The 55894-nt window shown below is 68.3% G+C and carries 54 protein-coding genes and 1 pseudogene (1 of these 55 cut by a window edge); 23 read left to right on the top strand and 32 right to left on the bottom strand.

Annotation, left to right across the window (positions count from 1 at the left end; all coding sequences use genetic code 11):
* Positions 1-577, bottom strand: partial view of a vitamin B12-dependent ribonucleotide reductase gene (locus tag ACSVC7_RS25645; RefSeq protein WP_448207534.1) — the 5' end (the start) only. 3143 nt of this gene lie to the left of the window's left edge; the window shows 577 of its 3720 coding nt (coding positions 1-577); its start codon is at positions 575-577; its stop codon lies off the left edge, out of view.
* A gap of 531 nt (positions 578-1108) precedes the next feature.
* Here ACSVC7_RS25645 and ACSVC7_RS25640 point away from each other — a divergent pair.
* Both ACSVC7_RS25640 and ACSVC7_RS25635 read left to right on the top strand, forming a co-directional pair.
* On the top strand, positions 1109-1621 hold the full coding sequence (locus ACSVC7_RS25640; protein ID WP_448207535.1) for a PRC-barrel domain-containing protein: 513 nt from the start codon (positions 1109-1111) through the stop codon (positions 1619-1621).
* Between the two features lie 190 nt (positions 1622-1811).
* Positions 1812-2504: a hypothetical protein gene (locus ACSVC7_RS25635; RefSeq protein ID WP_448207536.1), complete on the top strand. Its 693-nt coding sequence runs from the start codon at positions 1812-1814 to the stop codon at positions 2502-2504.
* Positions 2505-2576: 72 nt separating this feature from the next.
* On the opposite strand, the gene ACSVC7_RS25630 is transcribed toward ACSVC7_RS25635, so the two are convergent.
* The 4 genes from ACSVC7_RS25630 to ACSVC7_RS25615 all read right to left on the bottom strand — a co-directional run bounded on the left by ACSVC7_RS25630 (position 2577) and on the right by ACSVC7_RS25615 (position 6096).
* On the bottom strand, positions 2577-3029 hold the full coding sequence (locus tag ACSVC7_RS25630) for a bacteriohemerythrin (RefSeq protein ID WP_448207537.1): 453 nt from the start codon (positions 3027-3029) through the stop codon (positions 2577-2579).
* Between the two features lie 143 nt (positions 3030-3172).
* Positions 3173-3931 carry a DUF2927 domain-containing protein gene (locus ACSVC7_RS25625; protein ID WP_448207538.1) on the bottom strand — a complete coding sequence of 253 codons (759 nt, stop codon included), beginning with the start codon at positions 3929-3931 and terminating at the stop codon, positions 3173-3175.
* Positions 3932-4034: 103 nt separating this feature from the next.
* On the bottom strand, positions 4035-5048 hold the full coding sequence (locus ACSVC7_RS25620) for a DUF6352 family protein (RefSeq protein ID WP_448207539.1): 1014 nt from the start codon (positions 5046-5048) through the stop codon (positions 4035-4037).
* Between the two features lie 106 nt (positions 5049-5154).
* Positions 5155-6096: an alpha/beta fold hydrolase gene (locus ACSVC7_RS25615; protein ID WP_448207540.1), complete on the bottom strand. Its 942-nt coding sequence runs from the start codon at positions 6094-6096 to the stop codon at positions 5155-5157.
* Between the two features lie 138 nt (positions 6097-6234).
* On the opposite strand from ACSVC7_RS25615, the gene ACSVC7_RS25610 reads away from it, so the two are divergent.
* Positions 6235-6810: a septal ring lytic transglycosylase RlpA family protein gene (locus tag ACSVC7_RS25610; protein ID WP_448207541.1), complete on the top strand. Its 576-nt coding sequence runs from the start codon at positions 6235-6237 to the stop codon at positions 6808-6810.
* A gap of 16 nt (positions 6811-6826) precedes the next feature.
* On the opposite strand, the gene ACSVC7_RS25605 is transcribed toward ACSVC7_RS25610, so the two are convergent.
* Positions 6827-7645, bottom strand: a complete 819-nt coding sequence (locus ACSVC7_RS25605) for an SDR family NAD(P)-dependent oxidoreductase (RefSeq protein WP_448207542.1) — start codon at positions 7643-7645, stop codon at positions 6827-6829.
* A gap of 533 nt (positions 7646-8178) precedes the next feature.
* On the opposite strand from ACSVC7_RS25605, the gene ACSVC7_RS25600 reads away from it, so the two are divergent.
* From ACSVC7_RS25600 to ACSVC7_RS25555, 10 genes are all read left to right on the top strand, one after another.
* Positions 8179-8628, top strand: a complete 450-nt coding sequence (locus ACSVC7_RS25600; RefSeq protein ID WP_448207543.1) for a MaoC family dehydratase — start codon at positions 8179-8181, stop codon at positions 8626-8628.
* A gap of 159 nt (positions 8629-8787) precedes the next feature.
* The gene (locus ACSVC7_RS25595) at positions 8788-9738 is read left to right on the top strand and encodes a bifunctional riboflavin kinase/FAD synthetase (protein WP_448207544.1); all 951 of its coding nucleotides are present in this window, start codon (positions 8788-8790) and stop codon (positions 9736-9738) included.
* A 1-nt stretch (position 9739) separates the two neighbouring features.
* A complete protein-coding gene (locus ACSVC7_RS25590) occupies positions 9740-9931 on the top strand; it encodes a hypothetical protein (RefSeq protein WP_448207545.1) in 192 nt (63 codons plus the stop codon).
* A 9-nt stretch (positions 9932-9940) separates the two neighbouring features.
* The gene (locus ACSVC7_RS25585) at positions 9941-10543 is read left to right on the top strand and encodes a GDSL-type esterase/lipase family protein (RefSeq protein WP_448207546.1); all 603 of its coding nucleotides are present in this window, start codon (positions 9941-9943) and stop codon (positions 10541-10543) included.
* A gap of 84 nt (positions 10544-10627) precedes the next feature.
* On the top strand, positions 10628-11323 hold the full coding sequence (locus tag ACSVC7_RS25580) for an orotate phosphoribosyltransferase (RefSeq protein WP_448207547.1): 696 nt from the start codon (positions 10628-10630) through the stop codon (positions 11321-11323).
* Positions 11324-11698: 375 nt separating this feature from the next.
* A complete protein-coding gene (ileS, locus tag ACSVC7_RS25575) occupies positions 11699-14554 on the top strand; it encodes an isoleucine--tRNA ligase (RefSeq protein ID WP_448207548.1) in 2856 nt (951 codons plus the stop codon).
* 124 nt (positions 14555-14678) lie between these two features.
* Positions 14679-15182, top strand: a complete 504-nt coding sequence (lspA, locus tag ACSVC7_RS25570; protein ID WP_448207549.1) for a signal peptidase II — start codon at positions 14679-14681, stop codon at positions 15180-15182.
* A 59-nt stretch (positions 15183-15241) separates the two neighbouring features.
* Positions 15242-15829, top strand: a complete 588-nt coding sequence (locus ACSVC7_RS25565; protein WP_448207550.1) for a DUF3035 domain-containing protein — start codon at positions 15242-15244, stop codon at positions 15827-15829.
* Positions 15830-15910: 81 nt separating this feature from the next.
* The gene (locus ACSVC7_RS25560) at positions 15911-17290 is read left to right on the top strand and encodes a M16 family metallopeptidase (protein ID WP_448207551.1); all 1380 of its coding nucleotides are present in this window, start codon (positions 15911-15913) and stop codon (positions 17288-17290) included.
* A gap of 124 nt (positions 17291-17414) precedes the next feature.
* Entirely contained in the window at positions 17415-18758 is a 1344-nt protein-coding gene (locus tag ACSVC7_RS25555; RefSeq protein WP_448207552.1) for a M16 family metallopeptidase, read from the top strand.
* A gap of 12 nt (positions 18759-18770) precedes the next feature.
* Here the strand turns inward: ACSVC7_RS25555 and ACSVC7_RS25550 are convergent, their stop codons facing one another.
* Complete coding sequence (locus ACSVC7_RS25550) at positions 18771-18941, bottom strand: hypothetical protein (RefSeq protein ID WP_448207553.1); 171 nt, start codon at positions 18939-18941, stop codon at positions 18771-18773.
* Between the two features lie 172 nt (positions 18942-19113).
* Here ACSVC7_RS25550 and pgi point away from each other — a divergent pair, with 172 nt between their 5' ends.
* From pgi to mutL, 4 genes are all read left to right on the top strand, one after another.
* Positions 19114-20757 (top strand): glucose-6-phosphate isomerase, encoded by a 1644-nt coding sequence (gene pgi / locus ACSVC7_RS25545; protein ID WP_448207554.1) that lies wholly within the window; start codon positions 19114-19116, stop codon positions 20755-20757.
* A 661-nt stretch (positions 20758-21418) separates the two neighbouring features.
* Complete coding sequence (locus tag ACSVC7_RS25540) at positions 21419-22252, top strand: hypothetical protein (RefSeq protein WP_448207555.1); 834 nt, start codon at positions 21419-21421, stop codon at positions 22250-22252.
* Between the two features lie 90 nt (positions 22253-22342).
* Positions 22343-22615, top strand: coding sequence for a hypothetical protein (locus ACSVC7_RS25535; protein WP_448207556.1), 273 nt, complete (start codon positions 22343-22345; stop codon positions 22613-22615).
* Between the two features lie 112 nt (positions 22616-22727).
* A complete protein-coding gene (gene mutL, locus ACSVC7_RS25530) occupies positions 22728-24626 on the top strand; it encodes a DNA mismatch repair endonuclease MutL (protein WP_448207557.1) in 1899 nt (632 codons plus the stop codon).
* 10 nt (positions 24627-24636) lie between these two features.
* Here the strand turns inward: mutL and copM are convergent, their stop codons facing one another.
* The 3 genes from copM to ACSVC7_RS25515 all read right to left on the bottom strand — a co-directional run bounded on the left by copM (position 24637) and on the right by ACSVC7_RS25515 (position 27403).
* Positions 24637-25095 (bottom strand): CopM family metallochaperone, encoded by a 459-nt coding sequence (gene copM / locus ACSVC7_RS25525; RefSeq protein ID WP_448207558.1) that lies wholly within the window; start codon positions 25093-25095, stop codon positions 24637-24639.
* A gap of 123 nt (positions 25096-25218) precedes the next feature.
* Positions 25219-25620: a cytochrome c maturation protein CcmE gene (locus ACSVC7_RS25520; RefSeq protein WP_448207559.1), complete on the bottom strand. Its 402-nt coding sequence runs from the start codon at positions 25618-25620 to the stop codon at positions 25219-25221.
* 121 nt (positions 25621-25741) lie between these two features.
* Positions 25742-27403: an alpha-amylase family protein gene (locus tag ACSVC7_RS25515; protein ID WP_448207560.1), complete on the bottom strand. Its 1662-nt coding sequence runs from the start codon at positions 27401-27403 to the stop codon at positions 25742-25744.
* A 251-nt stretch (positions 27404-27654) separates the two neighbouring features.
* Here ACSVC7_RS25515 and ACSVC7_RS25510 point away from each other — a divergent pair, with 251 nt between their 5' ends.
* Positions 27655-28839 (top strand): calcium-binding protein, encoded by a 1185-nt coding sequence (locus tag ACSVC7_RS25510; protein WP_448207561.1) that lies wholly within the window; start codon positions 27655-27657, stop codon positions 28837-28839.
* Here the strand turns inward: ACSVC7_RS25510 and rsmD are convergent.
* The 3 genes from rsmD to ACSVC7_RS25495 all read right to left on the bottom strand — a co-directional run bounded on the left by rsmD (position 28830) and on the right by ACSVC7_RS25495 (position 30921).
* Positions 28830-29405 carry a 16S rRNA (guanine(966)-N(2))-methyltransferase RsmD gene (rsmD, locus tag ACSVC7_RS25505; RefSeq protein ID WP_448207562.1) on the bottom strand — a complete coding sequence of 192 codons (576 nt, stop codon included), beginning with the start codon at positions 29403-29405 and terminating at the stop codon, positions 28830-28832. The genes ACSVC7_RS25510 and rsmD overlap by 10 nt on opposite strands.
* Positions 29386-30636, bottom strand: coding sequence for a pseudouridine synthase (locus ACSVC7_RS25500; RefSeq protein WP_448207563.1), 1251 nt, complete (start codon positions 30634-30636; stop codon positions 29386-29388). The genes rsmD and ACSVC7_RS25500 overlap by 20 nt, the downstream gene beginning before the upstream one ends.
* A gap of 75 nt (positions 30637-30711) precedes the next feature.
* Positions 30712-30921, bottom strand: coding sequence for a dodecin (locus ACSVC7_RS25495; RefSeq protein WP_448207564.1), 210 nt, complete (start codon positions 30919-30921; stop codon positions 30712-30714).
* A 137-nt stretch (positions 30922-31058) separates the two neighbouring features.
* On the opposite strand from ACSVC7_RS25495, the gene ACSVC7_RS25490 reads away from it, so the two are divergent.
* Positions 31059-31499: a nucleoside deaminase gene (locus ACSVC7_RS25490; protein WP_448207587.1), complete on the top strand. Its 441-nt coding sequence runs from the start codon at positions 31059-31061 to the stop codon at positions 31497-31499.
* Positions 31500-31594: 95 nt separating this feature from the next.
* Positions 31595-33571, top strand: coding sequence for a PhoX family protein (locus ACSVC7_RS25485; protein WP_448207565.1), 1977 nt, complete (start codon positions 31595-31597; stop codon positions 33569-33571).
* Positions 33572-33701: 130 nt separating this feature from the next.
* Here the strand turns inward: ACSVC7_RS25485 and ACSVC7_RS25480 are convergent, their stop codons facing one another.
* The 3 genes from ACSVC7_RS25480 to purD form a co-directional block, all read right to left on the bottom strand.
* Positions 33702-34409: a hypothetical protein gene (locus ACSVC7_RS25480; protein ID WP_448207566.1), complete on the bottom strand. Its 708-nt coding sequence runs from the start codon at positions 34407-34409 to the stop codon at positions 33702-33704.
* A gap of 115 nt (positions 34410-34524) precedes the next feature.
* On the bottom strand, positions 34525-34821 hold the full coding sequence (locus ACSVC7_RS25475; protein WP_448207567.1) for a nucleotidyltransferase family protein: 297 nt from the start codon (positions 34819-34821) through the stop codon (positions 34525-34527).
* A 31-nt stretch (positions 34822-34852) separates the two neighbouring features.
* Complete coding sequence (purD, locus tag ACSVC7_RS25470) at positions 34853-36154, bottom strand: phosphoribosylamine--glycine ligase (RefSeq protein ID WP_448207568.1); 1302 nt, start codon at positions 36152-36154, stop codon at positions 34853-34855.
* 57 nt (positions 36155-36211) lie between these two features.
* On the opposite strand from purD, the gene xseA reads away from it, so the two are divergent.
* Positions 36212-37894, top strand: a complete 1683-nt coding sequence (gene xseA, locus ACSVC7_RS25465) for an exodeoxyribonuclease VII large subunit (protein WP_448207569.1) — start codon at positions 36212-36214, stop codon at positions 37892-37894.
* 12 nt (positions 37895-37906) lie between these two features.
* Here the strand turns inward: xseA and ACSVC7_RS25460 are convergent, their stop codons facing one another.
* Entirely contained in the window at positions 37907-38608 is a 702-nt protein-coding gene (locus ACSVC7_RS25460; RefSeq protein ID WP_448207570.1) for an aspartate/glutamate racemase family protein, read from the bottom strand.
* Positions 38609-38763: 155 nt separating this feature from the next.
* On the opposite strand from ACSVC7_RS25460, the gene ACSVC7_RS25455 reads away from it, so the two are divergent.
* Positions 38764-39831: a YncE family protein gene (locus tag ACSVC7_RS25455; RefSeq protein WP_448207571.1), complete on the top strand. Its 1068-nt coding sequence runs from the start codon at positions 38764-38766 to the stop codon at positions 39829-39831.
* A 13-nt stretch (positions 39832-39844) separates the two neighbouring features.
* On the opposite strand, the gene ACSVC7_RS25450 is transcribed toward ACSVC7_RS25455, so the two are convergent.
* From ACSVC7_RS25450 to ACSVC7_RS25390, 13 genes are all read right to left on the bottom strand, one after another.
* Positions 39845-40354, bottom strand: coding sequence for a plastocyanin/azurin family copper-binding protein (locus ACSVC7_RS25450; RefSeq protein ID WP_448207572.1), 510 nt, complete (start codon positions 40352-40354; stop codon positions 39845-39847).
* Between the two features lies 1 nt (position 40355).
* Positions 40356-40769: a DUF5602 domain-containing protein gene (locus tag ACSVC7_RS25445; protein ID WP_448207573.1), complete on the bottom strand. Its 414-nt coding sequence runs from the start codon at positions 40767-40769 to the stop codon at positions 40356-40358.
* Positions 40770-40815: 46 nt separating this feature from the next.
* A complete protein-coding gene (locus tag ACSVC7_RS25440; RefSeq protein ID WP_448207574.1) occupies positions 40816-41556 on the bottom strand; it encodes an RNA polymerase sigma factor in 741 nt (246 codons plus the stop codon).
* A 139-nt stretch (positions 41557-41695) separates the two neighbouring features.
* Positions 41696-42556: an urea carboxylase-associated family protein gene (locus ACSVC7_RS25435; RefSeq protein ID WP_448207575.1), complete on the bottom strand. Its 861-nt coding sequence runs from the start codon at positions 42554-42556 to the stop codon at positions 41696-41698.
* 73 nt (positions 42557-42629) lie between these two features.
* On the bottom strand, positions 42630-43331 hold the full coding sequence (locus ACSVC7_RS25430) for an SDR family oxidoreductase (protein ID WP_448207576.1): 702 nt from the start codon (positions 43329-43331) through the stop codon (positions 42630-42632).
* A gap of 222 nt (positions 43332-43553) precedes the next feature.
* Complete coding sequence (locus tag ACSVC7_RS25425; protein WP_448207577.1) at positions 43554-44252, bottom strand: response regulator transcription factor; 699 nt, start codon at positions 44250-44252, stop codon at positions 43554-43556.
* Entirely contained in the window at positions 44249-47011 is a 2763-nt protein-coding gene (locus ACSVC7_RS25420; protein ID WP_448207578.1) for a DUF4118 domain-containing protein, read from the bottom strand. The genes ACSVC7_RS25425 and ACSVC7_RS25420 overlap by 4 nt, the downstream gene beginning before the upstream one ends.
* A gap of 9 nt (positions 47012-47020) precedes the next feature.
* On the bottom strand, positions 47021-47596 hold the full coding sequence (gene kdpC, locus ACSVC7_RS25415; protein WP_448207579.1) for a potassium-transporting ATPase subunit KdpC: 576 nt from the start codon (positions 47594-47596) through the stop codon (positions 47021-47023).
* 139 nt (positions 47597-47735) lie between these two features.
* Positions 47736-49877 carry a potassium-transporting ATPase subunit KdpB gene (kdpB, locus tag ACSVC7_RS25410; protein WP_448207580.1) on the bottom strand — a complete coding sequence of 714 codons (2142 nt, stop codon included), beginning with the start codon at positions 49875-49877 and terminating at the stop codon, positions 47736-47738.
* Positions 49878-49891: 14 nt separating this feature from the next.
* Positions 49892-51601 carry a potassium-transporting ATPase subunit KdpA gene (gene kdpA / locus ACSVC7_RS25405; RefSeq protein ID WP_448207581.1) on the bottom strand — a complete coding sequence of 570 codons (1710 nt, stop codon included), beginning with the start codon at positions 51599-51601 and terminating at the stop codon, positions 49892-49894.
* Between the two features lie 10 nt (positions 51602-51611).
* Positions 51612-51716: a K(+)-transporting ATPase subunit F gene (gene kdpF, locus ACSVC7_RS25400; RefSeq protein ID WP_448207582.1), complete on the bottom strand. Its 105-nt coding sequence runs from the start codon at positions 51714-51716 to the stop codon at positions 51612-51614.
* 11 nt (positions 51717-51727) lie between these two features.
* Complete coding sequence (locus ACSVC7_RS25395) at positions 51728-51883, bottom strand: hypothetical protein (protein WP_448207583.1); 156 nt, start codon at positions 51881-51883, stop codon at positions 51728-51730.
* Between the two features lie 157 nt (positions 51884-52040).
* Positions 52041-52238 carry a hypothetical protein gene (locus tag ACSVC7_RS25390; RefSeq protein WP_448207584.1) on the bottom strand — a complete coding sequence of 66 codons (198 nt, stop codon included), beginning with the start codon at positions 52236-52238 and terminating at the stop codon, positions 52041-52043.
* Positions 52239-52625: 387 nt separating this feature from the next.
* On the opposite strand from ACSVC7_RS25390, the gene ACSVC7_RS25385 reads away from it, so the two are divergent.
* On the top strand, positions 52626-54518 hold the full coding sequence (locus ACSVC7_RS25385) for a potassium transporter Kup (protein WP_448207585.1): 1893 nt from the start codon (positions 52626-52628) through the stop codon (positions 54516-54518).
* 352 nt (positions 54519-54870) lie between these two features.
* On the opposite strand, the gene ACSVC7_RS25380 is transcribed toward ACSVC7_RS25385, so the two are convergent.
* Both ACSVC7_RS25380 and ACSVC7_RS25375 read right to left on the bottom strand, forming a co-directional pair.
* The gene (locus tag ACSVC7_RS25380; protein ID WP_448207586.1) at positions 54871-55611 is read right to left on the bottom strand and encodes a SapC family protein; all 741 of its coding nucleotides are present in this window, start codon (positions 55609-55611) and stop codon (positions 54871-54873) included.
* Between the two features lie 2 nt (positions 55612-55613).
* Positions 55614-55894, bottom strand: a pseudogene (locus tag ACSVC7_RS25375) (TolC family protein); the annotation flags it as partial.

Genomic DNA, 55894 nt, shown 5'->3' with positions numbered 1-55894 from the left:
GCTCATAAGCCGACGCCGAGGAGGTCAGCAGGCCCGTCTTGAAATCGACGTAGAAGTGGCCCTGGCTCGGGCCGTCGATGCCGTAGGCCCAGTGCAGGCCGGTGTTGAACCACTGCGGGCTGTTCGGGGCCGCCATCTGGGCGGCCAGCATGAAGCGCATCTCGTCGAAGAAGGCGCGGGCGTCCGACTCGCTGTCGAAATAGCCGCCCTTCCAGCCCCAGTAGGTCCAGGTGCCGGCCAGACGGTCGAACACCTGCTTGGCCGACTTCTCGCCGGTGTAGCGCTTTTCCTTCGGCAGGGCGGCGAGCGCCGACTCGTCGGCCTCCTTGCGCCACAGCCAGGACGGAACGGTGTTCTCCTCGACCGCCTTCAGGGCGACCGGGACGCCGGCCTTGCGGAAATACTTCTGGGCCAGGATGTCGCTGGCGACCTGGCTGTAGTTCTCGGGAACCTCGATGTCCGTCTGCTGGAAGACCACAGAGCCGTCGGGATTGCGGATCTCGCTCGTGGTCCGGCGGAAGCCGAGACCGGCGTAGGCATCCTGTCCCTCTTTCGTGAAACGACGCTGGATCAGCATGGTGGCTCGTGCTCCCTCTATCTGGCGAACGGGCTATGCGCTCCGTGCCGCCCAGCTTACGCTGGCTGCCGAACGCTACAGCCTGTATGTTGGTGCGCATCCTAGCCCCATCATTTGGGGTAGGCAACCCCCCTCACAACATATTGTGTCCTTGACGGCTGGTCGCCTCCTAGATATGGCGCGCCGAGTACAACGCGACATCCCACCCCATGTTCCCGCAGACCGCGCCGGAATGCGTCGGCGCACCCTGCCGGCCCGTCGATTAGAGCGCCTTCCGGGCGCTTTTCCGCCGCCTTCTTCTTGGGATTCCGGCGGTTTTGCGGGGTAGCCGGGGGCAACGCCGGGAGGAGTCTTTCGGGGGTCGAATCGGGGGTACGGCCATTCACACCAGGACCCCGGCCGGACGCGCCGGGGGCGACTCGGCCCGCCGGGGGACGGTCTTGTCACAGCATGTCACAGGGGGCCGTGCGCGACCTTTCGGGCCGTGCACGGTTGCAGGGGATTGGTACCCCCCTTGAGAGGTGATCTCCCATGCGCAAGATGGTGATTACGACCCTGTCCGCCCTGGCGCTGATGACCGGCGTGGCGGCGGCCCAGAGCAGCTCCGGCGGGATGAACTCGTCCTCCCCCTCCTCCGCCATGAACCAGGGCCAGACGCAACACCAGACCGGCAGCAGCCCGACCGCCCGCCCGATGAACCTGCCGGGCACGGCCAGCGTCGATCAACTGATGAACCGGACCGTCATCGGTTCCGACGGGGAACGCATCGGCAAGGTGACGGACGTGATCCTCGGCCCCGACGGGCAGGCGCAGCTTCTCGTGGTGCAGAGCGGCGGCTTCCTCGGCATCGGCGGCAAGGACATCGCGGCCGACATCGCGCTGGCCGAAATCCAGCCCGGCGAAGACACCATCAAGCTGCGCGACGTGACCCAGGCCAGCGTCCGCGACATGCCGGAATTCCAGTACACCGACAGCATGACCTCGCTGAATCGCGGCCCGCGCGCAAACGGCAGCACCATGAACGGCGATCAAAAGAAGCAGTAAGGGCCATGCGTCCCCTCTCCTACCCTCGGCGGGCTGGGAGAGGGGACACTTCATAGACCGCCATCCACGCTCCCAAACGGTCGCGACCGCTCTAAGGTTGCGCTGAACAGATTTTTCGGCAAAATGGGTTGCAAACTCCGCACCCGACGTCGGAATGCGGACCGATCAGCGCATGGAATGGGGATGTGCCATGACCTCCGTGGACGCTTTACGCGCTTCGACAACGCTGTTTTCGTCGACGCAGGCGGCAGCCGGCCTCTTCAAGCCGGCCCCCAACCAGACGAAAAGCGCATCCGCAAGCGGCGCGGCGGAGGTGGACCTCGTGGACCTGAGTCCCCTGGCGGCGGCCCTCAAAGGCGATGCCATGAAGCTGTTTTCCCGGCTGGAGGACAAGGACCGCTCGTCCCTGGCATCGCTTGTGACGAGCGGGGCGATGTCGGCGGACGAGATGAACAGCGCGCTGACCGACCGGCTCAAGCAGGCACGCGGGAAGACCTTCTGGACGATGGTCGACGAACACATGAAGTCTCCCCAGAACAAGGAACTCATCGCTGGGCAGGACAGGCTGTCCGCGCTCTCGAAAACCATTGAAGACAAGATGAGCGCCATCGAAAAAATGGGCAATCGGCAGGAGATGATGAAGGCCTACGAAGGCATGAATGCCTTGTTCGAAGAGCAATCATCCCTGATGCAGCGTGGGGCGGCGCAACCCCTCGACCCGTCCATGCAGCTTACCGGGACCTTTGCTGTTACAAAGCTGTACCGTTCGGAGGGGGAGCGGGCGGCCGGGGACAAGCTGTCCGGCCTCGGCTTCGCGTCCAAGAGCTTCGACGCCGCGGTGAACGACATCGCCCGCGACGATGTCGCCAACCGGAACCGTTAACCGGCTTTTCCGAAAGCAATTCTTTGGCCCCGCCCCCTCCCACCGGGGGCGGGAAAGGGCCGTGAAAGCATCCTATACCCCCTCGACCTCCCGTTCCTTCAGGAAGGCGCCCAGCTTCTTGTCCACGCCCAGGATGTGGCCGGACAGCCATTTGGCGAGAAAGCTCAGGACGAAGGCGCCCTTCTCGCCCCCGGCGTCCAGCGCGTTGTTCACGTCGTGGAGTTGCCGCACGAAGGTGTCGTGCATCGTCTTGTGCATCGCGAGGTCGGGATAGGCGTGCTCGCGCATCAGCCGCTCCTCGCGGTCGAAATGGGTGTCGGTGTAGTCCAGAAGCTCCGCCAGCACGCTCTGGATCTCGCTGTCGGCGCGGTTGTCGTTCACCGCCGTGGCGAATTCGTTGAACAGCTCGAACAAGCGCTTGTGGTCGGCGTCGATGACGGTGTGCCCCACGCCGAACGCGTCCTGCCAGGTGACGGTTTCCCAGCGCGGTTCGGACAGGTTCGGCTTCATGGTCTTGGGCGTCATCACGTTTCCCCCGGAGGCGGCTGTTCTTGGCGAAAGTTTCCCAAGACTATGCACGCGTCCGCGCCCGCCCAGGGGCGGCAAAATGTCCCACCTTCCAGCATGGTTATCGCCCGAGATATCCGCCCCGGATATCCGCCTGGGAATCAGTCCAGCCGCTCGGCCAGAATGCGCCGGGCGGCGGCGCGGGCCTCCGGGGCGGCCATGTTGGGGGACAGGCGCCCGTCGTAGAGCACCGACAGCAGCAGCCGGTCGACCGGCCCGATGCGGCGGTAGCCGATGTCGTCGTTCAGCAGCGTGCCGTCGGCGTGGCTGTCCACCTCGCCGAACAGGCCCATGGACTGGAACAACTCCTCGGCGAGGCAGGCCTCGGCGTTGTCGGGACCGACGGCGGCGGCGTTGATGAAGATGCGGGCGCCGCGCATTTCGCCGTCCGTCGCCATGGGCAGGGCGATGCAGGTGAAGGGCTCGTCCCGCCGCCCGTTGGCCAGCGAGACCATGGGCGGCCAGAAGCCGCGCACGTTGGTCACCACGACATCGATATCCCCGGCCCAGAAGGGCTGCTCGTAAACCGTGATCCCCACCCCGGTGGCGCCCGACAGATCGGCGGCGATGGCCTGGGCGGCGGGGAACCATCGCTCCGCCGCGTCGCCGCGCAGCGTCACGTTCACCGGATGGGTCCAGCGGATCAGGGGGTGTTCGCGCTTCAGTTCGTCGTGCAGCGCGCCCTCGTCGAAGAGGGCCGCCATCTCGTCGAGCCCGGCCTCGCGTGGCCGCTCGCTCGGCGCGTCGAGGACGACCGCCGGCAGGCCGGAGGCGACGGGGGCCTGCGCGCGCGCCGCGACGGACGGCAGCAGCGACGCCAGCGCGGCGATCAGCAGAGCAAAATGACGAGCTGAGAGCATGGGTCGGGTTCTCCATCACCGGCGATGAAGGCGCTCCCCCGCCCGCTGGCCGGGCGGCGCATCGCCACCCGGCTCTTTTGCTGGACCTCCAACAACCGGCCGTTCAACTCGTCGCGGCGAGCGGCAGGTTCACCAGAAGATTCTGCGGCTTCAGGCGCAGCTTGCCGTCGGCGCCCATCGCCATGCCCAGATAGACCGGCCGCCCGGCGAGGTCGGCGCGCATGGCGGCGGGATCGGCGAACTCCAGCCGGAACAGCGCCAGGATGCGGGCCAACCGCTCCTCCCCCACCTCCACGCCGTTGTAGAGGTCGTTCATGATGGCCGAGGCCTCGGCGTCCAGCCCGACGTGCCAGACCCAGCGCTCGTCGCGAATCTGCTGCACGGGGTGGATCACGACCTTCACGCCCAGGAAATGCGCCACCCACGCCTCCAGCACCCGGCACAGCGCGTCGAGCCCGGCGGCGGCGAAGGTCACGTCCAGCACCGTGTCGTGCCGGGAATCGCGGCTCCAGTAGTTGGCGTGGTTCGTCTCGTCCAGGATGTCCAGCTCGACCGAGCGCGGGGCGGTGCCCGCCTCCACCACCAACCGGCCGAGGCTGCCGAATCCGCCGGTCGCCGCCAGCATCTCCACCGTCTCCGCGTCGGCCAGCCGCACGCGCCCGTCGTCGAGGGACACCGACTGCGGGCGGAAGAACAGCTCCGCCGCCCGCGCTCGCAGGCCGGACGGGGTCTCGTCCAGAATACCACGCAGGATCACGTGGGCGAGCTGGTCGATGAACAGCGCCGGCACCCCCCGCGCGCCCTCCCGGAACAGGCGCAGGTAGCAGCCCTCCAGCGTCCCGGCGGCGAGCAGCCGGTCGCGAAAACCCAGCCAGACCGCCCAGTTCTCGCGCGCGTCCTCGTCGGCGAGCGACTCCACCATGCCCGGCGGGACGGGGCGCGTGGGGTCCTCCAGCAGGCCGGCGAAGAGGGTGTGCTCGGTCTCGCAGGCGTCCTCGGGCGGGCGCATCTCCGGCCGCAGCAGATAGGCGCGCAGGAAGTCCGGCGTGACCGCAAGCCGCCCGTCGGCGTCGCGCGTCAGCAGATGGTAACCGGACTCTCTCCAGAAATCGGGCATCGTTCAGGCACCTCGGGGAAGCTCCATTGATTTAGACACAAAGATCAGACGATCAAAATGACAGGAGAAATAGGGTCTTTTGATCGTCTGATCTTCGCGTTCGATCTCAGCACCCGACCGACGCAAGGAACGCATCGATGTCCGCCCACACGCGGTCGCGGATCGCGTCGCGCTCCATCAGCAGCTCGTGCTTGGCGTCGGGATACTCCTTCAGCGTCGCGTTGCCGAGCCGGGCGGCGACCGTCCGGTGCACGCAGGACCGGACGATGCTGTCCTTGGGCGCGCTCAGCAGCAGCACGGGCGTCGTCACCCGCTCCAGCGGCGCGGTCCCCTGGATATAGTCGGAAGCGAGCAGCGCCGCCCGCAGCCAGCCGAAGCTGACCCCGCCGACCCGCAGTTCCGGCCGGTCCCGGAAGGCGTCGTGGAAGGTGGCGTAGCGCCGGGCGTCGGAGGTGATCGGGTTGACCGGCAGGAAGATCCCCTGCAACGGGTTGTAGTCGCCCTGCCCGTAGGCGTAGTGCGCCGCCCGGCCACGGGCGCACAGCCGCTCGGCCAGCCACACCGCGACCCGGCGCGGGACCGGCCCGGTGAAGATGTCGAACATCGGGGCCGTCAGCACCGCCGCCTTGTAACGGCCCGGATCGCGCAGCAGGCTCAGCAGCGCGACCAGCCCGCCCATGGAGTGGCCGAGCAGCAGCAGCGGCCCCGCCTGGACCGGGCGCACCACGCGCTCCATCACAGCATCCACGTCGTCCGCCAGCCGGTCGAAGCTGTCCAGGTGATGGATCTGCGGGTTGGGCAGAGGCCGGTCGGACAGGCCCTGGTTGCGCCAATCGAAGCCGACCACCTGGAAACCGCGCCCCCGCAGTTCCCCCACCGTCTCCGCGTATTTCTCCAGGAACTCCGACCGGCCGGCCAGCAGCAGCACGGTGCCGCGCGGTTCTGTGACAAAGGCGGGCCAATGGGCGGTGCGCAGCCGCGTTCCGTCGTCGAGGGTCACCCAGCCGAACCGCGGGTCCGAGCGCAGATCCGCCAGCGTTTCGGCCATGCTTTCCCTCCCTCCTGTCAGGCTGCAATTGAACCATTCCCGGCAGGACCCGTCCACCGTGTCCGGTCCCGATTGCGCCCCTTGCCGGAACACCCTCCCCACCCGCGCGTTACCAGTGCCGAAGGGAGGTAACGGCTTATGCACATTCAGCGTACTCTGTTCGCGGCGCTCTGCGCGCTTTCCATTGCCCATCCGGTCCAAGCCCAGCCAAGCAGCAAGACGAAGACACCCCCCGTTGCGGTCGAGCGCACCGAGAACGGCGAGCCGGTGATCGTCCACGAAGGCGAGGCATCCTTCTACGGCAGCGACTTCCACGGCAAGAAGACGGCCAGCGGCCAGACCTTCGACCAGAACAAGCCGACCGCCGCCTCGCGCGAACTGCCGCTCGGCACCAAGGCAACCGTCACCAACCAGGACAACGGCAAGAGCGTGGAGGTCATCGTCAACGACCGCGGCCCCTACGTGGACGGCCGGGTCATCGACCTCTCCAAGAAGGCCGCCAAGCAGCTGGACATGATCGAGGACGGCACCGCCCCGGTCCGCGTGGAGGCCAAACCCTCCGAGCAGCCGAACGAAACCGTGAAGGAAAAGGTGGAGGAAAAGGCCGAGAAGGCCGACCGGACCCTCACCGCCGAACGTCCGGCGCCCGAGACCAGATCCGGCAGCACCGGCACGGGCGGCTCCTCCGCCTCCAACTCCGGCTCCGGCCAATAAACCCCTATGGCCGCACCTATGGGCTGGGCGGCGGCCGGAAGCCCCGCCCCAGCCGCTGGCCGCGGTCGAAGGCCGCCAGCAGGGCGCCCAGCCCGCCCGAGGCGGCGTGACGCGACCACAGGAAGGGGCGCAGCACGTTGCGGGTGCCGAATCCGTGCACATGCACCGTGCGGCGCCCCAGCGCCTGCAAACCTTCCCGCGCCACGTCCATCGGGTCGGCCGCCCCCGGCAGGGCGTTCAGCGCGAAGCCCGCGCGGCGGCCGAACTCCGTCCGTGTGGCGCCGGGGCACAGCACCAACACGTCCACCGGCTTGCGCCGCAACTCCGTCGCCAGCGCCTCGCCATAGGCCAGGACGAAGCTCTTGCTGGCGCTGTAGGTGGCCAGGAAGGGCACCGGCTGGAAGGCGGTGGTGCTGGACACCAGCAGCAGCCCGGCGCGGCGGTTGTCGCGCGCCGCCCGGTCGATCATGCCCGGCAGCAGCGCGCGGGTCAGCACGGTGGTCGCCACCACGTTCAGCTCCACCGTGGAGCGTTCGAACTCCGGTGTGTTGTCGATCACAGCGCCGAACGACCCGACTCCCGCATTGTTGATGAGCAGGTCGATCTCCAGCGTCTCGGCCTTCTGGATCAGGGCGGTGCGGCCCTCGTCGGTGGTCAGGTCGGCGGCCAGAACCTCCACCCGGCGGCCGGGCGCCTCCAGCTCCGCCTGGCGCTGGGTCAGGGCCTCGGCGTTGCGGGCGGTCAGCAGAAGGTTGGTGTCGACCGGCAGGGCGCGGGCGAAACACGCGCCGATGCCGGAGGTGGCGCCGGTGACCAGCGCGAAGCGGTGGGGCATGGGACGGCTCCGATTGCTGATCCATCGACTTGTGACCGTTGGTCGCAGGTGGCGGAAGTCAAGGCGGCGGTTTCCGAGTCGGCGGGCTTTGCCGCAGCGCATCGCATGAGATTTGTGCATTTGCGAACGAACATGTCGCAAAACCGCCGAACTATTGCCACAAAACTGCAACAGATGGGGTGGACTTGTGAAAAAGCATCCGCTGTCGCAATCCGGCACCACCGCCCCGGAACCAAGGCTCATCGACTTTCCGAACTCTTGTCTAAGCGTTTGAGTCATATGGCTTTGCAGCAGAGGCTATGCCGAAGGAAATAGCGCTGACGGGGGTGTATGCCCACCACTCTGCCGCGTCATCTAATCGCCAAGATCACGCAAGACGAGGTGCCGCCGCGCCTCTTTTGAAGGAGCCTTAGAGATTTTTTCACTTTTTCGGACGAGTTGTGTTGCCATGATGTGGTTGCGGCGCATATATCGCACCGCACCATGCGTGTTGTTGCGCTGCTAACCGGCGCCGAACGATGAGGAACCGCGTTATGGACGATGTTCGCCAGGTGCTGAAGGACAACGAAGGCCACTGCATCGAGGATCTCGCCGTCGGCATGACGGCGACCTTCGCGAAGACGGTTACGGAAGCGGACATCGTTCTGTTCGCCGGCATCTCCGGCGACACGAACCCGGTGCACATCAACCAGGAATACGCCAGCGGCACGATGTTCCAGGGCCGCATTGCCCACGGCATGCTGAGCGCCGGCTTCATCTCCGCCGTGCTGGGGACCAAGCTGCCGGGTCCGGGCTGCATCTACATGAGCCAGAACCTGAAGTTCAAGGCGCCGGTCCGCGCCGGCGACACGGTGACCGCCCGCGCCACGGTGACCGAACTGATCCCGGAAAAGCGCCGCGTCGTCGTCCGCACCGTCTGCACGGTGGGCGAGACGGTGGTGATCGAGGGCGAGGCCCTGCTGATGGTCCCGTCGCGCGGCTGACGCTACCCGGCATAGACTTGACGCCGGCGCGTAGACCGCGCGCCGGCTCCGTTCTATATAGACGCCCATGGCTTTGGCCCGCCCCCCGGCGGGCCGCCGTCGTTTACGGGGCCGAAGACGGCCTCCGGACCATCAGGCAGACCATCAGGGCGTGCACGCATGCGATTGTTCCGACACACCGCCGACCTGCCGGCCGACGCCCGAGGGGCCGTCGTGGCGCTTGGCAACTTCGACGGGGTGCACCGCGGCCATCAGGAAGTGATCCGGACCGCCCAGCGCATCGCCGGCGAACTTGGCGCCCCCTCCGCCGTCCTGACGTTCGAGCCGCACCCGCGCTCCGTCTTCCGGCCGGCCGACGCGCCCTTCCGCCTCTCGCCTTTTCGCGTGAAGGCCCGCCACATCGAGGCGCTGGGCGTCGACCTCCTGTTCGTCTGCCACTTCGACGAAAGCTTCCTGCACAAGACCGCCGACGCCTTCATCGAGGAAGATCTCGTGAAGGGGCTGGGCGTGCGGCACATCGTCTGCGGCTACGACTTCCTGTTCGGCCACGGGCGCGGCGGCGACCCCGCCCTGCTGACGCGCGCGGGCACCAAATACGGCTTCGGCGTGACCGAGGTCGGGCCGGTGTCCGACGAGACGGGCGGCGTCTACTCCTCCACCCGCGTGCGCGACGCGCTGGTCGCCGGCAACCCGCGCGAGGCCGCCCGCCTGCTCGGCTGGCCCTGGGAGATCGAGGGTCGCGTCGAGCATGGCGACCACAAGGGCCGCACCATCGGCTTCCCCACCGCGAATGTGGAGCTGGCCGATTATCTGCGCCCGGCCTTCGGCGTCTACGCGGTGCGCACCGGCGTGGACCACGGCCCCGATACGGTCTGGCGCGACGGCGTGGCGAACCTGGGCCGCCGCCCGACCGTCGGCGGTACGGTGGAGCGGCTGGAGACCCACCTGTTCGATTTCGACGGCGACCTCTACGGCCAGCACCTGCGCGTGCAACTGGTCGAGTTCCTGCGCCCGGAGCGCAGGTTCGCCAGCTTCAACGACCTGAAGGACCAAATCGTCCGCGACGCCGAGGCGGCGCGCGCCGTGCTTGCCAAGCGGGAGGATGTGTGACGTGGACCGGGTGATTCTGCTGATCTTCATCCTGAACCAGGGCGGCCCGACGACCGTCGATTTCGCCTCGCTGGAGCAATGCCGCGCGGCCGAGCCGACCATTGCCCAGGTCTACCGCGAGATGACCGGCAACAACGTGCTGACCCGCTGCATCCGTCTGAACCTGCCGGCCCTGAACCCACCGGCAAAGTGACCTTACGCGATGCGCATCTGCTTCTTTGGCGACAGCTTCGTGAACGGCACCGGCGACGACACCTGCCTGGGCTGGGTTGGTCGCGTGTGCTCCGCCGCCCGTGCCACCGGGCATGACGTCACCGTCTACAACCTCGGCATCCGGCGCGACACCAGCGCCGACATCGCCGCGCGCTGGCGGCGGGAGGCGGAGGCCCGGCTGCCCGCCGGGCAGGACGGAAGGCTCGTCTTCGGCTTCGGGGTGAACGACTGCACCCCCGGCGATGACGGCGGCGTGCGCGTGTCCCCCGCCAAGTCCCTGGCGAACGCCGAGGCGATCCTCTCCGCCGCGCGGGCCTGGAAGCCGACCCTCATGATCGGCCCGCTGCCCGTCGGCGACGACCCGGCCACGGACGAGCGCATCGCCGCGCTGTCCCGCGACCTGGCCGCGCTCTGCGCCCGCCTGGACGTGCCCTTCCTCGACGTCTTCCCGGCCATGGCCGCCAACGGGACCTGGCGGCGCGAGGCCGCCTTGAACGATGGCAGCCACCCGAACGCGGGGGGATATGCGGCTCTGGCCGACCTGATCGGCGGCTGGAGCGCGTGGCGGTCCTGGTTCGCCCGCCCGGCATAGGCCACGCAAGCTCCCCCCATTGCGATTCGCGCTCCGGGGGGCTACACACGGGGCAGATTGAGCCTCCGTGGGAGCCGTTTTCCGATGTCCACCTCCGCCGCCCTGCCCGATCGGGCGACCATTGCCGCGACCGCGGCGAAGATCCTGCTGGAAATCAAGGCGCTGCACTTCAACGCCGACCAGCCCTTCATCTTCACCTCGGGCTGGGCGAGCCCGGTCTACACCGACTGCCGGCGCATCGTGTCCTTCCCGCGCGCCCGCAAGGCGCTGATGGACTTCGCCGTCGCGACCATCGAGCGCGAGATCGGGTACGAGAGCATCGACGCGGTGGCCGGCGGCGAGACGGCGGGCATCCCCTTCGCCGCCTGGATCGCGGAGCGGCTGGAACTGCCGATGCAGTATGTCCGCAAGAAGCCCAAGGGCTTCGGCCGCAACGCCCAGATCGAGGGCGTGCTGACCGAGGGGCAGCGGGTCATCCTGGTCGAGGACCTCGCCACCGACGGCAAGAGCAAGGAAAACTTCGTCACGGCGCTGCGCAACGGCGGTGCCGTGGTGACCGACAGCTTCGTGATCTTCCACTACGGCATCTTCCCGCAGTCGAAGACCAACATGGAGAAGATCGGCGTCCGCCTGCACGAGCTGTGCACCTGGTGGGACGTGCTGAAGGTCGCCCGCGACAACCAGTATTTCGACACCAACACCCTGACCGAGGTCGAAAAGTTCCTGAACGACCCGGTGAGCTGGTCCGCCGCCCACGGCGGCAAGGCCAGCTTCGACTGAGGTCGTAAGGAGAGGCAGGCTTACGCGTTTGACTTCTTAACCCTCTCCCCTCCGGGGAGAGGGTGGCCCGGAGGGCCGGTGAGGGGGGTGCGCATGGCACCGCGTCCGGCAAAAGCGCAACCCCCTCACCCTAACCCTCTCCCCGGAGGGGAGAGGGGATGCCAAACGCGATTGCCCTGTAAGGAGAGGCCCCACGCCTTGACCGCACCGCACACACGGCTAATATCCCGCGCCATGATGTTTTCGGCGTGGGTCATGACGCGTTCGGCGCGAATTACCGGCCCGGCTCTCTGAGGAGGGCCGGGACAACCCTTCCCGTGTGTGCGTCGGGGGCCTGAACGCCGCCGCCCGACGGTTCTTCTTCAGGATTCCCCGATGACCCGCGACTACAAGTCCACCGTCTTCCTCCCGCGCACCGACTTCCCCATGCGCGGCGGCCTGCCGACCAAGGAGCCCGAGCTGCTGAAGCGCTGGGAGGACATGAACCTCTTCCAGCGGCTGCGCGACACGGCCAAGGGGCGGGAGAAGTTCATCCTCCACGACGGCCCGCCCTACGCCAACGGCAACATCCACATCGGGCACGCGGTCAACAAGGTGCTGAAGGACGTCATCGTCCGCTCGCGCCAGATGCAGGGCTTCGATTCCAACTACGTCCCCGGCTGGGACTGCCACGGCCTGCCCATCGAGTGGAAGATCGAGGAGAAGTACCGGGCGGAAGGCAAGGACAAGGATCAGGTTCCGCTCAATCAGTTCCGCGCCGAATGCCGCCAGTTCGCCCAGCATTGGGTGAACGTGCAGGCCGGCGAGTTCCGCCGCCTGGGCGTGGAGGGCAACTGGGCCAACCCCTACCTGACCATGACCCTGCCCGCCGAGGCGCAGATCGTCCGCGAAATCCACAAGTTCGCGGCGAACGGCGGCCTGTACAAGGGTGCGAAGCCGGTCATGTGGTCGGTGGTGGAGAAGACCGCGCTGGCCGAGGCGGAGATCGAGTATCACGACCACACCTCCACCACCGTCTTCGCGCGCTTCGCCATCTGGGGCTCGCCGACGCCGGAGGTGGACGACGCCAACATCGTCATCTGGACGACCACGCCCTGGACCCTGCCGGGCAACCGCGCCATCGCCTTTGGTGCCGAGATCGAATACGCGGTCTACAAGGTGCTGGCGGTCGAGGAAGGCAGCCTCGCCGAGGTGGGCGAGCGGCTCGTGCTGGCCACCGCGCTGGCCGAGAACGTCTTCAAGGAAGCCAAGATCACCGAGGCGCGGCAGCTCCACCGCTTCCCCGGCTCGCGTCTGGCCGGCGGCTACTGCCATCACCCGCTGACCCGCAGCGGCTATGACTTCAAGGTGCCGCTGCTGGCCGGCGACTTCGTCACCACCGACGCCGGCACCGGCTTCGTCCACATCGCCCCCGGCCACGGCGAGGACGACTTCCACCTGGGTCAGGCCAACGGCATTGAGGTGCCGCAGACCGTGGGCGAGGACGGCCGCTACTACGACCATGTCCCGCTCTTCGCGGGCCTGCGCGTCTACACGGCCGAGGGCAAGCCGGGCGAGGCCAACGGCGCCGTGCTGAAAGCCTTCGCGGAGGTCGGCGCGCTGCTCGCCAAGGGCAAGATCAAGCACAGCTACCCGCACAGCTGGCGGTCCAAGGCGCCGCTGATCTTCCGCACGACTCCGCAGTGGTTCATCTCCATGGAGACGAACGACCTGCGCAAGACCGCGCTGAAGGCCATCGCCGACACCAAGTGGTTCCCGGCCCAGGGCGAGAACCGCATCCGCTCGATGATCGAGCAGCGTCCGGACTGGTGCATCAGCCGCCAGCGCGCCTGGGGCGTGCCCATCGCCCTGTTCGTCCGCAAGGAGACCGGCGAGATCCTGCGCGACCAGGAGGTCTTCGAGCGCATCGCGACGATCTTCGAGAAGGAAGGCTCCGACGCGTGGTTCGCCCGCCCGGCGCAGGACTTCCTGGGCAACGCCCACCGCGCCGACGATTACGAGCAGGTCAAGGACATCGTGGACGTGTGGTTCGAGTCCGGCTCGACCCACGCCTTCGTGCTGGAGCAGCGGCCGGAGCTGAAGTGGCCGGCGTCGCTGTACCTTGAGGGATCCGACCAGCACCGCGGCTGGTTCCACTCCTCGCTGCTGGAAAGCTGTGGCACGCGCGGCCGCGCGCCCTACGACGCGGTGCTGACGCACGGCTTCACGCTCGACGAGCAGGGCCGCAAGATGTCCAAGTCGCTGGGCAACGTCGTCGCCCCGCAGGAGGTCTGCGACAAGTACGGCGCCGACATCCTGCGCCTCTGGGTGGTCAGCACCGACTACACCGAGGATCAGCGCATCGGCCCGGAGATCATCAAGTACCAAGCCGACCACTACCGCCGCCTGCGCAACACGCTGCGCTACATCCTGGGAGCGCTGGCCGACTACACGCCCGCCGAGCGCATCGCCGTGTCGGAGATGCCGGAGCTGGAGCGCTGGGTCCTGCACCGCCTGTCGGAGCTGGACGCGCTGGTCCGCGCGAAGATCGAAGCCTACGACTTCCACGACCTGTCCGTGGCGATCCACAATTTCTGCGCCGTGGAGCTGTCGGCCTTCTACTTCGACGTCCGCAAGGACAGCCTCTACTGCGACGCGGTCGATTCGGTCCGCCGCCGCTCGGTCCGCACGGTGATGGAGCATCTGCTCTCCACCCTGACCGCGTGGCTGGCCCCGATCCTCTGCTTCACCGCGGAGGAGGCGTGGCTCGCCCGTCCGGAGGGCCTGACGGGTGTTGAGGGCTGGACCGAGGAGAGCGTGCACCTGCGCGTCTTCCCGACCATCCCCGCCGACTGGCGCAACGATGAGCTGGCCGCCAAGTGGGAGGCGATCCGCAACGTCCGCCGCGTCGTCACCGGTGCCTTGGAGCTGGAGCGCGCCAACAAGATGATCGGCTCGTCCCTCCAGGCCGAACCGACCGTCCTGGTGGACGCCGCGACCAAGGCCCTGCTGTCGGACGTGGACTTCGCCGAGATCTGCATCACTTCGCAGATCAAGGTTGAGGAAGGCGGCGCGCCTGAAGGCGCCTTCACCCTGCCCGACGTGGCCGGCATCGCCGTGGTGCCCGGTCTGGCGGGCGGCGAGAAGTGCGAGCGCTGCTGGAAGATCCTGCCGGAGGTCGGCACGGACACGGCCCACCCGACGTTGTGCCTCCGTTGCGCCGAAGCCGTGGGCACCGAACCGGCGTTCTAAGCTGTTGCCCCCTCCCCATCCCTCCCCCGCTTCGCGGGAGAGGGGGCCTCAATCCCCTCCACCGCCAAAGGCGGGGGAGGGTTAGGGAGGGGGCACAGCGCTTTCCACTCCCCGGAGTTCGTTCATGAGCACCCTCTCCGCGTCCGGAACCCGCAGCGTCACGGCCTTCGGCCTGATCGTCGCCGCGGTGGTGGTCGTCCTCGACCAGCTGTCCAAATGGTGGGTGCTGGAGGTGGTGATGCAGCCGGCGCCGCACGTCGTCGAGGTCACCCCCTTCTTCAACCTCGTGCTGGCCTGGAACACGGGCGTCAGCTTCGGCACCTTCGGCAGCTCCTACGCCTTCATGCCCTATGTGCTGAGCACGGTGGCGATGGCCATCGTCGTGGCCCTGCTTCTGTGGCTGCGCCAGTCGGACCGGCGCTTCGTGGCGCTGGCCATCGGCATGATCGTCGGCGGGGCCATCGGCAACGTCATCGACCGCTTCCGCTTCGGGGCGGTGGCCGACTTCCTCGACTTCCACCTCGGGAGCTGGCATTTTTACATCTTCAACGTCGCCGACAGCGGAATCAGCGTCGGCGTGGCGCTTCTGGTGCTCGACGGACTGTTCGCGGGCCGCGAAAAGTCGTAAGAGATCAGGCGACGGAGCCGCTATAAGGGACGCGGCCTGACAGACGACGGGACTTGAACGTGACCATCCTTTCCTCCGCCTCCTCCACCCTGCGGCTTCGTGGCAAGCCGATGCTGGGCTTGGCGCTCGTCGCGCTGGCGCTTGCCGGATGCTCGGACGTCCGCCGCTCCATCGGATTCGACCGGCAGAGCCCGGACGAGTTCACCGTCGTGTCCCGTGCGCCGCTGACCGTGCCGCCCGATCTGGCCGCCCTGCCGAAGCCGCGCCCCGGCGCGCCGCGCCCGCAGGACGCCACGCCGACCTCGGTCGCCGCCGCCTCCGTCTTCGGCGGCACCTCGCGCGCCGTGATGACCGGCAAGTCGCAGGGCGAGTCGGCCCTGATCGCCCAGGCCGGCGCCAAGAGCGGCATTGAGCCGGACATCCGCAACAAGGTCGACCAGGAGACCACGCAGCTCATCGTCGCCGACAAGCGCTGGATCGACTCGCTGCTGTTCTGGCAAAAGCAGGAGCAGCCCTACGAGGTCGTCGACCCGAAGAAGGAGTCGCAGCGACTGCGCGAGGCCCAGGCCCAGGGCAAGTCGCTCAACGACGGCACCGTCCCCACCATCGAGCGCAAGCGCAAGGCGCCGCTGGAAGGATTGTTCTAAGCCTCCCGGCGCACCAATATCAGGGGGCGTTCCTCGCACGGGGAACGCCCCTTTTGTTTTTCCGAAAGAACGAGAGGCTTCATGTCCGCCAGAGGCCCGCTCCGCCGTCTCGCCACGGCCGCCATGCTCGCCCTGGGCCTCGCCCTGGGCATCGTCACCGCCACGCCCGCCTTCGCCGTCGAAAAGGGCGTCTTCTTCCCCGAGACCTTCACGCTGTCCAACGGCATGCAGGTGGTGGTGGTCACCAACCGCCGCGTGCCGGTGGTCACGCACATGGTCTGGTACAAGGTCGGGGCGGCGGACGAGCCGCGCGGCGTGTCGGGCATCGCCCATTTCCTGGAACATCTGATGTTCAAGGGGACGGAGCAGATCCCGCCCGGCGCCTTCAGCCGCATCGTCGCCAAGAACGGCGGGCGCGACAACGCCTTCACCTCCTGGGACTACACGGCCTACTACCAGAACGTCGCCCGCGACCGGCTGGAGCTGGTCATGAAGATGGAGGCCGACCGCATGTCGAACCTCCGCCTGACCGACGAGGTCGTCTATCCCGAGCGCGACGTGATCATCGAGGAGCGCCGCCAGCGCATCGAGAACGAACCCGCCGACCGCATCGGGGAGCAGATCAACGCCACCCTCTACGTCCACCATCCCTACGGCACCCCGGTCATTGGCTGGCCGCAGGAGATGTCCACCCTGACGCGGGAGGAGGCGGAGAGCTTCTACAAGACGTGGTACACGCCCAACAACGCGATCCTGGTCGTCTCCGGCGACGTGACCGCGGAGGAGCTGAAGCCGCTCGCGGAGAAATACTACGGCGCCATCGCCGCCCGCCCCATTCCCGAGCGCAGCCGCGTGCAGGAGCCGCCCATCGGCGCCGCCCGCCGCGTGATCCTGCGCGACGAGGAGGTGCGGCAGCCCTCCATCCGGCGCAACTGGCTGGCCCCCTCCTACCGGACCGACACGGCGGGCTACGCCTATCCGCTCCAGGTCCTGTCGGAGGTGATGAGCGGCGGTCCGACCTCGCGCCTCTACCGCAGCCTCGTGGTGGACCAGCGCGTGGCCACCTCCGCGTGGCTCGGCTACAGCCCGTCCTCCTGGGACCTGACCACGTTGGGCGCCGGCGCCATCCCGGCGGCCGGCGTCCCCATGGACAAGCTGGAAGCGGCGCTTGAGGCGGAGATCCGGACGCTCCTCGAAAAAGGCGTTACCGAGGAGGAGGTCGCCACCGCCAAGAAGCGCATGCTGGCGGAGGCCGCCTACGCCCGCGACAGCCTAACCGGCCCGGCCCAGTCGCTGGGCTCCGCGCTCGCCACCGGCCAGACCATCGACGACGTGGAAAACTGGCCCGTGCGCATCGACGCCGTGACCGCCGATCAGGTCAACGCTGCGGCCCGCGCCGTGCTGGGCAAGACCAACCACGTCACCGGCCTTCTGCTGCCGCTTCAGGATAAGGGAAGCTGAGATGACCGTGCGCGCCGTGCCCCCTCCCCCCCACGCTGGCGCGTGGGTCCCTCCCTCCCCCGCTATCGCGGTGGAGGGCCAAATTCCCTCTCCCGCGAAGCGGGGGAGGGTTAGGGAGGGGGCAATGCTCCTCCCAATCCTCGCCCTCCTCCTGACCGCCTTCACCGCCCTCACCCTCTCGAACCCCGCCCACGCCATCGAGATCAAGCGCGTGGTCAGCCCCGGTGGGATCGAGGCGTGGCTGGTGGAGGACCACAAGGTTCCCGTCATCGCCATCGAATGGGCGTTCGAGGGCGCCGGGGCCGCCGACCCCAAGGGGAAGGACGGCCTCGCCAACCTCGCCGCGCGCACGCTGGACGAGGGCGCCGGCCCTTACGACAGCCAGGCCTTCGCGGCGCGGCTCCAGGACAACGCCATTGCGCTGGGCTTCGACGCCGGGCGCGATGCCTTCAGCGGCAACCTGCGCACCCTCAGCGACCGCCGCGACGAGGCGTTCGAACTGGCGCGCCTGTCCCTGACCGAGCCGCGCTTCGACCAGGAGGCGGTGGAGCGCATGCGCGCCGCGGTGCTGTCCAGCCTGCGGCGAGACCAAGCAGACCCGAATTACGTCGCGCGGCGCCTGTTCTACGCGACCGCCTACCCCGGCCACCCCTACGGCGACGAGATCCGCGGCACGCTGGAGTCGCTGCCCACCATCACCCCCGACGACCTGCGCGCCTTCGTGAAGAACCAGTTCGGCCGCGACCGGCTGCTGGTCACCGCCACCGGCGACATCGCGCCGGACGATCTGGGCCGCGCGCTCGACCGCGTCTTCGGCGCCCTGCCGGCCAAGGCGACGCTGCCCGACATCCCCGACGTGGAGCCGAAGGGCCTGGGCGAGACGCTCGTCGCCACGCGCCCGACCGCGCAGACGGTCATGCTGATGGGCCAGCCGGGCATCCGGCGCGCCGATCCGGACTGGTACGCGGCCACGATCATGAACTACGTGCTGGGCGGCGGCGGTTTCGGCTCCCGCCTGATGGAGGAGGTGCGGGAGAAGCGCGGCCTGTCCTACGGCGTCTACAGCTACTTGATCTCGCTGGACCATTCGGCGCTGGTGATGGCCGGCGGCAACACGGTGAACGCCAAGGCCGGCCAAGCGCTGGACATCATGCGCCAGGAGTGGAAGCGCATGGACGAGGGCGGCGTCACCGACCAGGAGCTGGCCGACGCCAAGACCTACCTGACCGGCTCCTTCCCGCTGCAGTTCAGCAGCACCCAGGCCATCGCGCGCATCCTGCTGCAGGTCCGGCGCGACCGGCTGGGCATCGACTATCTGGACAAGCGCGACGCGCTGATCAACGCCGTGACAAAGGCCGACGTGCAGCGGGTCGCGCAGCGCCTTCTGGACCCCGCCCGTCTGCTGACCGTGCTGGTCGGCCGCCCCGAGGGCGTCACCGCCACCCGCACGCTGGATGGCGGCAGCTGATAAGGGCCGTAGCTAGGCCAAATCCGGCTGGGCTCCGGGAAAGCGCGGATCCCCCGGCTCCACGGGTTTCCCCGGCACCTTGCCGGGGATGATCCCGATCTGGTCGGGCCGGGGATCCTCCCGGCGTTCCTTCTCCGACGGGGCGGGGGGCGGCTTCGCCGTGTCGTCCTTTTCGTCGATCATCACGTTCTCCCAGGCGTTCTCCTGTCCTGAAAAGAACACAGGGACGGCCGCGCCCGTTGCACAGTCCGTCCTTGCATAACTTTCGTGTGCATGCGATGCGCGCTTTGGCGCGTACCCGTCCAGCGCGTTTTGGTGTTACGCTTCGCGCACGCGTTAAGGAGGCAAAAGCCCGATGTCCGCGCTCACCCGTTCGCCCGCCTGGGAAGCCCTGACCCGTCACCGCGGGGAGGTCGCCGGCCTCCACATGCGCGACCTGTTCGCCGCCGACCCCGACCGCTTCGCCCGCTTCTCGCTGGAAGCCTGCGGCCTGCTGTTCGATTATTCGAAGAATCGCATCACCGAAGACACGCGCGCCCTGCTGCTCGATCTCGCCCGCCAGCAGCGGGTGGAGGACTGGCGCGACCGCATGTTCGCCGGCGAGCGGATCAACATCACCGAGGACCGCGCCGTCCTGCACACCGCGCTGCGCAACCGCTCCAACCGCCCCGTGCTGGTGGACGGGCAGGACGTGATGCCGGAGGTGAACGCGGTGCTGCGCCGCATGGAGCGATTCGTCAAACAGGTGCGCGACGGCGCCTGGACCGGCTACACCGGCCACCCGATCACCGACGTGGTGAACATCGGCATCGGCGGCTCCGACCTCGGCCCGGTGATGGTGACGGAGGCGCTGACCCCCTACCTGCACCCGCAGATCGGCGTGCATTTCGTCTCCAATGTCGACGGCACCCACATCAGCGAGACGCTGGAGTGGCTGGACCCGGAGACGACGCTGTTCGTCATCGCGTCCAAGACCTTCACGACGCAGGAGACGCTGACCAACGCCCACACCGCCCGCCGCTGGTTCCTGGAGAGCGCGGGCGACCCGGCCCACGTCGCCAAGCATTTCGTCGCCGTCTCCACCAACGAGGCGGAGGTGCGGAAGTTCGGCATCGACCCGGCGAACATGTTCGGCTTCTGGGACTGGGTCGGCGGCCGCTATTCCCTATGGTCGGCCATCGGCCTGCCGATCGCGCTCGGCATCGGCATGGACCGCTTCTACGAGCTGCTGTCCGGCGCCCACGCCATGGACGAGCATTTCCGCACGGCCCCGCTGGACCGCAACATGCCGGTGCTGATGGCGATGCTGGGCGTTTGGTACGTGAATTTCTGGGGTGCGAAGTCGCACGCCGTCCTGCCCTACGACCAATACCTGCACCGCTTCCCCGCCTACCTCCAGCAACTGGACATGGAGAGCAACGGCAAGTCGGTGGACCGCCAGGGCGACCGCGTGGACTACGCCACCGGCCCCGTGGTGTTCGGCGAGCCGGGCACCAACGGACAGCACGCCTTCTACCAGCTGATCCACCAGGGGACGGAGCTGGTTCCGGCCGACTTCCTCGCCCCCGCCGAGACCCACAACCCCATCGGCGACCACCACCGCATCCTGCTGTCGAACTTCTTCGCCCAGCCGGAAGCGCTGATGCGCGGCAAGACCGCCGACGAGGTGCGCGCCGAGATGACCAAGGCCGGCAAGCCGCAGGAGGCCATCGAACCGCTCGTCCCCCACCGCGTGTTCGAGGGCAACAAGCCGTCCAACAGCATCCTGTTCAAAAAGCTGGACCCGGCCACGCTCGGCGCCCTGATCGCGCTGTACGAGCACAAGGTGTTCGTGCAGGGCATCGTGTGGAACATCAACAGCTTCGACCAGTGGGGCGTGGAGCTTGGCAAGCAGCTTGCCGGCAAAATCCTCCCCGAACTCCAGAACGGCCCCACCGCCGCCCTGACCCACGACAGCTCCACCAACGGCCTGATCGCCTGGTACCGCCAGCATCGCTGAACCGGCAAACCTGATTCCCTCTCCCGCACAGCGGGGGAGGGTTAGGGAGGGGGCAAAGGAAAGTGTTAGGGAGAGGGAGCCCCCCCAACAAACCCCTTGCACCGCCACCCATTCAACCGTACCCTCCCGCCCATGAACCCCGTGCGACACACCTCCTCCGCCCTCCTGGGGCGATTTTGGTACCGCTGGTACAGACCGGCGGCCTAGGTATCGCACACCCACGATGCACCCAAAGCCGCCCGACCTGAGGCGGCTTTTGTGTTTTCAGCACCCGGTGCACGCACAGTCCCGCCACAGCGTCGAAGCGGCCTCCCAACGAACCGGAGGTCACATCATGTTGGATTTCGATTTCGACGTCGTCACCGGCCCCTCCCAGGCCACCTGCCCCGCCGCCCCCGCTGAGCCGAAGCCCCAGGAGGAGCGACGCCCCGAGGAGGCGAAAGCCCCGGCCTGACGCGCCGGTGCCTGAATGCCCGCCCCTGCGACCGCCCCAGCCCTCGTTCCCGGACCACGGGAGAGGGTTGGGCCGGGCCATGCCCCTGCCACGTCCCCGCGTAAGGTTCTTTCGGCCGCATGGACAATCCTTGCCGTTTGCGGCATGGTGAACCGCCACCGCAGGCTGCGGAATGCGCAACCGAAACACCAGACGCGAGGGGAAGCCATGCCCGCCACCGACGCCATCGGATCGACGGCCACCGCGCCCGCAACCTTCGGCACGGTCGGCGCGAGACCGGCAGCCCCCGCCTCCACCCCGGAACCCGCACCCACCTCCGCTCCAAACCGGCGCCTGACCGACATCGTCAACCTGTCTCCCGAGGCGATCCGCGTCATGGATGCGCACGCGGTGACCCTCACCATTCCGGAGTCCAAGGGCTCCGCGTCTCCCGAACTGGACCTTGGTTTCGCGCGCCACGAATACGTGCTGAAGCAGGGCGAGTACCGGGGAAAGGCCATGGAACTCCTGCGCCAGACGCTTGGCCTGTCCGATGACCAACCCTTCATGCTGGGCGGGGCGGCCAACGCTCTGCTGGACGAGGTCGCATCGCGGAACGGCCTGGAAAAGCCCGAAATGCCGGCGGCCCTGCGCGAATCCGGGATGAAGGACCCGTTCGAGGAGGACGCGAAGGCCGAAAGCGGCGTCATCGGCATCGGCATGCCGGGCAGCGGCAAGGAAGTGCAGATCGCCTTCGACCGCCGGGCCATCAGCTCCCTTGCGTCCGGGTCCAAGCTGCTGGCGGTTCCGCTGAACGCCGCCAACGACCAGACCGGGCCGCTGATCGGCGCGATCAAGGAAAGTTCGCTGGGACGCTTCACAGACGTCCGGAGCAAAGACCAAAACGGCAAGGGCGCCAGCCTGTGGGCGGTGACCGATGGCCGCACCGACCCGAATGCCCGCCTGTTCGCCACCATCCGCTCCGTCGGCATGGACGACACCGCCGCCGACACGGCGTCCAGCGTGCTGAAGGCGCTGAAGCGGTTGTACAGCCCCGCGTGAGCGCCGCCGGCCGGAATGCCTGCCTTTGTAGGTTGAGATAACGGCTTGCCGGGTATAGGATAAGGCGTTCAGGAACCGGAGCGCGTCCCCATGGCGGAACCGACGACCAGCGACATCCTCGCCGCAATCGCGGATCTGAAGACCTACATGGACAAGCGCTTTTCCGCCGTCGACGCCGAATTCGGCAAGGTCCGCGGCGAAATGGCTGAGTTCAAAGCCGAAATCCGCGGCGAACTGGCCGAGTTCAAAGCCGAGGTCCGCGGCGAATTCAAGGCCGTAAACGCCCGGCTGGACGAGCAGCGCCAGACCATCAACGCCCTGATCCCAACCCGCATCGCCGCGGTTCCGCCCGCCGCCGAATGATCCGGTTCCGGTCGGCCGGTCGTTCGGCTCTCTGGCCGTCGCGCTTTTCCCACACCCCCACCACCCTCCGCGCGTGGTGGTATTCCGCCATCTAGCCTACTATATTTGGGCCATGCCGATCCGCATGTTGCCCGACACGCTCGTCAACCGCATCGCCGCCGGCGAGGTGATCGAGCGGCCCGCCGCCGCCGTCAAGGAACTGGTCGAGAACGCCATCGACGCCGGGGCCACCCGCATCGACGTGGTGGTGCGCGACGGCGGCAAGTCGCTGATCACCATCACCGACGACGGCTGCGGCATGGCTCCGGACGAGTTGTCGCTGGCGGTGGAGCGCCACGCCACGTCCAAGCTGCCGTCGGACGACTTGCTGGACATCCGGTCCCTGGGCTTCCGGGGGGAGGCGCTGCCCTCCATCGGCGCGGTCAGCCGGCTGACGCTCACCAGCCGCCCGCGCGGGGCGGACAGCGCCTGGGCGCTGACCGTGGACGCCGGGGCCAAGGGCGCGCCCCAGCCCGCAGCGCTCGCCCAGGGCACCCGCGTGGAGGTGCGCGACCTGTTCGCCGCCGTGCCCGCCCGGCTGAAGTTCCTGAAGGCCGCCCGCACGGAGTTCGAGCACATCGCCGACTGCATCGAACGCCTCGCCATGGCGCATCCCGGCGTGGCCTTCACGCTGGACGGCGACGGCCGCTCGGCGCTGCGCCTGTCGGCCGCGCAGGGCGAGTTGCTGGACGCGCGGCTGACCCGACTCGGCGCGCTGATGGGGCGGGACTTCCAGGACAACGCCGTGCCGGTCCAGGCGACGCGTGAGGGCGTGACGCTGGCCGGCTGGATCGGGCTGCCGACCCTGCACCGCCCCACCGCCCGCCACCAGCACCTGTTCGTGAATGGCCGGCCGGTGCGGGACAAGCTGATGGTCGGCGCGGTGCGCGCCGCCTACGCCGACTTCCTGCCGCGCGACCGCCACCCGATGCTGGCGCTGTTCCTCGACCTCGACCCGCAGGAGGTGGACGTGAACGTCCACCCGGCCAAGGCGGAGGTGCGCTTCCGCGACCAGGGCCTCGTGCGCGGCCTGATCGTCGGCGCGCTGAAGCACGCGCTGGCCGAGGCCGGGCACCGCGCCTCCACCACCGTGGGTCTGGCGACGCTCGGCGCCCTGCGGCCGGAGGTGGCGGAGGATGCGCCGGGCGCCCCCGCCGCGCCGCGCCCCCTTCCCTACGGGAACCCGGTGCAGTCCTGGGGTGGGAGCTACGGCGCCTCCGTGCCGCGCGGACTGGCCGACCGGGCCACGGCCTTCCAGGCGCCCCACCAGATGCCCCACCAGATGCCGTTGCCGCCCTTGCAGGGACGGCTCGCCGGCTGGCAGGCCGCCCCCGCCGCCCGCCCGCCGGAGTACGGCGCACCGGCCCCGGCCAGCGCGCCGCCGCTGGAGAGCCACCCGTTGGGGGCCGCCCGCGCGCAGCTCCACAACACCTACATCGTGGCCCAGACCGCCGAGGGCATCGTCATCGTGGACCAGCACGCCGCCCACGAGCGGCTGGTCTATGAGCGGATGAAGACCGCCCTGCTGGAAGGCGGGGTCAAGCGGCAGGCCCTGCTGATCCCGGAGGTGGTGGAGCTGGACGAGCCTTCCGCCAACCGCCTGCTGGGCCGCGCCGCCGAGCTGGCGGAGCTTGGGCTGGTGGTGGAGGGCTTCGGTCCCGGCTGCGTCATGGTGCGCGAGGTGCCCGCCCTGCTCGGCCAGAGCGACGTGAAGAGCCTCGTCCGCGACCTCGCCGAGGAGCTGGCGGAGTTGGGCGACGCCCTCTCGCTCAAGGAAAAGCTTGAGGACGTCTGCGGCACCATGGCCTGCCACGGCTCCGTCCGCGCCGGCCGCGCGCTCGGCATCGAGGAGATGAACGCCCTGCTCCGCCAGATGGAGGCCACCCCCCACAGCGGCCAATGCAACCACGGCCGCCCCACCTATGTGGAGCTGAAGCTGGCCGACATCGAAAGGCTGTTCGGGCGGCGGTGAGGGGGCCTTCTTACTTGGACGCCGGCTTGGCCGGGTGTTGCCGGATCCAGTCCTGAAGCTGCTGGACCTCCTTCGTCTGGTCGTCGATGACCTTCTGGGCCATGGCTTTCAGTTCGGGGTCCTGGCCGTACTGAAGCTGCACGCGGGCCATGTCGATGGCGCCTTGGTGGTGGGCCGCCATCATCCGGGCGAAGTCCTGGTCGGCGTTGCCGGTCATGGGCTTGTGCATGTCCTGGTTCATTTTGCGCATGCTCTGCATGTAGGCCCGCGAGGCCGGGTCCTTGGGCGTGGCCTGCGCCCGCTGGCCGCCCTGCTGGTGCATGCCCGGACCGTGCTCCATCATGCCGGGCGGAGCTGTCTGGGGTTGCGCCTGCTGGGGTTGCGCCTGCTGGGCCGCCGCGGGTCCGGCGAGCAGGACCGCCATGACGCCCAAGGGGGCGATGGCGCTGCGAAGTCGACGAGCGGTCATGGTGCGCTCCTTCTCTGCGTTGGGCCGGGTGGGGGTTGGGGGCCGGTCGCCCACCCCCAATCCCCATATCACCGTCATCAAATGAACGAACGGCCTCGCCCACGGTTCCAGGCGCCGCTCCTCTCAGTCATCGTCGCTGTCCCGCTGCGCGTCGCGGGCGGTCCGCGTGGCCGCACCGTGCGAGGTCCCGTCCGCCAGGATGATCTCGCTGGCCTTCATCCCGCCGTGCTTGGCGCGCCCGACGACCGTGATCGGATCGCCCGGACGGATGCCCTCCGGCAAAAAGTCCCGCGCAGCCACGTTCGTCTCCCCGGACTCGTCGCGGACGGTCAGCCATGTGGCGCCAACCTCCGTGACCGAGCCGACGACGGTGCCGCCGCCGGTCCGGAGCACCTCCGCGACCGGCTTCGGCGCCGAGGCCTGGACCGGGGCGTGCTTCTGGTCGGCCTGGGCCGTGCCGGCGCCAAGCGCGATGCCGCCCGCCAGGGCCGCGGCGAGAAGGGCAAGGGTTTTCGAAGTGCGCATGTCCATTCCTCCATCACGAGGGCGATGAGCCGCCCTGTTGGAGAGAGAATGGCAAAGCGCAACTGAGCCGAGCCTGAACGGCCCGTTCAACCGGCGTTCAGGCGGCGATAAGGCGGCGGCCCTACCCCTCCGTCCGCCGCAGCAGGTAATCCAGCCCGCCCAGCCGGTACCAGCGGTAGCCGTAAGCCTCGATCACCAGATGGTGCTTGCCGTCGTCGCCGGGATCGCTGTGGTCTTCCGACAGCAGGTTGACCAGCCGCTCCGACTCCCCGCTCCCGCCGACGGCCAGGGCGATTTCGTGGGGCTTGTCGGCGAAGTTGTGGATGAACACCACGGAATTGTTCCGCCAGTCGTAGCGCATGGCCAGAACCGCCGGGGTCCCGGTCGACAGGATTTCGAAGTCGCCCCAGCCGATCTCCGGGCATTCCTTGCGCATGCGGATGATGCGTTCGGTCCAGTTCAGCAGCGCGTCCGGGTCACGGCGCTGGCGGGCGGCGTTGATGCGCTCGTAGCCGAAGATGCCGCCGCTGATGACCGGCAGGGTCGGCTTGTCGGACTTGGTGAAGCCGCCCTGCGGCTCGTCCGACCACTGCATGGGGGTGCGGGCGCAGTTGCGCTCCGGCAGGGACAGGTCGTCGCCCATGCCGATCTCGTCCCCGTAGCGGACCACCGGCGTGCCGGGCAGCGTGAACAGCAGGCTGTAGGCCAACTCCAGCCGCCGCCGGTCGCCGTGCAGCATGGGCGCCAGCCGGCGGCGGATGCCGCGGTCGTAGAGCTGCATGGACTTGTCCGGCCCGAAGGCCTCGAACACCTGCTGGCGCTGCTCATCGTCCAGGCGGCCGAGGTCGAGTTCGTCGTGGTTGCGCAGGAACAGGCCCCATTGGGCGGTTGCGGGGCGCGGCTTGGTCGCCTTCAGCGCCTTCACCAGCGGGCGGGTGTCGGCGGCCGCCATGGCGTAGAACAGGTTCTGGTTGACCTGGAAGTTGAACATCATGTGCATGCGGTCGCCGTCGTCGCCGAAATAGTCCATGTCGGTGTCCGGCAGGACGTTGGCCTCCGCCAGCAGCATGGCGTCGCCGCAGCGCCACTGCACGAACTCGCGGAACATCCGCAGCATGTCGAACTGCTCCACCGGCTTCTTCACGTCGGCGCCCTTGGTGGAGATGATGAAGGGCACGGCGTCCATGCGGAATCCGGACACGCCGAGTTCGATCCAGAAGCCCATGATCTTCAGCAGTTCCGCCTGCACCTCGGGGTTGGAGGTGTTGAGGTCCGGCTGGAAATCGTAGAAGCGGTGGAAGTAGTAGGCCTCGGCCTCCTTGTCCCAGCTCCAGGTGGTCTTCTGCACGCCGGGAAAGACCATGCCCTCGTCGGCGTTGGGGGGCTTCTTGTCGGACCAGACGTACCAGTTGCGGTGCTTGGAGTTCGGGTCCTTGCGCGCCGCCTGGAACCAGGGGTGCTGGTCGGAGGTGTGGTTGATCACGAGGTCGATGATCAGCCGGATGCCGCGCTGCTTGCAGCCGTGGCTGAACTCCACGAAGTCGCCCAACGTGCCGTAGCGCGGATCGACGCTGTAATAGTCCGCCACGTCGTAGCCGTCGTCCTTCATGGGGGAGGTCTGGAACGGTCCCAGCCACAGGCAGGTGACGCCCAGCCCGTGCAGATAGTCCAGCCGGCGCAGCAATCCCTGGAAGTCGCCGATGCCGTCGCCGTCGGCGTCCATGAAGGTGCCGAGCGACAGGTTGTAGATCACCGCGTTCTTGTACCAGAGATCCTTGATCATCGCGTGCCCCCAGCCCGGTCGCGGCGCCCGCCGCCGCTCGTCCTAGGCGACAACAGCGCCGAAGGTCCAAGGTGCCCGGACGCCATAACTCCAACGACAAAGGGCCGCCTAGGCCGGTAGGAGAATGGTTAAGGCATAGTTAATGTCACAAGAAGACCCCCGCTCCACGCCGCATGATGCGCTCCGGAACGCACCCAACCACACCAGAAACACCACACCAGCAACACGGGGTCCCTGCCATGAAGCGCGCCATGAGAAGCCATCCGCAGGCCAGCGGCTACACGTTCGGGAACAGCATCCCGGCCGCCCCCAAGGGGTCCGCCAAGGCGACCACCCTCGCGACGACGGCGACGGCCGCCGCCACGGCGCCCGCCCAGGCCCCCGCCCCGGCGCCCTTCGCCCCCGCCTCCATCGACTACATGGAAAACCGGGCCGATGGCGGCTTCGGCTGGGAGGTGAAGTACGACCTGGGCTTCGACGGAACAGCCTTCACGGTGCAGACGCGCATCCACCTGACCGGCGACAATCCCGGCGCGTTGCAGCAGGTGTGGGAACAGGGGATCGAGAACCTCTGGAACAACAAATACAGCCTGTCCGACGGCACCAACAGCTACGCCATCCGCTTCGACGTCCAGTTCGTCGCCGCCGGCAACGAGCATTACGACGTGACCGTCAACAACGCCAACGGCCGCAGCGACATGCTGGACTGGTGCACCCAGTCCGACTGGGGGCCGGACTATCAGGACGAATTGGCCGCGCACGAGTTCGGCCACATGATCGGCTGCTTCGACGAATACGCCGGCGGCGCCACCTACAACAGCTTCGCCGCCCCTGGGACGATCATGTCGGACCTGACCGACGCGCTGCGGCCCAACTACATGAACTCCATCGACTATTACGCCGAACATTTCACCGGCAAGACCTTCAGCATCGTGGACGCGCCGAAGAACCAGATCCTTTCCGGCACCGCCGCGAACGACAGCCTGTTCGGCGGCGACGCCAACGACTCGTTGAGCGGTCTGGGGGGCAACGACGAGTTGCTTGGCGGCGCCGGGCTGGACACGCTGTGGGGCGGCGACGGCCTGGACACGCTGCGCGGCGGGGCCGGCGACGACGCGCTGCACGGTGGGTTCGGGGCCGACCTGCTGATGGGCGACATCGGGAACGACACGCTGTGGGGCGATGCCGGCAACGACACGCTGTGGGGCGGCGCCGGGGCCGACGTCTTCGTCTTCGCCAAGGGCGGCGGGCGCGACCGCGTGGCCGACTTCAGCGCCGTGCAGGGCGACCACATCGCGCTGACCAAGGGGATGAGCTACCGCCTCGGGTCCGACGGCAAGGGCGGCGCCCTGCTCGACTTCGGCGGCGGCGACCAACTGACCCTCGCCGCCATCGCGCCGAACCAGGTCACCTCGGCCTTCTTCACCTACTCTTGAAAGCCATCGTAGCGCAGGAAATGGACGCGCGTGTCGCCGTAGCGGCGCTCGTCCAGCGCCACGAAGCCCGGCGGCGGGGGCAGCGGGTCACGCTCCCCCACCTCCACCACCAGGACGGCGCCGGGCGCCAGCCAGCCGGCCTTCGCCAGCCCTTCCAGCGCACGGGGCGCCAGCCCCTGGCCGTAGGGCGGATCAAGAAAAGCCAGCGTGCAGGGCCGCTTCGGCGGCGGGGGCTTGGTGGCGTCGGCGCGCAGGACGGCGGCGCGCTCCGTCTCCCCAAGCTCCGCGATGTTGGTCCGCACGGCGTCCAGCGCGGGCCGGCCCATGTCGAGGAAGCTGCCGTGCTCGGCCCCACGCGACAGGGCCTCCAGCCCCAGGGCGCCGGTGCCGCAGAAAGCGTCCACCACGACGGCGCCGTCGATCAGGTCGGCGCCGTCCGGTCCCCAGTCCGCGTGGGCGAGGATGTTGAAGATGGCCTCGCGGGTGCGGTCGGTGGTGGGACGGGTGTCGCGCCCGCCGGGGGCGGCCAGTCGCCGCCCGCGATGCCTACCGCCGACGATCCGCACGGGTCCGCTCCGGTCGCGCTCCGTCACCGCCGGTCTTGCCGCCAGGGCCGCCCCGTCCGGCGGGGCCGCGCGGCTTGGGACCCTGAGGGCCACCACCCGGCTTGCCACCACCCGGCTTGCCAGCGCCCGGCTTCACGCCCTTGAGGGTCAGCGTGCCCGGCTTGCCAGTCGATTTGGTGAGGGCCGGCTTGGCGGAGCCGGGCTTGCCCGAGGCAGCGGCAGCAGCAGCGGGCTTGGCCGGGCCACGGCGGTTCGATGCAGCCTTCGGCTCCGCCTTGGCCCAGCCGGCCTTGGCGTCGCGCGGCTTGGCGGCCTTCGCAACGCCCCCCTTTGCCGCGCCCTTCGCCGCATCGGGGGCCGGGGCGGACGCGTCAGCGGCCTTGGCGGCCAGCTTCGCGGCGCTCTTGCCGCCGCCGTTCCGTCCGCCGGTTTTGGCCTTCGGCTCCTCGGCCGGATCGGCGCCGGTGAAGAAGCGGGAGATCTGTTCCCGCACCACGCGCTTCGGCACCTCCTCGACGGCACCTTCCTCCAGCTTGCCCAGCTGGAAGGGGCCGTAGGCGACGCGGATCAGGCGGTTCACCTGAAGGCCCAGCGCCTCCATCACCTTGCGGATCTCGCGGTTCTTGCCTTCCTTCAGGCTGACGGTCAGCCAGGCGTTGCGGCCCTGGATGCGGTCCAGCACGGCCTCGATGGGGCCGTACTTCACACCCTCGATGGTCGGCCCCTTCTCCAACTCGGCCAGCTTCACCTCGTCCACCTCGCCGAAGACGCGCACGCGGTAGCGGCGCGTCCAGCCGGTGGCCGGAAGCTCCAGGAAGCGGGCCAGCTCGCCGTCGTTGGTCAGCAGCAGCAGCCCTTCGGTCGTCAGGTCGAGCCGGCCGATCGAGATGACGCGCGGCATGTCCGGCGGCAGCCTGTCGAAAACGGTGCTGCGCCCCTTTTCGTCGCGGGCGGTGGTGACCAGCCCCGACGGCTTGTAATAGCGCCAGAGCCGCGCCGGCTCCGGTTCCGGAATGGCCTTGCCGTCCACCTGGACGATGTCCCCCGGCCGCACCACGCAGGCCGGACTGTCCAGGGTCTTGCCGTTGACCGCGACGCGGCCTTCGGTGATCCAGCGCTCGGCGTCGCGGCGCGAGCACAGGCCCGCGCGCGCCAGCCGCTTGGCGATGCGCTCGCCGGCGTCAGGCTCGGCGGGGCTATGGTCGGTGTGTTCGAAATCGGGGGTGTCCATGGGCACGGACCATAGGGCTTGCCGGCCCCGCCCGCAACCCATGGCACGGGGCTTCCCACCGCTTTGTGCGACGCTTTATCCCTCCAGCCGGAAGCCGACCTTCATCACCACCTGGAACTGCGCCACCCGGCCGCCCTGCACGTTGCCCCGGATCTCGCCCACCTCGAACCAGTCCACGTTCTTCAGCGTCTTGGCTGCGCGTTCGACCCCGTTGCGGATGGCGTCGTCGATGGAGGTGTCCGCCGTGCCGACGATCTCCACCTTCTTGTAGACGGTGTTGTCCATGAGGGTCCTCCGTGGATGGATCCGGGTGCTGCAACCAGCGTGACCCCAACAGCGCGGGCGGGAAATCCGCACCTTGACGCAAGAGCGATCCACCGGGCAGGTTGCCCCGGATGAGCAGCACCGCCCTCCCCACCCCCATGGAAATCGCCTTTCAGGAGGCCGAGGCCGCCGCGCGCCGCGGCGAGGTGCCGGTCGGCGCCGTGGTGGTCGATCCCGCGACGGGCGCCGTCCTGGGCCGCGCCGGCAACCGGACGGAGGAGCTGAACGACCCCACCGCCCACGCCGAGGTGCTGGCGATCCGCCAAGCCTGCGCCACGCTGGGCGAACCGCGCCTGCCGGGCCTTGACCTCTACGTGACGCTGGAACCCTGCGCGCTCTGCGCGGCGGCGATCAGCTTCGCGCGGCTGCGGCGGGTCTATTTCGGCGCCTACGACCCCAAGGGGGGAGCGGTGGACCACGGCCCGCGCTTCTACCACCAGTCCACCTGCCACCACGCGCCGGAGGTCTACGGCGGCTTCGACGAGACGCGGGCGGGGGCTCTGCTGCGCGACTTCTTCCAGGCGCGCCGGCCCGGCTGACGGGCGCCCCCTGACTTTCGGCCGATTACACACGAGTGTCATGGAAGGGCGCTATGGTCCCGCGCAAAGCTTCCAACTGTGCGGATCGCAGGTCCATGATGCTCAAGACGATGCTGGCCGGCACGACGGCCATTCTGTGCGGCGCGACCCTTTGGGCCGGTGCGGCGCTGGCCGCCGACGCGGTGGCCGCCAACGCAGGCGCGCTGAAGGTCAAGGCCGTCGAGTTCACCCCGACCCCGGCGCCCGCCACCGAGATGGAGATGACCGCGCCCATCACCTCCTCCAAGGCGGTGGTCACGCTGGCCGACGGCACGAAGAAGGAATTCCCGCTGAGCTACGTCGCCCTGCACCGCTCCGGCGACTTCGTCGGCGGCTGGTACTCGGGCCTGATCGTGGACAAGGCCGGCGCGCCGATCATGCAGACGGCCAAGGACGCCAAGGGCCAGCAGGCGCGCGGCCCCTTCAAGGCGGCCGGCCCGGACGGCACCTCGCTGCTGATGATCCCCAACGCCAAGGTGGACGGGGTGAAGGGGCACACGCTGTTCCTGGTCAACCATCTGGAATACGACACCGAGGGCGAGAACATCGACCCGAGCCAGCCGCCGGTGGACCTGTACGGCCAGCTTCCCATGGCCATGAACCTCACCGTTCTGGACCAGGATCCGGAGACCGGCAAGCTGACCCCGGTGAAGATCGCCAACGTTGATTTCTCCGAGACGGAAGGCCTGTGGATCCCCTGCAACGGCTCCACCACGCCCTGGATGACCCACCTCGGCAGCGAGGAGTATGAGCCGGACGCCCGCGCCTTCGAGAAGAAGCCGCTGGAGGCCATGAACCTCTACCGCGGCACGGTCGGCAAGACCGCCGCGGAGGGTGGCGCCAACCCCTACATGTACGGCCACCTCGTGGAGGTTTCCGTGCAGCCGGACGGCGCCACCAGGGCGGTGAAGCACTTCTCCATGGGCCGTCTGGCCTTCGAGCTGGGCGACGTCATGGGCGACCGCAAGACCGTCTACATGGGCGACGACGGCGACGATGTGATCCGCGCCATGTATGTGGCGGACAAGGAAGGCGACCTGTCGGCCGGCACGCTCTACGCCGCCAAGTGGGTGCAGGAGGACGGCGCCGCCTTCGGCAAGGCGAAGCTTCAGTGGATCAAGCTGGGCCACGCCACCGACGCCGAGGTCAAGGCGATCATCGACACGGGCGTCGGCTTCTCCGACATCTGGGAGGTCGCCCCGGCCGACGCCGTGAAGGCCGAACCGGCGAAGTTCGCCGGCTTCAAGCCGGTCTTCGCCTACCCCGGCACGGGCTCCAAGCCGGCGCTGGAATATTTCAGGCTGAAGCCCGGCATGGAGAAGGCCGCCGCCTTCCTGGAGACGCGCCGCTACGCCGCTTGGCTCGGCGCGACAACCGAGTTCACCAAGATGGAAGGCCAGGCGCACAACAACGCCGACAAGAAGCTTTACACCGTCATCAGCTATGTCCGCGACGGCATGATCGACGGCAAGGGCGGCCCGCGCCCGCAGGACGACATCCGGCTGACCGGCGACGCCCAGGACCTCACCTGCGGCGCCATCTATGAAAGCGACCTGAAGAGCGGCCAGAAGGACACCGCCGGCGAGCCGATCGCCAGCGACTGGGTCGCCGCCGGCATGCGCGCCCTGGTCTATGGCGCCAAACAGCCGGCGGACGCCAAAACCGGCAAGCTCGACAAGTGCGACACGGAGAAGGTCGCCAACCCGGACAACGTCCGCTACTCCGAAGCCATGCGCACCCTGTTCATCGGCGAGGACTCCGGCAACCACCTCAACAACTTCATCTGGGCCTACAATGTGGACAGCAAGGCGCTGACCCGCATCTTCAGCGCGCCGATCGGGGCGGAGAACACCGGCCTCAGCGTCTTCGACGACTACAACGGCCACGCCTACATCACCGCCAACATCCAGCATCCGGGTGCGGCGGAAGACCTCGCCAAGTATCCCGACAGCATCAAGGCCGAGATGCGCCGCAAGGTCGACGAGCGCGGCTGGGTCGGCTATTTCCAGGGCCTGCCGGCCGTCACGCGCTGAGACCGCTTACACGTTAGAAAAAGGCCCGGCGGCTGCGACCGCCGGGCCTTTTTTACTTTGGAGAAATAGAGATTAGAACGGTGGATATCGGCCATAGACAACAAGAGAAAATGTTAACGCTCAAAGACAATTACGAATACTCACAAACACGGCAGTCGAGAGGCGGTTGATTACCCGGGTTTCCAAGCCCCCACAAAAATCTATCAAACAGTCTAATTAGGTAAGGGCATCGCCGCGTACAGGGATGGCCGAGACAAAGCTCTTCCAAGATGGGCCTGTACTTCATAAACATTGAATATATTAAGCCCTGATATTCCCTATAATAATCAGCAGCATTATTAACTTTGTTTTTAGAATCAACCCGCACCGGCGCGGGCAAGTAATATTTTGATCCTACAGCCGCGTCGTCCAACCACTGCAGAACGCAAATAGCCCGCTCAACGAAAGAGTCATAAATAACTATTTCGTTAGGGAAGCGACACCAAAGAAGCTTAGAAACCGCCGACGTCCATGTTCTTGGCTTTACATCATAAAGAGCATGATATATTTCCAAATACGCTTTTTGCACAGCGTCATCGCGATCCAATCCAACATCCCACGTTACTTTCGGCACGACGCGCAAAACTGCCCGCGACACATTATCCAGATCTTCTCCACTAACTCCCTGGAAAAGTCCATAATCTTTCATCCACTTTTTTACAACGCTTACTGAGGCATCAGAAGGACCACTCGCAAACAGAGCACGTCCATTCATAAGCTCAATCATGCCAGCATCATTAGGAACGCAAAAGTGACGCAAATGCTCTGGAAAATCCTTTATAATCCTGCCGCTTAGCATGGCGCGAATCCTCCGATAACAAAAAAACGGAAATCACGACATTACAGGATCCAAGAGGCGAAGAATAACGCGGCAAATCGTCCATTGTCCTTCCATAAAGAAAACTAACTTCTGCTCACAAAGGAAGCGCCGTTTCCAGAATGCCGGCGCGCAGGAAGGGCGACAGTCCGCCCTCCGTCACCACGTCCACGGACGCCCCTGTTCGCTCCTCAAGCGTCTGCTTCAATTCGATGAGGTCGAACAGGTCGCGGCCGGGTTCCAACTCGACCAGCAGATCGAGATCGCTGTCCGATCGGGCCTTGCCCGTCGCACGGGAGCCGAAGACGCGCAGGTTCCGGGCGCCGAACCGGGCGGCCAGCGCCTTGATCTCCTCGGCTGTCGTTCCGGCCGGCAACGCGAGCGTCTTCGCCATCTCTCCAATATAGCGCCGGAACGGGGCGCCGTCAGCGCCCCACCGCCCGCCAGCCGATGTCGCGGCGGCAGAAGCCCTCCGGCCAGTCGAGCGCGTCCACCGCCGTGTAGGCGCGCTTCTGCGCCTCGGCCACGGTTGGGGCCAGCGCCGTCACGCCCAGCACGCGGCCGCCGGTTGAGAGAACCTTTGTTTTTCCGGGGCCATCCTCCGCCCGCTTGGTGCCGGCGTGGAAGACGGTCACGCCCTCCACCGCGTTGGCGGCGTCGAAGCCCTTGATCTCCGTGTTCTTGACATAGTCGCCGGGGTAGCCCTTGGCAGCCATGACGACGCACAGAGCGGTCTCGTCGTGCCAGCGCAGGTCGATGCTCTTCAGCACGCCGTCGGCGGCGGCAACCAGGGCCGCCAGCGCGTCGGATTTCAGGCGCATCATCAGCGTCTGGCATTCCGGGTCGCCGAAGCGGACGTTGAACTCCAGCGTCTTCGGGACCGGCTGGCCGTCCGGACCCTTCACGATCATCAGGCCGGCGAACAGCACGCCCTTGAAGGGACGGCCCTCGGCGGCCATGCCCTTGACGGTCGGCTCGATGATTTCGCGCATCACGCGGGCCTGGAGGTCCGGCGTCAGCGCCGGCGCCGGGGAGTAGGCGCCCATGCCGCCGGTGTTCGGGCCGGTGTCGCCGTCGCCCACCGCTTTGTGGTCCTGGGCCGAGACCAGCGGCAGAGCCGATTCGCCGTCGCAGAGGGCAAAGAAGCTGACCTCTTCGCCGTCCAGGAACTCCTCGACCACCACCTCCGCGCCGGCGGCGCCGAAGCGGCCTTCGACCAGCGCCTCGTCGATGGCGGCGAAGGCCTCCTCCTGGGTGCGGGCGACGGTCACGCCCTTGCCGGCGGCGAGGCCATCGGCCTTCACCACGATGGGGGCACCGTTCTTGCGGACGAAGTCCTTGGCGGCCTCCACATCCTTGAAGCGGCCATAGGCGGCGGTCGGCACGCCGTACTTGGCCAGGACATCCTTCATGAAGCCCTTGGAGCCCTCAAGCTCCGCCGCCGCCGCGCTGGGGCCGAAGGCCTTGATGCCGATGGCGGTCAGCTTGTCCACAAGGCCGAGCACCAGCGGCCCTTCCGGACCGACCACGACGAAGTCGATGGCGTTGTCACTGGCAAAGCGGACCAGAGCGTCCACATCCTCGGCACCGATGGCGACGCATTCGGCCACGTCGGCGATGCCGGCGTTGCCGGGGGCGCAGTACAGCTTGTCGCAGAGAGGCGAGTTCTGAATGGCCCAGCACAGCGCATGCTCGCGCCCACCCGATCCGACCACCAGGACTTTCATGGCACCCCATCCTTCCAAGCTTGTTGCCGACACCGCGCCTTGTATCATGGCCCCACCATGACTCAAGACTTTGATGCCTCGCCGCTGATCGCGGCCCCCTTGATTGCGGCCGAACCCCGCCCCGGTTCCAACCTGCCGGAATATTCGGTCGGCGACCTCGCCCGGCGCCTGAAGCGCACCATCGAGGAAGAGTTTGGATTCGTCCGGGTGCGCGGCGAGATCTCCCAGCCGAAGAAGCACAGCTCCGGCCACTGCTACCTGCGCCTGAAGGACGACACGGCGGTGATCGAGGCCGTCTGCTGGCGCGGCACCGTGGCGAAGCTGGCCGTCAAGCCGGAGGAAGGGTTGGAGGTCATCGTCACCGGGCGCATGACCACCTACCCCGGCCGCTCGCAATACCAGCTCGTCATCGAGTCGATGGAGCTGGCCGGCGAAGGCGCCCTGCTGAAGATGCTGGAGGAGCGCAAGCGGCGCCTCGCGGCGGAAGGGCTGTTCGACCCGGACCGCAAGAAGCCCATCCCCTTCCTGCCGGACGTGATCGGGGTCATCACCTCCCCCACCGGGGCGGTCATCCGGGACATTCTGCACCGGCTGAACGACCGTTTCCCGCGCCGCGTTCTGCTGTGGCCGGTCGCCGTGCAAGGCGAGCGCGCGGCGGCCGAAGTGACGGCGGCCATCGAGGGCTTCAACCGCATCGCACCCGGCGGGCCGGTGCCGCGCCCCGACCTGCTGATCGTGGCGCGCGGCGGGGGCTCGCTGGAAGACCTGATGGCCTTCAACGAGGAAAGCGTGGTCCGTGCCGCGGCGGCCAGCCGCATCCCGCTGATCTCGGCGGTGGGGCACGAGACCGACACCACGCTGATCGACTACGCCTCCGACCGGCGGGCGCCGACCCCGACGGCGGCGGCGGAGATGGCCGTGCCGGTGCGGGCGGAGCTGCTGGCCGGCGTGCTGGACGCCCAGCGCCGCCTGCTGGGCTGCGCCAACCGCATCCTGTCGGAACACCGGACGCGGGTCGAGGGTCTGGGGCGCGGCCTCGGCGACCCGCGCGCCCTGCTGGAGGGCCACGCCCAGCGGCTGGATGACCGGGCGGAGCGCCTTGTGCTCGCCGCCGGCAGCCTGCTGGAGCGCCGCCGCACCCGCGTGGGCGAGTTGGGCGCCAAGCTCCGCCACCCGCGCGAAAAGCTGATGCAGGCCAGCCAGCGCCTCGCCTCCGAAGGGCGGGCGCTGGACGGGGCGCTGCGGCACGCGGTCATGGCGGCGCGCGGCCAGTATGAGCGGGTGGGATCGCGCCTCTCGCTCGGCCCGATCAAGGTCAAGGCCGGCGACGGCAGCCGGCGGCTGGAAGACCTGAAGCCCCGGCTGGAGCGCAGCTACGGCAAGGCCGTGGAGGAGCGGACGGCGAAGCTGGCCGCCGTCGGACAGCTTCTGGAGAGCTATTCCTACAAGGGCGTGCTGGCGCGCGGCTTCGCCCTGGTGGAGGCCGTGGGAGACGATGGCGGCGGCAAGCCCCTGACCAGCGCCGCCCAGGCCACGCCGGGCCTGTCCGTGTCGCTGGTCTTCGCCGACGGCAAGGCCGCCGCAACGGTGGACGGCGCGCCGAAAGCCGAAGCGGCCCCGGTCGTCGTGGCACCGGTCGTCGCGGCACCGGAACCGCCCATGCCAAAACCAAAGGCCGAGAAGCCCAAGCCGGAACCGAGGAAACCCCACCGCGCGCCGGTTCAGGGAAGCCTGTTTTGAGGGTTCGCGAGTTTATCCCCCAACCGCCAGATCGACGGCCGCTTCGGCGTGGATGGTCGTGGTGTCGTAGAGCGGCACCGCGCTGTCCTCCGGGCGCACCAGCAGCATGATCTCGGTGCAGCCCAGGATGACGGCCTGCGCGCCGCGCTCCACCAGCCGGGCGATGATCCGCCGGTAGGCCTGCCGCGATTCCGCCTCGACACGCCCCTGCACCAGCTCGTCATAGATGATCCGGTGGACGGTGGCGCGGTCCTCGTCGTCGGGCACCAGCACCTCCAGCCCGTGCTTGTCGGCAAGCCGCCCCTTGTAGAAGTCCTGCTCCATGGTGAAGGCCGTGCCGAGAAGGCCGACACGCCGCAGCCCGGCGGCCTGGATGCGCTCGGCGGTGGGATCGGCGATGTGCAGCAGCGGCAGGCCGATGGCCGCCTGCACCTCCGCGGCCATGCGGTGCATGGTGTTGGTGCAGATCACCACGAAGTCGGCCCCGCCCCGCTCCAGCCGTTGCGCGGCGTCGATCATCAGCGCCGTCGCGTCATCCCAACGGCCGGCGTGCTGGAGCGCCTCGACCTCCGCGAAGTCGAAGGACCACATCAGGCAGCGCGCCGACCGCAAGCCGCCGAGGCGGTCCCGCACCCGCTCGTTGATGATCCGGTAATACTCGGCCGAGCTTTCCCAGCTCATGCCCCCGATCAGGCCGATGACCTTCTGCGACACGCCCGCTCCTCCCGCGCTGTTCAGCCGTTCGAGATTGGACGGACACCGCCCGAATTTCCATTCGAAACGGACGCCACCGCGGGTGTAGGGTTTTCCGCAACGGCGCACGGTCTGGTCATCGACTGGCTCCGCGGTCCCGCTTTGGACGAAAAGCGATGGTGATCCGTATTGGCACGCCGTTCGTGCTGGCAGCGGCGCTCACGGCGGCAATCGTCCTCGTCGGCAGGGACCCGCCCGCGACTTTCGCGGCGGGCACGGCCCCCCTGACGCTGGAGCGGACGATTCCCCTGGGCAACGTATCCGGTCGGATCGACCATTTCGCCATCGACCTCGCCCGGCAGCGCCTCCTTATCGCCGAACTCGGCAACAACACGGTGGGGGTGCTCGATCTCGCCCAAGGCAGGGTCATCCGGCGCCTCACCGGGCTGAAGGAGCCGCAGGGCGTTGCCCATGTCCCAGGTACCCATATCCCAGGCACCCATATCCCAGGCACGGATGCGATCATCGTCGCGAACGGGGGCGACGGAACCGTCCGCCGGTTCAAGGCGACGGATTTTGCCGAACTCGACACGGTGAAGCTCGGCGAGGATGCCGACAACATCCGCGTCGATGCATCCGCCGCCCAGGTGATCGTCGGGTACGGAAACGGCGCCCTGGCGGCGCTGGACGCCGTTTCGGGCCGCAAGCTCGGGGAAATCCGCCTCGCCGCCCACCCGGAGTCCTTCCAGCTGGAGACGAACGGCCCCCGCATCTTCGTGAATGCGCCCGACGCGCGGCAGATCGCGGTCGTGGACCGCGAATCCGGACAGCAGATCGCCACCTGGACGTTGAGCGGAGCCGGGGGCAACTTTCCCATGGCGCTCGACGAGTCAGCCGGGCGGCTGGCGGTCGTCTACCGCAAGCCCTCCACCCTCGCGGTCTTCGAGACCGAGCACGGCGGTGTCGTCGCGCGCCTGCCGACCTGCGAGGACGCCGACGACGTCTTCTTCGACCGAAAGCGGCAGCGTCTCTACATCAGCTGCGGCGACGGCACGCTCGCCGTCATTCAGAAGCAGGACGACGGCCAGAATCACGCAGACAGCTACCGCGAGCTTGGACGGATTCCGACGGTTCCCGGCGCCCGGACATCGCTGTGGGTTCCCGAACTGGACCGCCTCTTCCTCGGCGTGCGGGCGAACGGCCGGGAGCCGGCCGCCGTGTGGGTGTATCGACCGGCGCCATAGCGGCCTGCCGGGCTCATTCCGGAAGACGGACGGCCCCGCGCCGGACGATCTCCTCCGGCGCGGGAAGGAGCGCGCGGGCAGCGTCCGGCAGGCCGTCCGGGGGGCGAGCCCCCTCCGCCCGGCCGACGACGATGCGCCCGATCATCCCGGCCTCCTCGTGCGGGATGCAGAAATAGTCGAAGACCCCCACCGTGGTGAGCCGCAGTTCGAAGCTCTGGTCGGGCAGAAGGTAGTCGGAATTCCAGGGCGCCGCCCCGTCCGGGATGCGCCGGGGATGCCCGCCGTTGGCCGGGTGGTAGGCCGTGCTGGTGTGCGCGTTGCCGGGGTCGGTGTTGATCCAGCGCAGGGTCTGGCCCGGCTCGACCAGCACGCCGATGGGGTCGAACCACACCCGGGAGCCGTCGGCGTTGCCCCGCATGCGAATCTCCACCACCGGCCCCGCTATGACCCGGCCGGGAAGGCCGAGCAGCGCCAGACCGGCGGCCCAGCCGCCGGCCCGGAGCACTGTGCGCCGCGCGATCATGCTATTTCGCAACCCGCGCCTCGTCCGCCTTGCCGACATGCCAGAGGACGACGTGGTAGTGGGGCTTCTCCACGCCGGGGTGGCCGGCGTTGTAGTACATGTCCACATGGTCGACGGCGCCGCCGGCGGCCTTCAGCCCGTCGAACTTCTTCTGTGCCTGGATGTCGTCGAGCGGGATCATGTAGACGGTGCTGACCAGCCGTCCGTCATGGTCATAGGCCAGGAACGGGCCGGCGGGCAGGGTCTTGGGATCGACGTACAGCGTGCCGAGACCGGGCAGGAAGTCCGGAAGCTTCACCAGCTCGCTCACCTTCTTGTAGGAGCCGCCGGGCGGCGCCTTTTCCACGGACTGGGCGTGGGCGGTCGTCACCGCGAGCGCCATGGCGCCCGCGATCAAGGCGGTGCGGATCAGCATTGCAGTTCTCCCTCATGTGATGGTCCGACGGATCGGACCGCTGCGATCAGGGCTCCGGATTTGGTTCCGGCAGGCCCAGCCGGTCGAGCACCCGCGCGACGATCCGGGCGCAGCGCGCACCGGCGAACGGGAAGGCGCCGATCAGGTCGGGCGACAGCTGCCGGCGCAGGTTCCGGCCGAGCAGGCGGCGCGCCCGGTGCAGGCGCGTCTTGACCGTCTCCGCCGGGATGCCGAGGACGGACGCGGTCTCCTCGACGCTCATCTGCTCGATGTCGCGCAGGACGAACACCACGCGGAACGGCCCCGGCAATCGGTCGACGGCGCGCTCCAGCAGGCGTCTCACTTCGGCGCGCGCGGCGTCCTCTTCCGGCGTCGCCGGTGGCTGCCGGGCGCCGGGGAAAGGGCCAGGAAAAGGAATAATCTGGGCGTCGTGCGCCTCGGCGGGAGGCTGGCCGTCGTCGAAGTCCGTCATGAGCCTCCTTGGCCGGAGCCGCCGCAGCGCTTCGTTCAGGACGATGCGGCCGAGCCAGGCGCCGAGGTTGGACGCATCCCGGATCCGGTCGATGTTCGTGAAGACCAGGACATAGGCGTCCTGCACCGCGTCCTCGGCCTCGGCCGGATCACGCAGGACACCGCGCGCCATACGGTAGAGGCGGCGGTTGTGCCGCTGCATCAGGATGCGGAAGGCCGCGGGGTCCCGCTGCTGGAGCCGCCCGACGAGGTCGGCGTCCGTCACATCCGCACTATTCGCACTCGGCGTCGTCTGGTCCCGTGTCGCCCGGTTCATGCCGCGCTCCCCATCCCGCAGGCCGTCCCGCAGGCTTCAAGTCTCGCAGGGATTGATGCGGAACGGGGCGGCGCGGTTCCCGCGCAGGAGAGGTGCCCCCTTCGTGCCGGAAACCCGATGGGTTCGGGGGCGACGGCGCTCAGCAGCCGTGATTGCCGCTGTAACCGTTGCGCGCGGGGGACGCCCAGCCGCGCGGCGGGGCTTCAGGCTGGTAGACTTCGACCAGGAGCGGATGGCAGGCCGCCATGTCGCTTGAATGCTCCGCGCTGCAGTCCCCGCCCGGACAGGCGGACAGTGCCCCGAGGAGGTCGATCTCGGCGAAGAATTCGAGGAAGTCGCCGGGCCGAACGGGGCTCGCCTTCATGAAATACTGCCCGGTGTCGCGGGTGAAGCCCGTGCACATGAAGACGTTCAGCACGTCGTGCACCGCGGGCTCAACCGCCTCGCAGGGCCGGCCCAGCCGGTCGGCGAGCGCGCGCGTCAGGTTCGAGTGACAGCAGTGATGATAATCGCCGCCGCTGAGCAGCCGGTGCGTGTAGGGATCGCACCGCGTCCCGATGACGTCGTGCACCGAACCACCCCACTCGTCGAAGCCGTACCAGTCGAGCGTGTCCTCGGTGATCGTCGCCATCGGCCTCAGATATGGCAGCGACGACCAGAGCCGGTCCCCGGTCGACAGGTGCGTGCCATGCAGGGCGCGCGTCTTGCCCGAGAAGAAGCGTTCGTTGAGATCGGCCGCCGACCAGAGATTGAGATCCCCGACCTGCGGTCCCTCGACGCTGACGATCCGGAAAAAGCAGCCCGCCGGAACGTCGAAGCATCGCGCCTCGCGCGGCGGGACGACCACTTCGGACAGCTTCCGCCAGCCCGCCCGCGCCGCGTGATAAGAGGAGAGGTCGGGCGGAGCCAGGCTGTCCACCGGATAACAGATCACGGGCCGGACGCCCCGGCGCTCCCGCGCATCGCTCGGCTCCGCATGCTCAGGCTGATCCAGTTTCATGACGCCCTCCCCGGTTTCGGAGACGCAGCTTGGCATGCACACGAAGGATTCGGAAGCGCCGGCAGCGCGATCCTCACACCGACCGCATGAGGCCGCCGTCCACCCGGATGTTCTGGCCGGTGATGTAGCCGGCCCCGTCCGACGCGAGGAAGGCGACGGTCGCCGCGATCTCCGCGCTGTGACCGTAGCGCCCCATCGGCACGCTCTGACGGCGCTCCTCGGTTTCGGGCAGGCTGTCGATCCAGCCGGGCAGCACGTTGTTCATCCGAACGTTGTCGACCGCATACTGGTCCGCGAAAAGCTTCGTGAAAGCAGCGAGGCCGGCGCGGGCGACAGCCGACGTTGGAAACATCGCGCTCGGCTCGAAGGCCCAGGCCGTCGAGATGTTGATGATGGCGCCGGACTTTTGCTTCACCATGATCGGGGCTACCAGCCGGGTCGCACGGACCACGTTGAGGAAGTAGACGTCGATCCCCCGGTGCCAGTCCTCGTCCGTGAGATCCAGCAGCGGCGCGCGCGGACCGTGGCCGGCGCTGTTGACTAGCACGTCGATCCGGCCCCACGCGTTCATCGTCTGGTCGACTAAGCGTTTCAGGTCGTCGTTGGACTGGTTCGACCCGGTCACCCCGATGCCGCCCAGTTCCTTGGCCAGGGCCTCGCCCTTGCCGGAGGACGAAAGAACCGCGACCTTGAAGCCGTCAGCCGCCAGCCGACGCGCCGTCTCCGCACCCATGCCGCTGCCGCCTGCGGTGATGATGGCAACCTTCTCGCCCATGACACCTCCCCTTCTTTGTCGGTCGGCCCTTCTTCGTCGGCCGGAGCGGCCAAGCGCTCCCCACTCCTCAGAGCCTATGGCATGGATGGGGTGCCGCACCACCCCTTGAAAGGCCGCCTCCGCCGGCCCAGAACGCAAGCCGCCCGCCTCAAAGGAGACGGGCTGCTTGCCCTGGTCACGCTCGACCGGCGGTCTGGTCGGAGTTCGGTCGACGGTTCGGCGTCACTCCGGCGCGCGCAGGCGGTAGCCGACGCCGGTTTCCGTCAGGATATGCCGGGGGCGCTCCGGATCCGGTTCGATCTTCTGGCGCAGTTGGCGGATGTAAATGCGCAGGTACTGGATGTCCGTCTCGCCCCCCCACACCTCCTTCAGGATGAAGCGGTGCGTCAATACCTTGCCGGCATGGGCGACGAGCAGCCGCAGCAGGTCGTACTCCCGCGGCGACAGCTTCACCTCGGCATCGCGCACGGTCACGATCCGGCGCACCAGATCGACGCTGAGGTCGCCGCTGCGGAACACGGGCCGTTCGCCCTGCCGTTGCAGCTTGTGCCGCAGGGCAGCACGGATGCGCGCCAGCAGCTCGTCCATGCCGAAGGGCTTGGTCACATAGTCGTCCGCGCCGAGGTCGAGGGCCTCCACCTTGCCCGCCTCGTCCACCCGGCTCGACAGGACGATGATCGGCGTGGTCACGCCGTCGGCCCGCAGGCGGCGGATGACCTCCACGCCGTCGATCCCCGGCAGCCCGAGGTCGAGAACCACCACGTCAGGCGTGTGGCGCCGGACCTCGTCGATGGCCTGGGCGCCGTCCTCGGCTTCCGTGACGTCATAACCCTGCGCCGACAGGCTCGTGCGCAGGAAGCGCCGGATCGGCGGTTCGTCGTCGACGACGAGCACCCGCAGCGGCATGGCTTCGGACCTCATTCGGCGGCTTCCTCCTCGATCCGGGGCAATCCGGCCGCGGCCGGCAACAGCAGCGTGAACACGGCGCCCGTGCGGTCGGCCCGGTTGCCGGCGGCGATGGCCCCCCCCATCGCCTCGACGAAGCCGCGGCAGATGGCGAGGCCGAGCCCCGTCCCCGCCCGCTGGCGATCCTGGGAGTGGACACGGTAGAACTTGTCGAAGATGCGCTCGACATCCGCCGGCGGAATGCCGTCCCCCTCGTCGAGCACCTCGATGCGCACCTGTCCGCCCTCCGCCGCGGCCCGCAGCTGGATGTGCGACCCCATGGGGGCGTATTTGGCCGCGTTGTCGAGCAGGTTGAAGAGCACCTGCTCGAACAGCACGGCGTCGACCTCCAGCATCGGCAGGTCGGCGGCGAGTTCGACGTCCACCGTGTGGCCGGCCAGGATTTTGCCCGCCCGCTCCAGCGCGCTGCCGACGATCTCCGCCAGGTCGACCGCGCCGGTGTTGGGCCGGATCGCCCCGGATTCCAGGCGGGTCATGTCCAGCAGGTTCGCGATGAAGCGGTTCAGCCGTTCGGCTTCTTCCTGGATCGTGCTCGTCAACTCGTGGCGCGACGCCTCGTCGAGGATCGGGCCGTAGCTGTTCAGGCTGGTGGCCGCTCCCAGGATGGAGGCGAGCGGCGTGCGCAGGTCGTGCGAGATGGAGGTGAGCAGCGCCGAGCGCAGCCGTTCCGTCTCGGCGGCGAGCCGCGCGCGGTCCACGTCGTCCGCCAGGTTCACCCGCTCGATGGCAAGCGCCGCCTGGTCGAGCAGCGCGTCCAGCAGGCGGCGCTGGTCGGGCGTCAACAGGGCGCCGGGCCGGCCCCGGTCGGCGTTGGCGTCGACGCTGGCATCGATGCTGGTGTCGATGCCGACGACGCCGACGGCGCCCCGGCCGGTCCGCATCGGCAGGAACAGCCACTTGGCGCCGGGAAGCGTATCGGCGCCGCGGCCGGCCGGGCGGTTGCTCTCCCAGGCCCATTTGGCCGCCGCGAGGTCGGCCTCCTCCAGCACGTCCTCCGGCGGGTAGCCGGCGCGCACCTCGACCGTGTCCCTGGCCGTGTCCCCGGCCGGAAGCAGCATGACCACGCGCACCTTCAGCATCGCCGCGATCTGGTGGGCGGTCGCCCACAGCAGGTCGTCCATCGTCACCACCCCGGCCAGCTTGCGGCTGAACAGGTACAGATCCTCCGTGGTCTTGGCGCGCTGTCGCGCCGCGACGGCCTGGGCGCGCATGCGCGCCGTCAGGTTGCTGGCGATCATCGCGACCACGGCGAAGAAGAACAGCGCGACGATGTTCTGCGGATCGGCGATCGTGAAGGTGTAGAGCGGCGGCAGGAAGAAGTAGTTGAAGGCCAGGATGCTGACGACACAGGCGTAGAGCGACGGCCCCAGCCCGCCGGTGACGGCGCTGGCCAGCACCGCCATCAGGAACACCAGTGTCACGTTGCCGACCGCCAGCACCCGCTGCAGCACCTCTCCGACGCCGAGCGCCACGGCGACATAGCCGGTGCTGCCGGCGTAGGTGCGCCAATCGAAGGATGGGCGCCGCGCCGGGGCGGTCTCCACCGTCTTCGGCGGGATCGGTTCGCCGGAATCGCCGGCGATCACATGGACGCTGATGTCGCCGGCCCGCCGGATCAGGGCGGCGGCGACCGAGCCGTGCAGCAGTTCCGACCAGCGCGAGCGTCCGGACTTGGCGATGACGATGTGCGTGACGTTGTTGGACCGGGCGTGGTCCACGACGGTGTCCGCGACGTCGCTGCCCGGAACCGTCACCGCCTCGCCGCCGAGCTTCTCCACGAGGCGCAGCGCGTCGGCGATGCGGTCGCGCTTCACCTCGTCCAGACGAAGGTCGCCGGGCGTTTCGACGTGGATGGCGGTCCACGGCGCGCGCAGCCGCTCAGCCTGCCGCCGGGCGTAGCGCACGACGGCGGCACAGTTCGGATGCTCGTCGACGCACACCAGCAGGCGGTCGCCCGCCGCCCAGGGGCCGGAGATCGCGTGGGCCTGCATGTGGGTCAGCAACTGCTCGTCCACGCGCTGGGCCGTCCGCCGCAAGGCCAGCTCGCGGAGCGCGGTGAGATTGCCGGGGGAGAAATAGTGGCGGATCGCGCGTTCCGCCGTCCGGGGGACGTAGACCTTGCCCTCCTTCAGGCGCTGGATGAGGTCGTCCGGCGTGAGGTCGACGATCTCGATGTCGTCGGCGCGGTCCACGATCGAATCCGGCACCGTCTCGCGGACACGGACGCGGGTGATCTTGGCCACGACGTCGTTGAGGCTTTCGACATGCTGGATGTTCAGCGTCGTGTAGACGTCGATGCCGGCGGCGAGGATTTCCTCGACGTCGAGGTAGCGTTTCGGGTGGCGGCTGCCGGGGGCGTTGCTGTGCGCCAACTCGTCGACCAGCACGATCCTCGGGCGCCGGGCGAGGATCGCGTCGAGGTCCATCTCGTCGATGAGGTGGCCCTTGTAGGCGATGCTGCGGCGCGGGATGAGTTCCAGCCCGGCGACCAGCGCCTCCGTCTCCGCCCGGCCGTGGGTCTCGACGACGCCGACCACCACGTCGATGCCGTCGCGGCGCTTCGCCTGCGCGGTCAGCAGCATCTCGTAGGTCTTGCCGACCCCGGGCGCCGCGCCGAGAAAAATCTTCAGGCGGCCACGCTCCTCCCGCGCCGCCTGACGCAGCAGCGCCTCGGGCGAGGGACGGTTGTCGCGTTCGGGGCGGTCGACGCTCATGCGTCCTTCCTACCGGCTTGCCGAGGCCTCGTCGAGGGCGAGGTTCAGCGCCAGCACGTCCACGACGGGTTCCCCCAAAAATCCCAGGCGGCGCGGCTGCGTGTGGGCCGCGACCAGTTGGCGGACCCGCTCCTCCGACAGGCCGCGCGCCCTGGCAATGCGAGGCACCTGGAAGTCCGCGGCGGCCGGCGAAAGATGCGGGTCGAGGCCGCTGGCCGACGTGGTGACGAGGTCCACCGGCACCGGCGTACCCGGATTCTCCCGCCTGAGCCGTTCGACGTCGCCCCGCACGCGCTCGACCAGCGCCTTCGCGGTCGGGCCGGCGTTGGAACCGCCCGAGTTCGCCGCGTCGTAGGGGGCCGGCGCGGTCGCCGACGGGCGCGGCTGGAGGTAGCGCTCGCCGGTGAAGGGCTGCCCGATCAGTTCGGAGCCGATCACCGTCCCGTTCCGTTCGATCAGGCTGCCGTTGGCCTGATGCGGGAAGAGGCTTTGCGCGATCCCGGTGATCGCCAGCGGGTAGGCGAGCCCGGTGATGACCGTCAGGGCGGCGGTCATGACGAGGGCGGGGCGCAGTTCCTTGAGCATGGTTCGGGGCTCCTCAGACGCGGTCCGAAACATTCGGACCGCTCCGTTCACACGCCACGCAGGCTTCGGCCCTCGCGGGCCGCGGCCGCCGTCGCGGCCGACACCGTGTCCGAAAAGTCAGACCTTTTCGAACACGGTATCAGACGAGGCCGACGGCGTTGACGATCACGTCGATCAGCTTGATCCCCGCGAAGGGGACGACGATGCCGCCCAACCCATAGATCAGCAGGTTACGGCGCAGAAGGCGGGCGGCGCCGACCGGGCGGTACGCCACCCCCTTCAGGGCCAGCGGGATCAGCGCGACGATGATCAGCGCGTTGAAGATGATGGCCGACAGGATGGCGCTTTCCGGGCTCGCCAGCCCCATGACGTTCAGCGCCTGGAGCTGCGGGTAGAAGGCGAGGAACATCGCCGGGATGATGGCGAAGTATTTCGCCACGTCGTTGGCGATGGAGAAGGTGGTGAGCGCGCCGCGCGTCATCAGCAGCTGCTTGCCGATCTCCACGATCTCGATCAGCTTGGTCGGGTCGCTGTCGAGGTCGACCATGTTGCCGGCCTCGCGCGCGGCCATGGTGCCGGTGTTCATCGCCACGCCGACGTCGGCCTGCGCCAGCGCGGGCGCGTCGTTGGTGCCGTCGCCGCACATGGCGACCAGCTTGCCCTTGGCCTGCTCGTCGCGGATCAGCCGCAGCTTCGTCTCCGGCGTCGCCTGGGCCAGGAAGTCATCGACGCCGGCCTCGGCGGCGATGGCGGCGGCGGTCATCGGGTTGTCGCCGGTGATCATCACCGTCCGGATGCCCATCTGGCGCAGCGCCGCGAAGCGCTCCCGGATGCCGCCCTTGACGATGTCCTTCAGGTGGATGATGCCGAGCAGGCGCCCGTCCCTGGCGACGCCCAGCGGCGTGCCGCCGGCCTTCGAGACGCGCTCCGCGATGGCCAGCACCTCGCGCTCCGCCGCCTCGACCAGAGTGTTCGGGCGGATGGCCGCGACCGTGCCGCCACGCCTCGCACCGGATGCCACGCCGGTGGCCGCCCGGACATGGGCGAGCACGGCGTCCACGGCGCCCTTGCGGACGGACATGCCGTCGCTGTCGATGCCGCTGATGCGCGTCTGCGCGGAGAAGGGGATGAAGTGGGCGTGCAGGCTCGCCATGTCGCGGCCCCGGATGCCGTACTTTTCCTTGGCGAGCACGACGATGGAGCGGCCCTCCGGCGTCTCGTCGGCCAGGGAGGCGAGTTGGGCGGCGTCGGCCAGGTCGCGCTCGGCCACGCCGGGGACGGGCAGGAATTCCGCCGCCTGCCGGTTGCCCAGCGTGATGGTGCCGGTCTTGTCGAGCAGCAGCGTGTCCACGTCGCCCGCCGCCTCCACCGCGCGGCCGGACATCGCCAGCACGTTGAAGCGCACCAGCCGGTCCATGCCGGCGATGCCGATCGCCGACAGCAGCGCGCCGATGGTGGTCGGGATCAGCGTGACGAACAGCGCCACCAGGACCAGCACGCCGACCGAGCCGCCGGCGTAGGCCGCGAAGCTGGGGATCGTCGCCACGGCGATGACGAAGATGATCGTCATGCCGGCCAGCAGGATGTTCAGCGCGATCTCGTTCGGCGTCTTCTGGCGCTGCGCGCCTTCGACCAGCGCGATCATGCGGTCCAGGAAGGTCGAGCCGGGCGCCGCCGTGATGCGCACCGTGATCCGGTCGGAGATCACCTGCGTGCCGCCGGTCACCGCCGAGCGGTCGCCGCCGGATTCGCGGATGACCGGGGCGGACTCGCCGGTGATCGCCGCCTCGTTGACCGAAGCCACCCCCTCGATCACCTCGCCGTCGGAGGGGATGAGGTCGCCGGCCTCGACCAGCACCACGTCGCCCGGCTTCAGGGCGGTGGCGGGGACGCTCCGCCAGCCGTCCGTCCCGTCCTTGGCCATGAGCTTGGCGTTGGTCTCGGTCTTGGTCTTGCGCAGGCTGGCCGCCTGGGCCTTGCCGCGCCCCTCCGCCACCGCCTCGGCGAAGTTGGCGAACAGCAAGGTGAACCACAGCCACAGCACGATCTGCGCCGCGAAGCCGATGTGGCCGGCGCCCGTCGCGAGATCGCGCAGGAGCAGCAGCGTGACCAGGGCCGCCACCACCTCGACGCAGAACATCACCGGGTTGCGGGCCATCCGCCGCGGGTCGAGCTTGCGGAACGAATCCCCGACCGCCGGCCCGAGGATCGCCGGGTCCAGCATCGTCGCGGCCGGCGTCCGCCCGCGGGTTTTGATACCTGTGTCCTTGGGGGTGCTCATGGGAACGTCCCCGCTCAATAGAGGGTGCCGGCGTTCATCGCCAGATGCTCGACCACCGGGCCGAGGGCCAGCGCCGGGAAGAAGGTCAGGCCGCCGACGATCAGGATGACGCCGACCAGCAGGCCGACGAACAGCGTGTCGTGGGTCGGGAAGGTGCCGGCGGAGGCGGCGGCGCGCTTCTTCGCGGCCAGCGAGCCGGCGATCGCCAGCATCGGGATGATCACGAAGAAGCGGCCGACCAGCATGTCCACGCCGAGCGTCAGGTTGTACCAGGGCGTGTTGCCGGAAAGCCCGGCGAAGGCGCTGCCGTTGTTCGCAGCACCCGAGACATAGGCGTAGAGCGCTTCCGAGAAGCCGTGCGGCCCGGCGTTGGCCATGGCGGCTGTGCCGGTGCCGGTGACCACGGCGATGGCGGTCCAGCCCAGCATCATCAGCGGCAGGCAGAGGATGGCGAGCATGGTCATCTTGACCTCCTTCGCCTCCAGCTTCTTGCCCAGATACTCCGGCGTGCGGCCGACCATCAGGCCGGCGACGAACAGGGCGACGATGGCGAACAGCAGCATGCCGTAAAGCCCGGCGCCCACGCCGCCCACGATGATCTCGCCCAGCATCATGTTGATCAGCGGGACCATCCCGCCCAGCGGCATCAAGCTGTCGTGCATGGCGTTGACCGCGCCGCAGGAGGCGTCGGTGGTCACCGTGGCGAACAGCGCGCTGAGCGCCACGCCGAAGCGCCCCTCCTTGCCCTCCATGTTGCCGGCCGACGTGTCGACGCCCAGCGCGGCGATGGCCGGGTTGCTCTGCGCCTCCGCCCAATAGGCGACGGTCACGCCCAGGAAGAACAGCACGCCCATGGCGGCCAGGATGGCCCAGCCCTGGCGCTCGTCCCCGACCATGCGGCCGAACAGGTTGGTCAGTCCGGCCCCCAGCGCGAAGATGGAGACCATCTGCACGAGGTTGGTCAGGGCGTTCGGATTCTCGAAGGGGTGGGCGGAGTTGGCGTTGAAGAAGCCGCCGCCGTTGGTGCCCAGCATCTTGATCGCCTCCTGCGAGGCGACGGGGCCGAGCGCGATGGTCTGCCGGGCGCCTTCCAGCGTGGCGGCGTCGGCATACGCCCCCAGCGTCTGCGGCACGCCCTGCCACACCAGGAACAGCGCGTAGACGACGCAGGCCGGCAGCAGCACGTACAGCGTGCAGCGCGTCAGGTCGACCCAGAAGTTGCCGACGGTGCGGGAGCCCGCGCGGGCGAAGCCGCGCACCAGCGCCACCGCAAGCGCGATGCCCGTGGCCGCCGACACGAAATTGTGGAAGGCGAGCCCGGCCATCTGCACGAAATAGCCCATCGTGGCCTCGCCGCCGTAGTTCTGCCAGTTCGTGTTGGTGGTGAAGCTGGCGGCGGTGTTGAAGGCCAGGTCGGCGGGGACGGCACCCGTCCCCTGCGGGTTGAAGGGCAGCATCCCCTGAACCCGCTGCATCGCGTAAAGCAGCAGCATGCCGGCGAGGTTGAAGAGCAGCATGGCGACGGCGTAGGTCACCCAATGCTGTTCCACCGCCTCGTCGACGCCGGCCAGCCGGTAGAGCCCGCGCTCGACGGGGCGCAGCGCTGGCGTGATGAGGGTGCGCTCCCCGTTGAAGACGCGCGTCATGAAGCCGCCGAGCGGCCGCGTGACGGCCACCACCAGGGCGGCGAAGACGAGGATCTGGATCCAGCCGACGACGGTCATGGGTTCCTCCTCAGAACCGTTCCGGGTGGATCAGCGCGTAGACGAGATACGCGAGCAGGCCGGCGGCGACGAGGCCGCCCAGGGCATCATCAAACATCATGGGGTCGATGGTCATGGGCCTGCTCCTCACAGCCGGTCGCAGGCGTGCACATAGGCGACCGCGCCGGCGAAAAAGGCCGCGATGATCGCCAGAACGACGATGTCAAGCATGGTGGGCCTCCTGAGCGCGCCCGCCGCCACCGCCTCAGGTTGGGCGGCGTGGAGGCGAACGCGCGATAACATGGATCAAGTGCGGGACGGCTGGAGAAACCTGCTTAGCGCCTCCAGCACGGCCAGGATGCGCCCGACGCCCGTATAGATTCGAGGAGGGCCGATGGGATGTCGGCGTATAGGGTCCATATACGCGGCAAGCCCCGGGGGATCGGACGGCATCGGCGCCTCACACGCCCAGGAGGTTCAGCAGAAGGTTCAGGGAAAGGGCGAGCGCCAGGGCTCCGGCAATGGTCAGCCCCATGTCCCGGAGCACCTCGTGGGGCGTGGGAAACCGTTCTTCCGCGTCCGGCACAAAGCCTTCGCGCGCCGGCGACGGCGCCACGGCGTGTTCGCCGGCGACGATCCGGTCCGATGTCCGCTGCATGTGATCCTCCCGCCTCAACCACCCGGCAGAGCCTCGATCAGGCTGGTGGCCAGCCACCTTTGCCGGGCACCTTATGAAAAAGGCGGGCGGCCGTATAAAAACGATGGGGGACGGCGGGGTCTGGATATATACGCGACGGATATAGCGAAGAAATATAAAACGCGTATATGCACGCGATGATCGAAATATATGATCCATATATGCGCTGGAAATATTTGCGCGCAGGGCGTCGAGCGACGATTCTTTTGACCTTGTATTCTGCAGACGAGGATCATATGGAATAGTTCGAAGCGCCGGGTCGCACAGTGGCGTCCGCACAGGGGCGCCCGCACAGTGGCGCCCGATGCGCGTTGACCGAACGACGACCCTCTTCGAACAGGCAAGGCCATGATGGAAGCGAGCGTTTCCACCCCGTCCCACGACGCCGCGAAGCTGCGGGCGTTGACGGTCGGTGCGCTGGGCGTCGTGTATGGCGACATCGGCACCAGCCCGCTCTACACGCTGCGCGAATGCTTCACCCAGGGCGGCTTCGCGACCGACCCGGACAGCGTGCTGGGCATCCTGTCGCTGATTTTCTGGGCGCTGATCGTCGTGGTGACGGTGAAATACGTCGTCTTCATCATGCGCGCCGACAACCAGGGTGAGGGCGGCATCCTGGCGCTGACCGCGCTGGCCCTGCGCGGCATGCGGCCGGGCCATCGCAAGACCACGGCGGTCATGGCCGCCGGCATCGTCGGGGCGGCGCTGTTCTACGGCGACGCCGTGATCACCCCGGCCATCTCGGTGCTGAGCGCCGTCGAAGGGCTGACCATCGCCACCCCGTTGTTCGAGCGCTTCGTCCTGCCCATCACGCTGACCATCCTGGTGCTGCTGTTCGTCGTGCAACGCTACGGCACGGCGCGCGTCGGCGCGCTGTTCGGGCCGGTCATGGTGCTGTGGTTTGCCGCGCTGGCGGTGCTCGGGGGCGTTGAAATCGCCCAGGAGCCAGGGGTGTTGGAGGCGCTGCTGCCGACGCACGCGATCCGCATGCTGACCGAGCACGGCTGGCGCGGCTTCGTGCTGCTGGGGGCGGTGGTGCTGGCGGTGACCGGCGGCGAGGCGCTGTACGCCGACATGGGCCATTTCGGCCGCCTGCCGATCCGGCTGGCCTGGTTCGGGCTGGTGCTGCCGGCCCTGCTGCTCTGCTACTTCGGCCAGGGAGCGCTGCTGCTGCACGACCCGCAGGCCATCGAGAACCCCTTCTTCCATCTGGCGCCCGACTGGGCACTCTTCCCGTTGGTCGGGCTGGCCACGGCGGCGACCGTCATCGCCAGCCAAGCGGTCATCTCCGGCGCCTTTTCCATGACCCGGCAGGCGATGCACCTGCGCTATCTGCCGCGCATGGAGGTGCGGCACACTTCGGCGCGCGAGATCGGGCAGATTTACCTGCCGGCGATGAACGGCTTCCTGCTGGTCGGCGTGGTGCTGCTGGTGATCACGTTCCAGTCCTCCACCAACCTCGCCGCCGCCTATGGGATCGCGGTGACCGGCACGATGGTGGCGACCACCGTGCTCGCCTACAAGGTGGCCCGCCGGCTCGGCCATTGGCCGTTGATCCCGGCGTTGCTGGCGCTGGTCGGCTTCCTCACCGTCGATCTGGCGTTCTTCGGGGCGAACCTGCTGAAGGTGGTGGAGGGCGGCTGGTTCCCGCTGGCGGTGGCGGCGGGCGTCTTCCTGCTGATGGTCACATGGCGGCGCGGCCGCGCGATGCTGCGCCGACGCCTTGCCGAAGGCGGTCTGCCGATGGACCTGTTCCTGGAGCGGGTCAAGGCGGGCTCCGTCGCGCGGGTGCCGGGCACGGCGGTGTTCCTGACCAGCAACGCGCGTGGGTTGCCGCCGTCGCTTCTGCACAACCTGAAGCACAATAAGGTGCTGCACGAGCGGGTCGTGTTGATGACCGTGGAAACCGAGGACGTTCCCTACGTCCCGGAGGTGAACCGGTTCAAGGTCACGCCGTACACAGCGGGGTTCTTCCGGGTGATCGCGCATTATGGCTTTATGGACGAGCCAAACATTCCGACAGCGCTGCGCGACCGGCGGATTCCGGGGCTGCCCTTCGACCCGATGGACACCACCTACTTCGTCAGCCGCGAGACACTCATCGCCTCACCCCAGCCGGACCTGCCGCGCTGGCAGGAATTGATCTTCATCGCGCTGTCGAAGATGTCGGGCAGCGCCTCGGAGTATTTCTGCATCCCCCCGGGGCGGGTGGTGGAATTGGGTATGCAAATCGAAATTTGAATACATTTATCGTCGCCTCTCCCGGCGAACAAAAATGGACTGACTGGATGCTTATCCGGCACCCTCTTTCGATAAAATTGCTTCAATAATGGCTTTTCAAGCAGTTTCCATTATCACAATGAAGGCGAGTGGCCGGTTCTGGCGACCGGCGGCCCTGCGGCTCCACCGCAGCCCGGATTTGAGACACCCGACTGTGTTTGTTTAGGCGGCCAAGGGTAATTCGGCGGCGGCTGGGCCATCAACCCGAAGTTGGTCAGCCCACACCTGGGCTGAGGGACGATGGCCGTGCCCGGCAACCAGCCAAGGCATCATTGGCCACCTTGCGCGCTGCGGAGAACGGGTGACTGTTCCGCTATTGCGCGGAACCGCTGCCGTTCTCCCCGCCCGCTGCGCGCTCATTCCTGAGCTGGCCAAGGCGCTCGACCTGCCCCAGCGAGGTGAGGTGGCGGTAGATCAGGTCCAGGTAGCCCTTCGTGCGCAGTTCGAGGAAGCGCTGGTCGGACAGGCTGTTCAGCCGCTCCTCGTTGACGGCGTAGACGCCCGTTATGGTGCGGACGCCGCCATCGTCGTGCAGTTGCAGGTTCAACGGCGCGAACATGTTGAGCTGCTTGAGATGCGCGCAGAACTCCCCGGTCAGCGACTCCATCTGGTGAAGCTCGCCGAGGTAGCGCTTGACGTGCTCCAGCGGTTCGGCCGGCTGCCCGTCCTCGGTGAACAGCGCCTGCCCCTCGCTGTCGCTGAGCAGGCCGCTTTCCTCGTCGACGCAGATGGTGAACACCAACGCGTCGTCGGTGTTGGCGAGGGTGAAGGGATAACGGCGGACGATCGCCGGGATGTAGGGCGCCCGCCACGCGCCGGCCGCGTCGACGAACAGGTTTCGGCCGGGCTCCAGCCCCAGCAGCACAACCGGGCGGAACTCGTCCAGGTCCTTGTTCTCGACGAACACGATGGCGTAGGTCGCCGCCGCCGGCCGGAACTCGTGAGCCATGATGGATGCAACGTGCGACTGGCCCGCGAAAGCGAAGCTGTCCAACGGGACGATCTTCTTGTCGCGGTGGCGTTCGGCCGTCACCGGTACGACGGTCTTGAACATCTTCAAAGCTCCTTGTTTGCCAGCGATGGGGATTGCCGGGCGCCGCCTTCCGAGACCGGCGCCGGGGCGGCGGGGGTCAGCAGGTCCTGCAGGCGGGCGGTGCTGCCGGCGCGCTGCTCCCAGCCCTGCAGCCCGTCGGCCACGGCCTGGCGCAGCGTCGCCAGATCCTGCGCCGGCACGGCGTCGGGCAGCGGGTCGACGCCGGCCGACACCATGACGCGCGCGTAGGCGTTCTGCAGGTCGGCGAACACCAGATCGCGCCGCAGGTCCGACACCAGCGCCG

The organism is Azospirillum mesophilum (assembly GCF_053470405.2).
This window is presented reverse-complemented; position numbering and strand designations above follow the sequence as displayed.

Bases quoted from the DNA above. Each gene is read 5' to 3' on its own strand.
- ACSVC7_RS25640 (WP_448207535.1), top strand. From the start codon at position 1,109: ATGCGCAAGATGGTGATTACGACCCTGTCCGCCCTGGCGCTGATGACC.
- ACSVC7_RS25635 (WP_448207536.1), top strand. From the start codon at position 1,812: ATGACCTCCGTGGACGCTTTACGCGCTTCGACAACGCTGTTTTCGTCG.
- ACSVC7_RS25630 (WP_448207537.1), bottom strand. From the start codon at position 3,029: ATGACGCCCAAGACCATGAAGCCGAACCTGTCCGAACCGCGCTGGGAA.
- ACSVC7_RS25625 (WP_448207538.1), bottom strand. From the start codon at position 3,931: ATGCTCTCAGCTCGTCATTTTGCTCTGCTGATCGCCGCGCTGGCGTCG.
- ACSVC7_RS25620 (WP_448207539.1), bottom strand. From the start codon at position 5,048: ATGCCCGATTTCTGGAGAGAGTCCGGTTACCATCTGCTGACGCGCGAC.
- ACSVC7_RS25615 (WP_448207540.1), bottom strand. From the start codon at position 6,096: ATGGCCGAAACGCTGGCGGATCTGCGCTCGGACCCGCGGTTCGGCTGG.
- ACSVC7_RS25610 (WP_448207541.1), top strand. From the start codon at position 6,235: ATGCACATTCAGCGTACTCTGTTCGCGGCGCTCTGCGCGCTTTCCATT.
- ACSVC7_RS25605 (WP_448207542.1), bottom strand. From the start codon at position 7,645: ATGCCCCACCGCTTCGCGCTGGTCACCGGCGCCACCTCCGGCATCGGC.
- ACSVC7_RS25600 (WP_448207543.1), top strand. From the start codon at position 8,179: ATGGACGATGTTCGCCAGGTGCTGAAGGACAACGAAGGCCACTGCATC.
- ACSVC7_RS25595 (WP_448207544.1), top strand. From the start codon at position 8,788: ATGCGATTGTTCCGACACACCGCCGACCTGCCGGCCGACGCCCGAGGG.
- ACSVC7_RS25585 (WP_448207546.1), top strand. From the start codon at position 9,941: ATGCGCATCTGCTTCTTTGGCGACAGCTTCGTGAACGGCACCGGCGAC.
- ACSVC7_RS25580 (WP_448207547.1), top strand. From the start codon at position 10,628: ATGTCCACCTCCGCCGCCCTGCCCGATCGGGCGACCATTGCCGCGACC.
- ileS (WP_448207548.1), top strand. From the start codon at position 11,699: ATGACCCGCGACTACAAGTCCACCGTCTTCCTCCCGCGCACCGACTTC.
- lspA (WP_448207549.1), top strand. From the start codon at position 14,679: ATGAGCACCCTCTCCGCGTCCGGAACCCGCAGCGTCACGGCCTTCGGC.
- ACSVC7_RS25560 (WP_448207551.1), top strand. From the start codon at position 15,911: ATGTCCGCCAGAGGCCCGCTCCGCCGTCTCGCCACGGCCGCCATGCTC.
- ACSVC7_RS25555 (WP_448207552.1), top strand. From the start codon at position 17,415: ATGCTCCTCCCAATCCTCGCCCTCCTCCTGACCGCCTTCACCGCCCTC.
- ACSVC7_RS25550 (WP_448207553.1), bottom strand. From the start codon at position 18,941: ATGATCGACGAAAAGGACGACACGGCGAAGCCGCCCCCCGCCCCGTCG.
- pgi (WP_448207554.1), top strand. From the start codon at position 19,114: ATGTCCGCGCTCACCCGTTCGCCCGCCTGGGAAGCCCTGACCCGTCAC.
- ACSVC7_RS25540 (WP_448207555.1), top strand. From the start codon at position 21,419: ATGCCCGCCACCGACGCCATCGGATCGACGGCCACCGCGCCCGCAACC.
- ACSVC7_RS25535 (WP_448207556.1), top strand. From the start codon at position 22,343: ATGGCGGAACCGACGACCAGCGACATCCTCGCCGCAATCGCGGATCTG.
- mutL (WP_448207557.1), top strand. From the start codon at position 22,728: ATGCCGATCCGCATGTTGCCCGACACGCTCGTCAACCGCATCGCCGCC.
- copM (WP_448207558.1), bottom strand. From the start codon at position 25,095: ATGACCGCTCGTCGACTTCGCAGCGCCATCGCCCCCTTGGGCGTCATG.
- ACSVC7_RS25520 (WP_448207559.1), bottom strand. From the start codon at position 25,620: ATGCGCACTTCGAAAACCCTTGCCCTTCTCGCCGCGGCCCTGGCGGGC.
- ACSVC7_RS25515 (WP_448207560.1), bottom strand. From the start codon at position 27,403: ATGATCAAGGATCTCTGGTACAAGAACGCGGTGATCTACAACCTGTCG.
- ACSVC7_RS25510 (WP_448207561.1), top strand. From the start codon at position 27,655: ATGAGAAGCCATCCGCAGGCCAGCGGCTACACGTTCGGGAACAGCATC.
- ACSVC7_RS25500 (WP_448207563.1), bottom strand. From the start codon at position 30,636: ATGGACACCCCCGATTTCGAACACACCGACCATAGCCCCGCCGAGCCT.
- ACSVC7_RS25495 (WP_448207564.1), bottom strand. From the start codon at position 30,921: ATGGACAACACCGTCTACAAGAAGGTGGAGATCGTCGGCACGGCGGAC.
- ACSVC7_RS25490 (WP_448207587.1), top strand. From the start codon at position 31,059: ATGGAAATCGCCTTTCAGGAGGCCGAGGCCGCCGCGCGCCGCGGCGAG.
- ACSVC7_RS25485 (WP_448207565.1), top strand. From the start codon at position 31,595: ATGATGCTCAAGACGATGCTGGCCGGCACGACGGCCATTCTGTGCGGC.
- ACSVC7_RS25480 (WP_448207566.1), bottom strand. From the start codon at position 34,409: ATGCTAAGCGGCAGGATTATAAAGGATTTTCCAGAGCATTTGCGTCAC.
- ACSVC7_RS25475 (WP_448207567.1), bottom strand. From the start codon at position 34,821: ATGGCGAAGACGCTCGCGTTGCCGGCCGGAACGACAGCCGAGGAGATC.
- purD (WP_448207568.1), bottom strand. From the start codon at position 36,154: ATGAAAGTCCTGGTGGTCGGATCGGGTGGGCGCGAGCATGCGCTGTGC.
- xseA (WP_448207569.1), top strand. From the start codon at position 36,212: ATGACTCAAGACTTTGATGCCTCGCCGCTGATCGCGGCCCCCTTGATT.
- ACSVC7_RS25455 (WP_448207571.1), top strand. From the start codon at position 38,764: ATGGTGATCCGTATTGGCACGCCGTTCGTGCTGGCAGCGGCGCTCACG.
- ACSVC7_RS25450 (WP_448207572.1), bottom strand. From the start codon at position 40,354: ATGATCGCGCGGCGCACAGTGCTCCGGGCCGGCGGCTGGGCCGCCGGT.
- ACSVC7_RS25445 (WP_448207573.1), bottom strand. From the start codon at position 40,769: ATGCTGATCCGCACCGCCTTGATCGCGGGCGCCATGGCGCTCGCGGTG.
- ACSVC7_RS25440 (WP_448207574.1), bottom strand. From the start codon at position 41,556: ATGAACCGGGCGACACGGGACCAGACGACGCCGAGTGCGAATAGTGCG.
- ACSVC7_RS25435 (WP_448207575.1), bottom strand. From the start codon at position 42,556: ATGAAACTGGATCAGCCTGAGCATGCGGAGCCGAGCGATGCGCGGGAG.
- ACSVC7_RS25430 (WP_448207576.1), bottom strand. From the start codon at position 43,331: ATGGGCGAGAAGGTTGCCATCATCACCGCAGGCGGCAGCGGCATGGGT.
- ACSVC7_RS25425 (WP_448207577.1), bottom strand. From the start codon at position 44,252: ATGAGGTCCGAAGCCATGCCGCTGCGGGTGCTCGTCGTCGACGACGAA.
- ACSVC7_RS25420 (WP_448207578.1), bottom strand. From the start codon at position 47,011: ATGAGCGTCGACCGCCCCGAACGCGACAACCGTCCCTCGCCCGAGGCG.
- kdpC (WP_448207579.1), bottom strand. From the start codon at position 47,596: ATGCTCAAGGAACTGCGCCCCGCCCTCGTCATGACCGCCGCCCTGACG.
- kdpB (WP_448207580.1), bottom strand. From the start codon at position 49,877: ATGAGCACCCCCAAGGACACAGGTATCAAAACCCGCGGGCGGACGCCG.
- kdpA (WP_448207581.1), bottom strand. From the start codon at position 51,601: ATGACCGTCGTCGGCTGGATCCAGATCCTCGTCTTCGCCGCCCTGGTG.
- kdpF (WP_448207582.1), bottom strand. From the start codon at position 51,716: ATGACCATCGACCCCATGATGTTTGATGATGCCCTGGGCGGCCTCGTC.
- ACSVC7_RS25395 (WP_448207583.1), bottom strand. From the start codon at position 51,883: ATGTTATCGCGCGTTCGCCTCCACGCCGCCCAACCTGAGGCGGTGGCG.
- ACSVC7_RS25390 (WP_448207584.1), bottom strand. From the start codon at position 52,238: ATGCAGCGGACATCGGACCGGATCGTCGCCGGCGAACACGCCGTGGCG.
- ACSVC7_RS25385 (WP_448207585.1), top strand. From the start codon at position 52,626: ATGATGGAAGCGAGCGTTTCCACCCCGTCCCACGACGCCGCGAAGCTG.
- ACSVC7_RS25380 (WP_448207586.1), bottom strand. From the start codon at position 55,611: ATGTTCAAGACCGTCGTACCGGTGACGGCCGAACGCCACCGCGACAAG.